The 55,494-nt window shown below is 71.5% G+C and carries 53 protein-coding genes (2 of these 53 cut by a window edge); 29 read left to right on the forward strand and 24 right to left on the reverse strand.

Annotation, left to right across the window (positions count from 1 at the left end; all coding sequences use genetic code 11):
- The 4 genes from ACBJ59_RS48610 to ACBJ59_RS48625 all read left to right on the forward strand — a co-directional run.
- Nucleotides 1-158: the end of a pectate lyase gene (locus ACBJ59_RS48610; protein WP_375116827.1), read on the forward strand. It extends 1,447 nt beyond the left edge of the window; 158 of the gene's 1,605 nt are visible here — the last part of the coding sequence; its start codon lies off the left edge, out of view; it ends in the stop codon at nt 156-158.
- 17 nt (nt 159-175) lie between these two features.
- Nucleotides 176-811 (forward strand): disulfide bond formation protein DsbA, encoded by a 636-nt coding sequence (locus ACBJ59_RS48615; RefSeq protein WP_375116828.1) that lies wholly within the window; start codon nt 176-178, stop codon nt 809-811.
- A gap of 90 nt (nt 812-901) precedes the next feature.
- Nucleotides 902-1,432 carry a hypothetical protein gene (locus ACBJ59_RS48620; RefSeq protein ID WP_375116829.1) on the forward strand — a complete coding sequence of 177 codons (531 nt, stop codon included), beginning with the start codon at nt 902-904 and terminating at the stop codon, nt 1,430-1,432.
- Nucleotides 1,433-1,554: 122 nt separating this feature from the next.
- Nucleotides 1,555-2,847, forward strand: coding sequence for an ArsB/NhaD family transporter (locus ACBJ59_RS48625; protein ID WP_375116830.1), 1,293 nt, complete (start codon nt 1,555-1,557; stop codon nt 2,845-2,847).
- On the opposite strand, the gene ACBJ59_RS48630 is transcribed toward ACBJ59_RS48625, so the two are convergent.
- A complete protein-coding gene (locus ACBJ59_RS48630; RefSeq protein WP_375116831.1) occupies nt 2,840-3,298 on the reverse strand; it encodes a DUF1348 family protein in 459 nt (152 codons plus the stop codon). The genes ACBJ59_RS48625 and ACBJ59_RS48630 overlap by 8 nt on opposite strands.
- Before the next feature lie 77 nt (nt 3,299-3,375).
- On the opposite strand from ACBJ59_RS48630, the gene ACBJ59_RS48635 reads away from it, so the two are divergent.
- Nucleotides 3,376-3,897 (forward strand): TetR/AcrR family transcriptional regulator, encoded by a 522-nt coding sequence (locus ACBJ59_RS48635; protein WP_375116832.1) that lies wholly within the window; start codon nt 3,376-3,378, stop codon nt 3,895-3,897.
- Here the strand turns inward: ACBJ59_RS48635 and ACBJ59_RS48640 are convergent.
- From ACBJ59_RS48640 to ACBJ59_RS48650, 3 genes are read right to left on the reverse strand one after another with little or no spacing between them, the layout of a single operon-like run.
- Nucleotides 3,875-6,145: a xanthine dehydrogenase family protein molybdopterin-binding subunit gene (locus ACBJ59_RS48640; protein WP_375116833.1), complete on the reverse strand. Its 2,271-nt coding sequence runs from the start codon at nt 6,143-6,145 to the stop codon at nt 3,875-3,877. The genes ACBJ59_RS48635 and ACBJ59_RS48640 overlap by 23 nt on opposite strands.
- Nucleotides 6,142-7,134 (reverse strand): FAD binding domain-containing protein, encoded by a 993-nt coding sequence (locus tag ACBJ59_RS48645; RefSeq protein WP_375116834.1) that lies wholly within the window; start codon nt 7,132-7,134, stop codon nt 6,142-6,144. Before ACBJ59_RS48645 ends, ACBJ59_RS48640 begins: the two co-directional genes overlap by 4 nt.
- Nucleotides 7,131-7,601: a (2Fe-2S)-binding protein gene (locus ACBJ59_RS48650; protein ID WP_375116900.1), complete on the reverse strand. Its 471-nt coding sequence runs from the start codon at nt 7,599-7,601 to the stop codon at nt 7,131-7,133. Before ACBJ59_RS48650 ends, ACBJ59_RS48645 begins: the two co-directional genes overlap by 4 nt.
- 119 nt (nt 7,602-7,720) lie before the next feature.
- Between ACBJ59_RS48650 and ACBJ59_RS48655 the strand changes: the two genes are divergently transcribed.
- From ACBJ59_RS48655 to ACBJ59_RS48665, 3 genes are all read left to right on the forward strand, one after another.
- Entirely contained in the window at nt 7,721-8,371 is a 651-nt protein-coding gene (locus ACBJ59_RS48655; protein WP_375116835.1) for a TetR family transcriptional regulator, read from the forward strand.
- A 122-nt stretch (nt 8,372-8,493) separates the two neighbouring features.
- Nucleotides 8,494-10,101: a cellulase family glycosylhydrolase gene (locus ACBJ59_RS48660; RefSeq protein WP_375116836.1), complete on the forward strand. Its 1,608-nt coding sequence runs from the start codon at nt 8,494-8,496 to the stop codon at nt 10,099-10,101.
- Between the two features lie 135 nt (nt 10,102-10,236).
- Nucleotides 10,237-11,058, forward strand: a complete 822-nt coding sequence (locus ACBJ59_RS48665) for an isocitrate lyase/phosphoenolpyruvate mutase family protein (RefSeq protein WP_375116837.1) — start codon at nt 10,237-10,239, stop codon at nt 11,056-11,058.
- A 10-nt stretch (nt 11,059-11,068) separates the two neighbouring features.
- Here ACBJ59_RS48665 and ACBJ59_RS48670 read toward each other — a convergent pair whose 3' ends face one another.
- The 6 genes from ACBJ59_RS48670 to ACBJ59_RS48695 are packed head-to-tail and all read right to left on the reverse strand — an operon-like array spanning nt 11,069 to nt 22,039.
- Complete coding sequence (locus ACBJ59_RS48670; protein ID WP_375116838.1) at nt 11,069-13,183, reverse strand: sensor histidine kinase; 2,115 nt, start codon at nt 13,181-13,183, stop codon at nt 11,069-11,071.
- A gap of 52 nt (nt 13,184-13,235) precedes the next feature.
- On the reverse strand, nt 13,236-17,225 hold the full coding sequence (locus ACBJ59_RS48675) for an Ig-like domain-containing protein (protein WP_375116839.1): 3,990 nt from the start codon (nt 17,223-17,225) through the stop codon (nt 13,236-13,238).
- A gap of 36 nt (nt 17,226-17,261) precedes the next feature.
- Complete coding sequence (locus ACBJ59_RS48680; RefSeq protein WP_375116840.1) at nt 17,262-19,106, reverse strand: glycoside hydrolase family 127 protein; 1,845 nt, start codon at nt 19,104-19,106, stop codon at nt 17,262-17,264.
- Nucleotides 19,099-19,863, reverse strand: a complete 765-nt coding sequence (locus ACBJ59_RS48685) for a carbohydrate ABC transporter permease (RefSeq protein ID WP_364116854.1) — start codon at nt 19,861-19,863, stop codon at nt 19,099-19,101. Before ACBJ59_RS48685 ends, ACBJ59_RS48680 begins: the two co-directional genes overlap by 8 nt.
- Nucleotides 19,860-20,771, reverse strand: coding sequence for a carbohydrate ABC transporter permease (locus ACBJ59_RS48690; protein ID WP_375116841.1), 912 nt, complete (start codon nt 20,769-20,771; stop codon nt 19,860-19,862). Before ACBJ59_RS48690 ends, ACBJ59_RS48685 begins: the two co-directional genes overlap by 4 nt.
- Nucleotides 20,768-22,039 (reverse strand): ABC transporter substrate-binding protein, encoded by a 1,272-nt coding sequence (locus ACBJ59_RS48695; protein WP_375116842.1) that lies wholly within the window; start codon nt 22,037-22,039, stop codon nt 20,768-20,770. Before ACBJ59_RS48695 ends, ACBJ59_RS48690 begins: the two co-directional genes overlap by 4 nt.
- Before the next feature lie 111 nt (nt 22,040-22,150).
- Between ACBJ59_RS48695 and ACBJ59_RS48700 the strand changes: the two genes are divergently transcribed.
- The 12 genes from ACBJ59_RS48700 (at nt 22,151) to ACBJ59_RS48755 (ending at nt 32,008) form a co-directional block, all read left to right on the forward strand.
- Entirely contained in the window at nt 22,151-23,164 is a 1,014-nt protein-coding gene (locus ACBJ59_RS48700) for a LacI family DNA-binding transcriptional regulator (protein ID WP_375116843.1), read from the forward strand.
- 157 nt (nt 23,165-23,321) lie between these two features.
- Entirely contained in the window at nt 23,322-24,338 is a 1,017-nt protein-coding gene (locus tag ACBJ59_RS48705) for a LacI family DNA-binding transcriptional regulator (protein ID WP_375116844.1), read from the forward strand.
- Between the two features lie 11 nt (nt 24,339-24,349).
- Nucleotides 24,350-25,957: an FAD-dependent oxidoreductase gene (locus ACBJ59_RS48710; protein ID WP_375116845.1), complete on the forward strand. Its 1,608-nt coding sequence runs from the start codon at nt 24,350-24,352 to the stop codon at nt 25,955-25,957.
- 20 nt (nt 25,958-25,977) lie between these two features.
- Nucleotides 25,978-27,216, forward strand: coding sequence for an ABC transporter substrate-binding protein (locus ACBJ59_RS48715; RefSeq protein WP_375116846.1), 1,239 nt, complete (start codon nt 25,978-25,980; stop codon nt 27,214-27,216).
- Nucleotides 27,217-27,271: 55 nt separating this feature from the next.
- Nucleotides 27,272-28,108: a carbohydrate ABC transporter permease gene (locus tag ACBJ59_RS48720; RefSeq protein WP_375116847.1), complete on the forward strand. Its 837-nt coding sequence runs from the start codon at nt 27,272-27,274 to the stop codon at nt 28,106-28,108.
- On the forward strand, nt 28,098-28,922 hold the full coding sequence (locus tag ACBJ59_RS48725) for a carbohydrate ABC transporter permease (RefSeq protein WP_375116848.1): 825 nt from the start codon (nt 28,098-28,100) through the stop codon (nt 28,920-28,922). The genes ACBJ59_RS48720 and ACBJ59_RS48725 overlap by 11 nt, the downstream gene beginning before the upstream one ends.
- A gap of 12 nt (nt 28,923-28,934) precedes the next feature.
- The gene (locus ACBJ59_RS48730) at nt 28,935-29,204 is read left to right on the forward strand and encodes a sulfurtransferase TusA family protein (RefSeq protein WP_375116849.1); all 270 of its coding nucleotides are present in this window, start codon (nt 28,935-28,937) and stop codon (nt 29,202-29,204) included.
- Nucleotides 29,205-29,221: 17 nt separating this feature from the next.
- A complete protein-coding gene (locus tag ACBJ59_RS48735) occupies nt 29,222-30,238 on the forward strand; it encodes a LacI family DNA-binding transcriptional regulator (RefSeq protein ID WP_375116850.1) in 1,017 nt (338 codons plus the stop codon).
- A gap of 355 nt (nt 30,239-30,593) precedes the next feature.
- A complete protein-coding gene (locus ACBJ59_RS48740; protein WP_375116851.1) occupies nt 30,594-31,040 on the forward strand; it encodes a YdeI/OmpD-associated family protein in 447 nt (148 codons plus the stop codon).
- A 45-nt stretch (nt 31,041-31,085) separates the two neighbouring features.
- Entirely contained in the window at nt 31,086-31,403 is a 318-nt protein-coding gene (locus tag ACBJ59_RS48745; protein WP_364116875.1) for a DUF3140 domain-containing protein, read from the forward strand.
- Nucleotides 31,404-31,407: 4 nt separating this feature from the next.
- Nucleotides 31,408-31,758 carry a nuclear transport factor 2 family protein gene (locus ACBJ59_RS48750; RefSeq protein ID WP_375116852.1) on the forward strand — a complete coding sequence of 117 codons (351 nt, stop codon included), beginning with the start codon at nt 31,408-31,410 and terminating at the stop codon, nt 31,756-31,758.
- A gap of 37 nt (nt 31,759-31,795) precedes the next feature.
- Nucleotides 31,796-32,008 carry a hypothetical protein gene (locus ACBJ59_RS48755; RefSeq protein ID WP_364116879.1) on the forward strand — a complete coding sequence of 71 codons (213 nt, stop codon included), beginning with the start codon at nt 31,796-31,798 and terminating at the stop codon, nt 32,006-32,008.
- Nucleotides 32,009-32,037: 29 nt separating this feature from the next.
- Here the strand turns inward: ACBJ59_RS48755 and ACBJ59_RS48760 are convergent, their stop codons facing one another.
- A complete protein-coding gene (locus tag ACBJ59_RS48760) occupies nt 32,038-32,646 on the reverse strand; it encodes a TetR/AcrR family transcriptional regulator (protein ID WP_375116853.1) in 609 nt (202 codons plus the stop codon).
- Nucleotides 32,647-32,724: 78 nt separating this feature from the next.
- On the opposite strand from ACBJ59_RS48760, the gene ACBJ59_RS48765 reads away from it, so the two are divergent.
- Nucleotides 32,725-33,663: a beta-ketoacyl-ACP synthase III gene (locus ACBJ59_RS48765; RefSeq protein WP_375116854.1), complete on the forward strand. Its 939-nt coding sequence runs from the start codon at nt 32,725-32,727 to the stop codon at nt 33,661-33,663.
- Here ACBJ59_RS48765 and ACBJ59_RS48770 read toward each other — a convergent pair.
- Together ACBJ59_RS48770 and ACBJ59_RS48775 are read right to left on the reverse strand one after the other, a co-directional pair.
- Entirely contained in the window at nt 33,633-34,313 is a 681-nt protein-coding gene (locus ACBJ59_RS48770; protein ID WP_375116855.1) for a glycosyltransferase family 2 protein, read from the reverse strand. The two genes, ACBJ59_RS48765 and ACBJ59_RS48770, sit on opposite strands and share 31 nt — an antisense overlap.
- A gap of 184 nt (nt 34,314-34,497) precedes the next feature.
- Nucleotides 34,498-35,583: an NAD-dependent epimerase/dehydratase family protein gene (locus ACBJ59_RS48775; RefSeq protein WP_375116856.1), complete on the reverse strand. Its 1,086-nt coding sequence runs from the start codon at nt 35,581-35,583 to the stop codon at nt 34,498-34,500.
- Nucleotides 35,584-35,802: 219 nt separating this feature from the next.
- Between ACBJ59_RS48775 and ACBJ59_RS48780 the strand changes: the two genes are divergently transcribed.
- Nucleotides 35,803-36,540 (forward strand): hypothetical protein, encoded by a 738-nt coding sequence (locus ACBJ59_RS48780; protein WP_375116857.1) that lies wholly within the window; start codon nt 35,803-35,805, stop codon nt 36,538-36,540.
- A 438-nt stretch (nt 36,541-36,978) separates the two neighbouring features.
- Nucleotides 36,979-37,884 (forward strand): fatty acid desaturase family protein, encoded by a 906-nt coding sequence (locus tag ACBJ59_RS48785; protein WP_375116858.1) that lies wholly within the window; start codon nt 36,979-36,981, stop codon nt 37,882-37,884.
- Between the two features lie 37 nt (nt 37,885-37,921).
- Here ACBJ59_RS48785 and ACBJ59_RS48790 read toward each other — a convergent pair whose 3' ends face one another.
- The gene (locus tag ACBJ59_RS48790) at nt 37,922-38,143 is read right to left on the reverse strand and encodes a hypothetical protein (protein ID WP_364116892.1); all 222 of its coding nucleotides are present in this window, start codon (nt 38,141-38,143) and stop codon (nt 37,922-37,924) included.
- A 69-nt stretch (nt 38,144-38,212) separates the two neighbouring features.
- On the opposite strand from ACBJ59_RS48790, the gene ACBJ59_RS48795 reads away from it, so the two are divergent.
- From ACBJ59_RS48795 to ACBJ59_RS48810, 4 genes are all read left to right on the forward strand, one after another.
- Nucleotides 38,213-39,349: a sensor histidine kinase gene (locus tag ACBJ59_RS48795; RefSeq protein ID WP_375116859.1), complete on the forward strand. Its 1,137-nt coding sequence runs from the start codon at nt 38,213-38,215 to the stop codon at nt 39,347-39,349.
- Nucleotides 39,346-40,014, forward strand: a complete 669-nt coding sequence (locus tag ACBJ59_RS48800; RefSeq protein ID WP_364116896.1) for a response regulator transcription factor — start codon at nt 39,346-39,348, stop codon at nt 40,012-40,014. The genes ACBJ59_RS48795 and ACBJ59_RS48800 overlap by 4 nt, the downstream gene beginning before the upstream one ends.
- Before the next feature lie 97 nt (nt 40,015-40,111).
- Complete coding sequence (locus ACBJ59_RS48805; RefSeq protein WP_375116860.1) at nt 40,112-41,362, forward strand: cytochrome ubiquinol oxidase subunit I; 1,251 nt, start codon at nt 40,112-40,114, stop codon at nt 41,360-41,362.
- Between the two features lie 12 nt (nt 41,363-41,374).
- Nucleotides 41,375-42,115 carry a cytochrome d ubiquinol oxidase subunit II gene (locus tag ACBJ59_RS48810; protein WP_375116861.1) on the forward strand — a complete coding sequence of 247 codons (741 nt, stop codon included), beginning with the start codon at nt 41,375-41,377 and terminating at the stop codon, nt 42,113-42,115.
- Here the strand turns inward: ACBJ59_RS48810 and ACBJ59_RS48815 are convergent, their stop codons facing one another.
- The 3 genes from ACBJ59_RS48815 to ACBJ59_RS48825 all read right to left on the reverse strand — a co-directional run bounded on the left by ACBJ59_RS48815 (nt 42,116) and on the right by ACBJ59_RS48825 (nt 46,675).
- Nucleotides 42,116-43,870, reverse strand: a complete 1,755-nt coding sequence (locus ACBJ59_RS48815; RefSeq protein WP_375116862.1) for a bifunctional metallophosphatase/5'-nucleotidase — start codon at nt 43,868-43,870, stop codon at nt 42,116-42,118.
- A gap of 182 nt (nt 43,871-44,052) precedes the next feature.
- Nucleotides 44,053-45,714, reverse strand: a complete 1,662-nt coding sequence (locus ACBJ59_RS48820) for an alpha-amylase family protein (RefSeq protein ID WP_375116863.1) — start codon at nt 45,712-45,714, stop codon at nt 44,053-44,055.
- Between the two features lie 28 nt (nt 45,715-45,742).
- Nucleotides 45,743-46,675 (reverse strand): nucleoside hydrolase, encoded by a 933-nt coding sequence (locus tag ACBJ59_RS48825; RefSeq protein WP_375116864.1) that lies wholly within the window; start codon nt 46,673-46,675, stop codon nt 45,743-45,745.
- An 89-nt stretch (nt 46,676-46,764) separates the two neighbouring features.
- On the opposite strand from ACBJ59_RS48825, the gene ACBJ59_RS48830 reads away from it, so the two are divergent.
- Nucleotides 46,765-47,178, forward strand: coding sequence for a PPOX class F420-dependent oxidoreductase (locus ACBJ59_RS48830; RefSeq protein WP_375116865.1), 414 nt, complete (start codon nt 46,765-46,767; stop codon nt 47,176-47,178).
- 1 nt (nt 47,179) lies between these two features.
- Here ACBJ59_RS48830 and ACBJ59_RS48835 read toward each other — a convergent pair whose 3' ends face one another.
- The 3 genes from ACBJ59_RS48835 to ACBJ59_RS48845 all read right to left on the reverse strand — a co-directional run bounded on the left by ACBJ59_RS48835 (nt 47,180) and on the right by ACBJ59_RS48845 (nt 49,536).
- The gene (locus ACBJ59_RS48835; protein WP_375116866.1) at nt 47,180-48,361 is read right to left on the reverse strand and encodes a helix-turn-helix domain-containing protein; all 1,182 of its coding nucleotides are present in this window, start codon (nt 48,359-48,361) and stop codon (nt 47,180-47,182) included.
- A 64-nt stretch (nt 48,362-48,425) separates the two neighbouring features.
- Nucleotides 48,426-48,626: an EF-hand domain-containing protein gene (locus ACBJ59_RS48840; protein ID WP_364116914.1), complete on the reverse strand. Its 201-nt coding sequence runs from the start codon at nt 48,624-48,626 to the stop codon at nt 48,426-48,428.
- 31 nt (nt 48,627-48,657) lie between these two features.
- Nucleotides 48,658-49,536, reverse strand: a complete 879-nt coding sequence (locus ACBJ59_RS48845; protein WP_375116867.1) for a LysR family transcriptional regulator — start codon at nt 49,534-49,536, stop codon at nt 48,658-48,660.
- Between the two features lie 62 nt (nt 49,537-49,598).
- On the opposite strand from ACBJ59_RS48845, the gene ACBJ59_RS48850 reads away from it, so the two are divergent.
- Nucleotides 49,599-50,579, forward strand: a complete 981-nt coding sequence (locus ACBJ59_RS48850; protein ID WP_375116868.1) for an aldo/keto reductase — start codon at nt 49,599-49,601, stop codon at nt 50,577-50,579.
- A gap of 62 nt (nt 50,580-50,641) precedes the next feature.
- Here the strand turns inward: ACBJ59_RS48850 and ACBJ59_RS48855 are convergent, their stop codons facing one another.
- The 4 genes from ACBJ59_RS48855 to ACBJ59_RS48870 form a co-directional block, all read right to left on the reverse strand.
- The gene (locus ACBJ59_RS48855; RefSeq protein ID WP_375116869.1) at nt 50,642-51,829 is read right to left on the reverse strand and encodes a tetratricopeptide repeat protein; all 1,188 of its coding nucleotides are present in this window, start codon (nt 51,827-51,829) and stop codon (nt 50,642-50,644) included.
- On the reverse strand, nt 51,826-53,334 hold the full coding sequence (locus tag ACBJ59_RS48860) for an AAA family ATPase (protein WP_375116870.1): 1,509 nt from the start codon (nt 53,332-53,334) through the stop codon (nt 51,826-51,828). Before ACBJ59_RS48860 ends, ACBJ59_RS48855 begins: the two co-directional genes overlap by 4 nt.
- A 117-nt stretch (nt 53,335-53,451) precedes the next feature.
- Nucleotides 53,452-54,750, reverse strand: a complete 1,299-nt coding sequence (ccrA, locus tag ACBJ59_RS48865; RefSeq protein WP_375116871.1) for a crotonyl-CoA carboxylase/reductase — start codon at nt 54,748-54,750, stop codon at nt 53,452-53,454.
- Nucleotides 54,747-55,494, reverse strand: the 3' portion of a protein-coding gene (locus ACBJ59_RS48870; RefSeq protein WP_375116872.1) for a beta-ketoacyl synthase N-terminal-like domain-containing protein. 5,135 nt of this gene lie beyond the right edge of the window; the window shows 748 of its 5,883 coding nt (coding positions 5,136-5,883); the start codon falls outside the window, past its right edge; it ends in the stop codon at nt 54,747-54,749. The genes ccrA and ACBJ59_RS48870 overlap by 4 nt, the downstream gene beginning before the upstream one ends.

The raw sequence follows: 55,494 nt of genomic DNA on the forward strand, positions 1-55,494 counted from the left end.
GGTGCGTGGCCCGGAACAACGTATTCGCCGACGAGTCGGGGGCTCCTGACTGCTCCGGGAGCGTGCAGGAGCCGAGCTCGTACTACGCCTACACCGTGGCCGACCCGAACTCGGTGAAGGCGGCCGTCATGGCGGGGTCCGGCGTCGGGAAGATCTAGCTGGCACCCTGGGAAGGGTGACTGAGACGAGCGGCCCCGTGGTGGCCGACTTCTGGTTCGACCCTTCCTGCCCCTACACGTGGCTGACCTCGCGGTGGCTGCTGGAGGTGCGGAAGGTGCGCCCGGTCGAGGTGCGCTGGCACGTGATGAGCCTGTCGGTGCTCAACGAGGGGCGCGACGACGACCCGGAAGGGGACCCGGAGGGATACCTCTGGGTCCCCGTCCGCATCTGCGCGGCCGTGCGGCGCGATCACGGCCAGGAGGCGCTGGGCCGGCTGTACACAGCGCTGTGGACGACCGGCACCGGCGACTGGCTGGGCGACCTGCGCGAGGCGCTGGCCGTGGCCGGGCTGCCGGTCGAGCTTGCCGGGGCCGGGACGTCCACGGATCACGACGACGACGTACGCGCCTCGCACGCCGAGGCCATGGCCCTGATCGGCGGCGACCACGTGGGCACCCCGATCGTGGCGGTCACGGACGGCGGCGGCGGGCGCGTCGTGTTCTTCGGGCCGGTCGTGTCCCGGGTGCCCACCGGCGAGCAGGCCGGCCGGCTCTGGGACGGGACGCTGCTGGTGGCCGGAACCCCAGGTTTTCACGAGCTGAAAGGCAGGCCCCACGAGGAGCCGGACCTGAATCGCCCTCACGCGCCGTGACGGCTTCGCCGGATCCCGTGATCGCCTCCGGGTGCGCGGGCTATCTTGGGTGCCCGGCCACCAGCGACAGACGAGAGCGCACAAGTCTCCATGGACGAGCACGTCATCCGCGTCGAATGGGTCAACGCCCCCGACGAGATCGCTTACCACGACTACGAAAAGGGCACCTACAACGCCTTCTCGTGCACCTGCGACCTGCCGCTGGCCGACCGGGAGGCGGCCACCCGGCACGCCGCCGAGCACAGCCGGTGCCTCATGTGCCTGGGCACCGGCGAGCTGTCCATCAACCCGCGGGAGAGCGGCGGCTGCGCGAGCTGTGAGGGCTCCGGCGAGTCGGAGTCCGGGCCGGTGATGATCCAGGCGCGGGTGACCGAGAGCTTCGTCAAGGAGGTGGCGGCGCTGCTGCCCGACGAGTTCGGGCTCGCCGACGTGGTGGGGGTGCTCGACGGGCGCATGCCGCAGGGGCAGGGCGGGGTCGAGACGGTGTTGTCGGTGGCGGCGGGGCTGATCCGGTATCTGGAGGTGCAGGGGCGGATCGTGCTGTGCACGGCGCCCGACTACCTGCCCGCCGACGGGCTGGAGCAGCGGTACGGCGACCCGAGGTGGATCCGGATCCCGTGACCGGTTTGTAGTGCTTGATAGGTTGTCGGGGGGTATGCCGTCCGATGCCCCGGTCGCCGAACGTGGAGAGCACCGCCGATGCCCGTACGCCGCCTTGTCGCTGATCCCCTGCCGGTCATGGCGTGACGGTCACGGCGTGGGTGGCGGTGGCCGCCTTCCTGGCGGCGTACACGCTGATCGCCACCGAGAAGGTGCACCGGGTGGCCGCGGCGCTCGGCGGGGCCGGGATCATGCTGCTGATCCACGCCACCGGCGCGCAGGCGGCGTTCTTCGACGAGCATTCCGGGATCGACTGGAATGTGATCTTCCTGCTGCTCGGCATGATGGTCATCGTCGGGGTGCTGAAACAGACCGGGGTCTTCGAGTTCCTGGCCATCTGGGCGGCCAAGCGGGCCAGGGGCCGGCCGTTCCGGCTCATGGCGCTGCTCATCCTGATCACGGCCGGCGCCTCGGCCCTGCTGGACAACGTGACGACCGTGCTGCTCATCGCGCCGGTGACGTTCCTGGTGTGCGAGCGGCTGGAGCTGCCCGTGACGCCGTTCCTCGTCGCCGAGGCCATGGCCTCCAACATCGGGGGCGCCGCCACCCTGGTCGGTGACCCGCCGAACATCATCATCGCCAGCCGGGGCGGGCTGACCTTCAACGACTTCCTCGCGCACATGGCGCCGCTGATCGTGGTGCTGGTGGCGGTGTTCGTGGCGCTGTGCCGGTGGCTGTTCAGGAAGTCCTTCAGGTACGACCCCGACCTGGCCGCCGAGATCATGACGCTCAACGAGCGCGAGGCCATCGCCGACCGGGGGCTCCTGTGGCAGTCGCTGGCCGTGCTGGCGCTGGTCATGGCGGCGTTCGTGCTGCATCCCGTGCTGCACTACGAGCCCTCGGTCGTCGCCCTGCTGGGCGCCGGGGTGCTGGTGGCGGCGACGAAGGTGACGACCGAGGACGCCCTGCGCGAGGTCGAGTGGCCCACCCTGGTGTTCTTCGCCGGCCTGTTCGTCATGGTCGGGGCGCTGGTGGAGACCGGCGTCATCAAGCAGATCTCCGAGGCCGCGGCGGCGGCCACGCACGGACAACTGGCGCTGACCACGATGTTGCTGCTGTGGGCCTCGACGGGGCTGTCGGCCGTGATCGACAACATCCCGTACGTCGCCACCATGAGCCCGATCGTCGCCGACCTCGTCCAGGCCAACGGCGGCAACGAGCACGCCCAGGTGCTCTGGTGGGCCCTGGCGATCGGGGCCGACCTGGGCGGCAACGCGACGGCGGTGGGAGCGGCGGCCAACGTCGTGATCCTCGGCATCGCCGCCCGCAACGGCACCCCGATCAGCTTCTGGCAGTTCACCAAGTACGGGCTGGTCGTCACGGTGGTGACCGTGACGCTGTCGGTGCCGTACCTGTGGCTGCGCTACCTCACCTGAGCGGCAGCACGTCCACCCCGCGCTCGTCGTCGCCGCGCGGGCCGAAGATGCGCCGCTCCGACTCCTCGATGCGCACGTCGTTGATGCTGGCCTCCCTGCGCCGCATCAGGCCCGACTCGTCGAACTCCCACTGCTCGTTGCCGTAGCTGCGCCACCAGCGGCCGTCGGCGTCGCGGGACTCGTACTGGAACCGGACCGCGATGCGGTCGCCCAGCACCGCCCACAACTCCTTGCGCAGGGCGTAGTCGAGCTCCCTGTCCCACTTGCGGCGCAGGAACGCCCTGATCGCGTCGCGGCCGGTCACGAACTCGTCGCGGTTGCGCCAGACCGAGTCCTCCGTGTACGCGAGGGCGACGCGGTCGGGGTCGCACGTGTTCCAGGCGTCCTCGGCGGCCTGGACCTTGACGCGGGCGGTCTCCTCGGTGAACGGCGGGACGGGTGGGCGTGGCATGGCGAGGCCTCCTCGTGAGAACGGTCGTTCTCCGAGCTAGCCTAGAGAACGACCGTTCTCCGTTCAAGCGAGGTGCCATGGAACACGCCGAACGACTCCTGACGGCGGCCGGCGAGCTCTTCTACCGGCGTGGCGTGCGGGCCGTGGGCATGGACGAGGTCAGGGCCGCCTCCGGCGTGTCGCTCAAGCGGCTCTACCAGTGCTTCCCGTCCAAGGAGGCGCTCGTCGTGGCCTACCTGGAGCGGCGGGACGAGCGGTGGATGGCCTCGCTCACCGCTTATGCCACCGACGTGGCAGGGGTGTTCGAGTGGCTGGAGCGGTGGTTCGGCGAGGACGACTTCCGCGGGTGCGGGTTCGTCAACGCGTACGGGGAGCTGGGCGCCACGTCGGAGGCCGTCAGGGACGTGGTGCGGCGGCACAAGCGGCGGCTGCGCGAATTCCTGGGCGGGCTGGTGGACGACGAGGTGCTGGCCGACCAGCTGCTCGTCCTGATGGACGGCGCGACCGTCACCGCCATGGTGGACCCGGAGCGCGGGGCGGCGGCGGCTCGGGCGGCCGGGCGGGCCGCCCGAGTGCTCACAGCAGCTTGTCGAGCGTGATCGGCAGGTCGAGCACGCGCTTGCCGGTGGCGTGGCGCACGGCGTTGGCCACGGCGGCCGCCGCCCCCGTGATGCCGACCTCGCCCACCCCGATCAGCCCCAGCGGCATCGTCGGGTCCGGCTCGTCCAGGTAGCGCACGTCGATGCGGGGGATGTCGGCGTGCACGGGCACGTGATATTCCGACAGGCTCGGGTTCACGATCCGGCCGTCGCGGTGGTCGATCAGGGTCTGCTCCGACAGCGCCATGCCGATGCCCATCACGATCCCGCCGCGCAGCTGGCTCGCCGCCGTCTTGGCGTTGATCACCCGGCCGACGTCGAACACGCCCAGCCAGCGCGACACGCGCACCTCCATGGTGTCGGGATCCACCCGCACCTCGCAGAACTGCGCGCCGGTCGCCGCCTTCACCCACTTCCGGCGCTCGCGCAGGGTCCGGGCGAGGAACCCCAGCGTGTTCGCCTTGACCGCCGCCTCCACGTGAGTGCGACCGGCCGCGGCCAGGATCTCCGCGTACGTCTGGCCGCGCCCCCCGAGGTACAGCCCGCCGTCGCGGGCCGCCAGCTCCTCCAGCCGCCGGCCCCGCAGCGGCGAGTCCGGGGCGCGGCGGGCCAGGCCGAGCAGCGTGCGCTTCAGCTTGGCGCAGGCGGCCAGCACGCCCGCCGCCGCGCTCGCGGTCTGCACCGAGCCGCCCGCCTGCGGGCCCGGCGGCAGGTCCGAGTCGCCGTGCTCCACGCGTACGGACTCCAGCGGCACGCCCAGCTCGTCGGCGGCGATCTGCGCCTGCACGGTCGCCGCGCCCACGCCGATCTCGTGCAGGCCGCAGCGCACCACGACCGTGCCGTCGGCGGCCATCCGCAGGGTGACGCTCGCCGTCATCCGCAACGACGGGTGGTACGCCGTGGCCACCCCCATGCCGACCAGCCACCGCCCGTCCCGCATGGCGCCGGGCCGCGGGTCGCGCTCGCGCCAGCCGAACCGCTCGGCCCCCAGCGCGTACGCCTCCCGCAACATCCGCTGCGCGAACCGCTGCCCGCCGAGCGGATCGCGCTCGGGCTCGTTGCGCATGCGCAGCTCGACCGGGTCCGCGCCGAGCTCCCAGGCCAGCTCGTCCACGGCCGACTCCAGGGCGAAGGTGCCGATGGACTCGCCCGGCGCCCGCATGAACGTGTTGGCCAGCAGGTCGAGCGGGACGGTGCTCTGCCGCAGGTGGATGTTGGGCACGGCGTAGAGGTGCCGGGAGACCGCGGTGATCTGCTCCCCCATCCCGCCGGTCCGTCCCGTCCTCGACACGCTGGTGTGGATCAGCGCGGTCAGCCGCCCGTCCGCGTCCGCGCCCAGCGCGACCCGCTGCGTGCTGGGGGTGCGCCCGCCGACCGTGTGGTAGACGCTCGCGCGGGTGAGCGCCAGGCGGACCGGCCGGCCCGTCGCCCGCGCGGCCAGCACGGCGAGCAGCGTGCCCGCCCAGACCGACCCCTTGCCGCCGAACCCGCCCCCCACGTACGGCGACAGCACCCTGATCGCCTTCTCCGGCACCCCGAACCGCTGGGCCAGGTGCTTGCGCAGCCACGGGATGTTCTGCGTGCCCTCGTGCAGGGTCAGCCGGTCGCCGTCCCAGACGGCGGTCGTGGCGTGCGGCTCGATCGCGTTGTGGCTGTGCGGCGGCGTCGTGAAGGTCAGGTCCACGGCGTACGGCGCGGCGGCCAGCGCCGCCGGCGCGTCCCCCTTGTCCGCCTTGGTCTCGGCGATCAGGCTGCCCTTCTGGGGGACCGCGTTCGGCTCCTCGGCCGCGAAGTCCACCGCGGCGGGCAATTCCTGGTACGCCGGGCGCACCAGCGAGGCCGCGTACCGGGCCGTCTCCGGCGTCTCGGCGACCACGACCGCCACCGGCTGGCCGTTCCAGTGCACCTCGTCGGTGGCCAGGTAGTTGACCGACGTGCCCGAGACGAGCGTGCTGAGGTCGAGGAAGCTCACCTTGGGGGCGGGTTTCATGGCCGGGGCGTTCTCGTGGGTGAGGACGTCGATCACGCCCGGCACGGCCCGCGCCTCGGCGGTGTCGATGCCGGTGATGCGGCCCCGGGGGATCGTGGCGTGCACGAGAGCGGCGTGCGCCAGGTCCGGATACGGGTGCTCGGCGGCGAAGCGGGCCTCGCCGGTGGTCTTGGCCCGGCCGTCGAGCCGGTCGACCGCGCGGCCGACGTATTTCGTGCCCGCCGTCGCCTGCTCGGTCTCGGCGTACTTGGTGCTCATCGAGCCGTCCCTCCCGTGCTCGTCAGCTCGCGCAGCGTGGCCGTGATCGTGGACACGGCGAGTCCGGCCTTGAACGCGTTGCCCGGCCGGACGGACGCGGCGGCCAGCTCCGTCTCGGCCGCGTGGCGGAAGGCCGCCTCGGCCGCCGGGCCGCCGAGCAGGATGCGCTCGGCCTCGCGGGCCCGCCAGGGTTTGGTGGCGACGCCGCCGAGCGCCAGGCGTACCTCCGCCACCGTCCCGTCCTGCACCCGCAGGGCGGCCGCGACCGAGACGAGGGCGAAGGCGTACGAGGCGCGGTCGCGTACCTTGCGGTAGCGGGAGGCGGCGGCGAGCGGCGGCAGCTCGACCGCGGTGACCAGGTCGCCGGGGCCCAGCTCGGTCTCGATCTCCGGGGTGTGGCCGGGCAGGCGGTGGAAGTCCGTGAGCGGGATGCGGCGCGGGCCGTTGACGCCGCGCACCTCGACGACGGCGTCCAGGGCGGCCAGGGCCACGGCCATGTCGGAGGGATGCGTGGCGATGCAGCTCTCGCTCACGCCCAGGATCGCGTGCCCCCGGTTGAACCCGTCGAGGGCGTCGCAGCCGCTGTCCGGCTCGCGCTTGTTGCAGGCCGAGGCGGCGTCGTAGAAGTACGGGCAGCGGGTGCGCTGGAGCAGGTTGCCGCCCACGGTGGCCATGTTGCGCAGCTGTGCCGAGGCCCCGGCCAGCAGCGCCTGCGACAGCACCGGGTAGCGGGCGCGCACGCGGCCGTCGGCGGCCAGGACGCTGTTGCGGACGAGCGCGCCGATCCGCAGGCCGCCGCCGGGCAGCTCCTCCACGGTGTCGAGGGGCAGGCCGGTGACGTCCACGACGGTGTCCGGGCGTTCGATGCCCTCGCGCATCAGGTCGACGAGGTTGGTGCCGCCGCCGAGGTATTTCGCGCCCGGCTCGGTGGTGGCGGCGCGCACGGCGGCTTCGACGTCGGCGGGCTTGACGTAGGCGAACGGCCTCATCGCGGGTCCTTCCCGGCCACGTCCATGATCGCGTCCACGATGCCGTTGTAGGCGCCGCAGCGGCACAGGTTGCCGCTCATCCGCTCCCTGACCTCGGCCTCGCTCAGCTCGCCGGACTCCGTCACGGCGCTGGACATGCCGGCCGCGTGCTCGGCCAGCATCCCGATGGCCGAGCAGATCTGGCCCGAGGTGCAGTAGCCGCACTGGAACCCGTCGTGGCGCACGAACGCCTCCTGCAAGGGGTGGGCCACGCCCTCGATCGTGGTGATCTCGCGGCCGTCGTACTGGACGGCCAGGGCCAGGCAGGAGTTGATCCGCATGCCGTCGGCGAGCACCGTGCAGGCGCCGCAGGCGCCCTGGTCGCAGCCCTTCTTGGGGCCGGTCAGCCCGAGCCGCTCGCGCAGCGCGTCGAGCAGGCTGACCCACGGCTCCACGTCGAGGGACTCGACGGAGCCGTTCACCTTCATCCGTATCTCGGTCACTCGCTCTTCCTCCCATACCGCTGTAGACCGGACGCTAACAGAACACCGTTCCCTTAACAAGCGAACGGTGTTCTCTTAAATCGAGAAGTATGCTTTTGAGCGCCATGACCTTCCTTCGTGCCAGGCGGCCCGAGCACAAACAGCAGCGGCGCGAGGCGATCCTCGCCGCCGCGCGCGAGCTCGCCCGCACCTCCGGCGTGCGCAACGTCAGCCTCGGAGCGGTCGCGGAAGCGGTCGGGCTGGCGAAGTCGAACATCGTGCGTTACTTCGGCACCCGCGAGGAGATCTACCTCGAGCTCTGCGTCGAGGAGTGGGAGCAGTGGGCCGAGGCCGTCGCCGCCCGGCTGCCCGGGATCACCGACCCGGCCGAGGCCATGAAGGTGCTGGCCGAGACGGTCGTGGAGCGGCCGCTGCTGTGCGACCTGATGGGCCACACCTCCACCACGCTCGAACACAACGTGTCCGTCCCCGCGGCCTACGCGTTCAAGCGCACGGTGCTGGCCGTCTCCGGCGAGATGGGCGCCCGGATCGCCAGGGATACCGGCCTGACCGAGCGCGAGGGCCTCGAGCTGGTCGCCGCTGCCAGCGGGCTGGCCGGCATGCTCTACCCGATCGCCCATCCCTCCCCCGCGCTCGCCCAGGTCTACGCCGAGCACCCCGAGCTGGCCGCCGCCTGTCCCGAGCTCCTGCCCACCCTCCTCCGCGCGCTCCAGGCACTGGCGGCGGGCCTGCCCACGCTGCGGCAGCCGGAGTGAAACTTTCACCCCGATCCAGGCATTCCTGACCGCGATCCCCCGGCGCGCTGTACATCGGAGCCGATTCCGCAGAGCATGTGCCCGTGTGAACCTAACCGGTTAACAAGAGAAGGGCACCCCCCATGACCAAACGACTCGGGCTCGCGGTCGCGGCGCTCCTGTCGCTCCTCGTCTCGATGCTGATCGCCCCGGCTCCCGCACACGCCGCGGTCGGCCTCCGGGTCAGTGGCACCCGGATCCTCGAGGCCAACGGGAACGCTTTCGTCATGCGCGGCGTCAGCCACGCGCACACCTGGTACACCAGCCAGACGGGCTCGTTCGCGAGCATCAAGGCCCTGCGCGCCAACACGGTGCGCGTGGTGCTGAGCGGCGGCCGGTGGCCCGCCAACGGGACCGCCGACGTGGCCAACGTCGTGTCCCTCTGCCGGCAGAACCGGTTAATATGCGTGCTCGAAAACCACGACACCACCGGGTACGGCGAGCAGAGCGGCGCGTACACCCTCGACCAGGCGGTCGACTACTGGAGCAGCGTCCGCGGCGCGCTCACCGGCACCGAGGACTTCATCGTCGTCAACATCGGCAACGAGCCGTACGGCAACAACAACGTCTCCGCCTGGACCGCCGCGACCACGAACGCGATCACCCGCATGCGCGGCCTCGGCTTCCAGCACCTGCTGATGGTGGACGCGCCCAACTGGGGCCAGGACTGGCAGTTCACGATGCGCGACAACGCCCAGTCCGTCTTCAACGCCGACCCGCAGCGCAACACGGTCTTCTCCATCCACATGTACGGTGTCTTCGACACGGCCGCCGAGATCACCGCGTACCTGGGCGCCTTCCAGACCGCCGGCCTGCCGCTGGTCATCGGCGAGTTCGGGCACAACCACTCCGACGGCGACCCGGACGAGGACACGATCATGTCCCAGGCCCAGTCGCGGGGCCTCGGCTACATCGGCTGGTCGTGGAGCGGCAACGGCGGCGGCGTCGAATACCTCGACATGGTCACCAACTTCAACCCCTCCGCCCTGACCTCGTGGGGCCAGCGCATCTTCAACGGCGCGAACGGCATCGGCCAGACCGCGCGCGAGGCCACGTTCTTCGGCGGGGGCGGCACCGACACCACCAACCCGACGACGCCCGGCACCCCCTCGGCCTCCGGCGTGACCTCCAGCGGCGCCACCCTGACGTGGTCGGCCTCCACGGACGCGGGCGGGTCGGGCCTGGCGGGCTACAACGTCTACCGCGAGCAGGGCAGCACCGACCCGCTCCTCGGCCAGACGGCGACCAACTCCATCGCGCTGACCGGCCTGAGCGCCTCCACCCAGTACCAGGTGTACGTACGCGCCCGCGACGGCGCCGGCAACCTGTCCGGCAACTCGCCCACCACGACGTTCACCACCACGTCGGGCGGCGGCACCGGCGGCTGCACCGTCACCGGCACCGTGCAGGGGCAGTGGAGCGGCGGGTACGTGGCGCAGCCGGTCACGGTCACCAACAGCGGCTCCTCCGCGATCACCGGCTGGACGGTCACCTTCACGCTGCCGGCCGGCCACACGATCACCGGCTCCTGGAACGCCACCCTGACGGTGAACGGGCAGACCGTCACGGCCCGCAACGCCGGCTACAACGGCAACCTCGCCGCCGGCGCCTCGGCCGGCTTCGGCTTCCAGGCCTCCCGCCCCACCGGCGACACCTCGACCCCCGGCCCCTACACCTGCACCGCCTCCTGACCCGCGCCGCCTCCTGACCGCGCCGCCTCCGCCGTCCCTCCTGGTCACGGCGGAGGCCCCACAACCGTAACGACTGAACGCTCATGTCCGAAAATGGCCAGCCCTCCCGCCGGACGGGCTGGTGGGATGGTCTTCATGACCTCTCATCTGGACAGAGCCGTCCTGTTCCGCTCGCTGCACGTGCCCGGCGAGCCCCTGCTGCTCCCCAACGCCTGGGACGTCGCCAGCGCCCGCGTCGTCGAGGCCGCCGGCGCGCCCGCGGTCGCCACCACCAGCGCCGGCGTGGCCTGGAGCCTGGGCGCGCCGGACGGCGACCGGCTCGGCCGCGATCTCGCGCTCGCGCTGGTCGCCCGGGTCGTCGCGGCCGTGGACGTCCCCGTGAGCGCCGACGTCGAGGGCGGGTACGCCGACGACCCCGAAGGGGTGGCGGAGACCGTGCGCGGCGTGCTCGGCGCCGGGGCGGTGGGCGTGAACCTGGAGGACGCCGACCGCACCGGGCCCGCTCCGCTGCGGCCGGTCGAGGACCAGGTCGCGCGGCTGGCCGCCGCCCGGGCCGCGGCGGACGAGGCCGGGATCCCGCTGTTCGTCAACGCGCGGATCGACACGTTCCTGGGCGGTGGCGGGGATCTCGGGGAGACGCTGGAGCGGGCCGCCGCCTACGTCGAGGCGGGGGCGGACGGCGTGTTCGTGCCCGGACTCACCGACCTGGCCGCTATCGCGGCGCTGACCGGGAAGGTCCGGGCGCCGCTGAACATCCTCGCCGGGCCGGGAGCGCCCGACGTCGCCGCCCTGGCCGCGGAAGGGGTGGCGCGGATCAGCCTGGGCTCGGCGATCGCCGAGGCGGCCTACACCGTGGCCCGGCGCGCGGCGGTCGAGCTGCTCGGCGCGGGCACGTACACGGCGGTGGCCGGGGCGCTGCCCTACCCCGAGCTGAACCAGCTCATGACGAGGCCCTGAGCGCACCAGCTCAGGGCGTGGCGGCCCGGAGCGCGGGCTCGCTCAGCCCCGCCGGCGAGAGCTCCGGGAGCGGGAGCATGACCTCGACGCGGGTGCCCACGCCCGGCTCGCCCTTCACCACGCAGATCCCGCCCAGCTCCGCCGCCCGCTCGCGCATCGAGCCCAGGCCCACGCCCGCGCGGTGCGACTCGGGCAATCCCTTGCCGTCGTCGATGACCAGCACGCGCAGCGCCGTCTGCTCCCGCTGGACGGAGATCGCGGTCCGTGACGCGTGGGCGTGCCGCCGGACGTTGGTGAGTGCCTCCTGGACGATCCGGTAGACCGCCACCTCCACGGCGGCGGGCAGGTCCGCCAGGTCGCCCTCGACCGTCACCTCGATCTCGGTGTCCGGCGACGACTGGCCGGCCAGCTCGCGTACCGCGCGGGCCAGGCCCAGGTCGTCGAGGGCGGGCGGGCGCAGGCCGTACACGAGCTCGCGGATGTCGCCGGTGACCGCGCTCATGCCGGCGTGCAGCTCCCGCAGCAGCTCGTCGGCCGCCTCCGGGGAGTTCCTGAGGCTGAGGCGGGCCATGTTGATGGTCATCGCCATCGCCGACAGGGTCTGGCCGAGCCCGTCGTGCAGGTCGCGGCGCAGGCGGCGGCGCTCCTCCTCCCTGGTCGTCAGGATGCGCTCCCGCGAGCGCTGCAGGTCGGCCGCCATCCGCACGGCGTGGGCCACGTCCGCCGCGTACGGCGTGAGCGTGGCCAGCACCCGCTCGTTGTGGGCGGCGGGGAAGCGGCGCGGCCCCGGCGGGCCGACGAGCAGGCGCCCGACGCGGGCCCCGTGCCAGATCAGCGGCACCTCCCGGGGCTCGGGCCCGACGCGGCCGCTCTCGACGTAGCGGGGCTCGCCGTCGGCCACCTCCACGGCCACGCCCTCGACCGCCAGCCCGTCGCGCAGCACGCTCACCACCGAGGTCAGCGCCTCGGCCGGGTCGCCGCGGCGCACGGCCTGGGTCAGCCGCTCGGCCAGCACGCCGGGGTCGCCGACCGCGCCGTACAGGAGCCGGTCCACGGCCCGCTGCAACGCGCGCCGCAGCGGCTGGAAGAACGCGCCCGCGAACAGCGCGGCGGCGATCCCGGCCACCTGGTCGTAGCCGGACACCAGCACGCTCGACAGCGTGCCGGCGCCGAAGTAGACCAGGCTGACCACGGCCACCACGCCGGCCGCCACGAAACCGCGGCTGATCACCGTGTCGATCCCGTAGAGCCGGTAGCGCATCACCGCGAACGCCACCGCGAACGGGATGATCCCCGCCCACAGGATGGCCGGCCACATCAGGCCGGGCCAGATCGCGGCCGCGACCAGGAACACGATGTAGCCGGAGAACGCGAACAGCGGCCACCCGATCTGCCGCCGCACGACCGGGTCGGCCCGCCGCATCCGCACCGCCATCGACAGCGCCGCCAGCGCCATCGCGGTGTAGATGCTCACCCAGCTGATGGTCCCCACGACGTCGAAGTACGGCCCCAGCGCGGGGATCTGCAACGGGTTGGGGATGACCCGCGGGTACGGGTACCCCTGCGAGGGCGGGGGCATCCTGAACACGGCCCGCAACATCCCGAGCGTGATGGCGGCGGCGCCCAGCCACAGGGCCGGCCGCCAGCGTTTCGAGGGCAGCCGGCCGTCGGGCGAGTACAACGGCAGCACCATCGTCAGCGCCAGCCCGCACACCGCCCACCCGACCTGGGTCGGCAGCCGCATCCATCCGGCGAAGGCGAGCTCGCCGTCGGCGGCGGCGCGGAACATCAGCGCGTTGGCGAAGTCGCTGACGCCCGCCCCCAGCCCGCCGGCGCACATGAGCCAGGCCATGTTCAGCCGGGGCCGGTGGTAGATGAGGAACGCGCCGACCGCGGGGAAGGTGAAGATGACCGCGGACTGCGGGCTCGTCGTCCTGGCGGGCGTCCACTCCGGGGGCAGCCCGCCCCAGATCAGGATCGCGGCCAGGCCCAGGACCGGCGAGGCGACCGCCATGGCGACGGCGAGGATGACCGCGCCGGTCACCCGCGGGGCGGGGCGGCCGGAGTTCTCGGCGATCTCGGCGAATCCGGCCATCGCGCTCGTCGGTCCTCCGATCTCCGGCACGCACGCCGTGTCCTGGCCCCGCGAAACGGGTGGGGCCAGGACAGAATAGGCGCTACTCGACCGTGACGGTGGCCTTGGCGGCGATCGTGGTGCCCGCCACCTGACCGGTCACGGTGAACGTGCCGGGCTGGGCGTACCGCTCGGGGGCGACGGCCTCCCAGGTGACGGCCACGGCGCTGTCCTTCGACCCGTCGTTGTACGTCGCCACGACGGCCTTCGGCAGCGAGGGCGCGACCCCGGCCCGGGTCGTGACGGCCTCCTCGGCGATCGAGGTGATCGTCACCGCCGAGGTGGTGCGGACGTACACGGTGGCCTGGGCGGTCTGGCGCACGCCCTCGGCCAGGCCGGCCACGGTGAAGCTGGTGCCGCCGGTCCTGACCTGGTCGGGCGTCACCTGCTGCCAGGTGACGGCGGCCCGGCCGCGGGTGCCGTCCGCGTACGCGGTCTCCACGGTGTCCGGCAGCTTCGGCAGCGTGCCGGCCAGGGTGGGCACGTGGACCGGCCGCACCGAGTCCGGCGGCACCTCGTACACCCTGGTCTCCAGCAGCCCGACCGACGCCCCGCCGGACTCCAGCTGGACGCGCAGCCGCGAGGTCGTGACCGTGTCGAAGGAGACGGCGTTGTAGGTGTCGATCGCCTTCGGGTAGGCGCCGGCGCCGGTGACGTCCTCGAAGGAGTCGCCGTCCCACTGCTGGATCTTCCACGAGGCGGGCAGGCGCACGCCGCCGCCGTCGTCGAAGAAGTAGACCTCGGCCTTGTTCACCCGCACCGGCTCGGGCCATTCGAGCTGCACCCACTGCGTGCCCTGCTGCGGCCAGGTGCCCCAGCGCGGGTTTGCCCCGTCGTTGGAGCGCGGCGGCTCGATGCCGTCGTTGATCGCGGCGATCCGCTCCCACGGCGAGGTGTAGGAGGCGGTGGGCGTGGCCTTGGGAGCCACGTTCACCTGCGCGGCCTGGGCCGTGGCGGTGACGTACACGGTGGTCGAGGTGCTCTTCGCACCGTCGGTGGCGTCCAGCCTCAGCCGGTACGTCCCCGGCTCGGAGAACGCGACCACCGTGGTCGTGCCGGTCGGGTCGGTGAAGAACGCCTCACCGGGCCCGTCCACCTTGGTCCACTGCGTGGTGAGCTCGCCCTTCGGCAGGGCGTCGTCCTTGACCACGGCCTCGATCCTGGCCTGACCGGGCCGGCCGAAGGTGGGGTCGACCACGGTGACCACCGACGGGGCCCGGTTCGTGACCGAGCCGGCGTCCGCGCCCGCGCGGTAGACCTGCACCTCCTTCAGGCCCGTGGCGAAGCCGAGCCGGTGGGTGACCAGCACCCGCAACCTCTGCGCGGTGACGGCCGGGAAGCGCACCTCGTTGAGGTTCGCCCGGGGGTAGAGCGGCCGCTTGTCCTGCCCCGGCACGTCCTTCCAGGTCTCGCCGTCGAGATACCGCACCAAGTAGAAGGCGGGCTCGCTGTGGCCGGCCGCCTTGCGGTCGTTGTAGAAGTACAGCTTGGCCTGGTCGACCTTCTGGGCCGACCCGAGGTCCACCTCCAGCCAGTCCCGGGCCTGGCCCGAGCCCTTGCTGCTCCAGTACGGCTCGTTGATCGTGAACCCGTCCACGGCCCCGGCCGGCTCGCCGTGCGAGGCGGTGGCGGACCTCACCAGGTTCGTACGGGTGGAGCGCAGGTTCACGCCCGCCTTCTGGAACAGGTCCTCGATCCGGTCGCCGCCCAGCTCGACCTGCCCGGGAGCCTTCATGGACGGCGCCCTCTCGGCGTGCACCACCGTGCTGATCCCATCGGAGCCACCGTCGACCTTGCCGGTCTTCGGGTCCCAGACGGCGTGTTCCAGGCCGGACAGGGTGACCTTGCGCTTGCCGTCGACGAGGATCGAGTAACCCTCGGGCACCCCGGCGTAGTGCTTCGTGCCGTCGCCGGGCTTGTCCCAGACGATGGTCAGGTCGCTGCCCCGGTAGTTGACGCCGTTGACGGTGAAGTGGTCCCAGCCGATGTCCACCGGCCACAGCTCGACCTTGCCGTCCGAGCGCGGGCGCAGGCCCATGACGTCCTCGATGACGGTCCAGTTGCTGCTGCCCAGGATCGTGTGGTGGATCCAGGAGCGGTAGTCGATGGTCTTGGTCTGCGGGTTCCAGTTGGCCCAGAACTCGTTGGCGTCGGGGTAGCGGGTGTCGCCGTCGACGTACTGCGCCCAGGCGTTCCAGTACAGGAGCTGCTTGTACTGCTCGGCCGTGATGTACGGGGTGGTGTACTGGCGCATGGCCTTGGAGAACAGCTGGAAGTTCCGGGTCGAGTTGATCTGCGAGAAGTTGTTGGAGCCCGGGTGGCCCGCGGCGGCGGCCTCCGCCTTGTCCTTCTGGTTGGCGGTGTACGCCGGAAATATCGGATATTCCGCTGGGTCAGCCCACAACCGCAGCGCCTCCCGATATTTCGGGTCGTCCGTCGGCACCAGCCCCGTCGCGTACGGGATGTAGTTGTTGGACTCCTTCCACGGGATCAGGTTGCCCGTCTGCAGGTCGCGGTGCTTGAACACCTTGTTCTGCTCGTCCCACAGCAGGGTCAGGATGCCGTTCCTGACCTTGTCGGCCACACCGCGCATCTCGGCGGCCTTGGCCTGGTCGCCGGACAACTCGTACGCCTGCGCCGCCGCCATCGCGTTGGCGTAGACGTAGGCGCCCTCCAGCCGCTCGTTGGCCCGGTCGTAGTAGTGGAACGACACCGCGTCGGCGTCGTTGCCGGTCATCGCCTCCCACGCGTACTCGATGACCCCGTTGTCGTTGGAGTCGTACGCGTCGAGCTGCCCGTAGACGTCCTTCTCCGCGTACCGGGCCAGGTTGCGCAGGATCGACGGCTGCCCGCCGTGGATCTGGTAGCTCTCCAGCGCCGAGGCCGAGATGTACTGCGTGTAGCTGTTCGACCAGTTCTCCGGGTCGCCCGGGTTGTCGGTGTACTTGGAGTTGCGCGACACCTCGCCCGCCGACACCCACGGCCCGTACGAGTAGATCGGGTCCCGCAGGTACTTCAGGTCCTGCACGAACATCGGCACGGTCAGCACGATCGCGTTGTTGTAGCCGAGCGCCCCCTCCACCGAGGTCGGGAACTGGAAGTCGTTCCCGGGGATGTCGGCGTCGAGGAAGTTGAAGCGCATCAGCCACCAGCGGTAGTAGACGAACTTCTTGATGTTCTCGTCGGGCACGTCGATGTAGGGCAGGTTCTCCGCCCACCAGGCGTTGTAGTCCTGGAGCTGGCGCCGCACCGCCTGCTCGGGCGAGCGGCCCTTGTAGCCGTCATACTCCGAACGCGACCTCGCCAGCTCCGCGGTGACGAAGCCCATCTGCACCTTGGTCCGCACGGTCCTGCCCGGCTCGACGGTCACCGAGCCCTTGAGCGCGCCCTCGGAGACCTTCAGCCCGTCGCCGCTGAGCCGGGGGAAGATCGTGGTGAGCTTGTTCCTGCTCCAGACGGTGCCGGTCAGCTCCCGGTCCCCGTCGGGGGTCTTGGTGTAGGGCGAGGTCACGGTGATGGGCACCGACCGCGCCGCGGACCCGGTGTTGGTGATCTCCAGGGTGGTCACGGCCACGTTCTCGTGGGTGATGAACTTCTTCACCCCGACCGCGAGGCCGTCCCCGGCGTACTGGCCGGTCCAGTGGCTGGGCATCTGCAGGCGCTTGGACACGTCCTCGGTGAGCGTGCCACCGAGCGAGATCTCGTAGGCGTCCCGGTTGTCGATGCTCTCCCAGTACGCGACATAGCCGCCGAACCCGAGCTTGCGCGGGTCGTGCTCCTTCATGAACAACGCCCGCCCGCGCGTCATCAACCACGGCCCCGCCGGATCGTTCCCGGGCCGGGCGAGCATGCGGTCGATCCAGTACGAGTCGCCGCCCTTCTCCTTCCGGTAGATCTCCTCCATCATCTTGCGCGGGTGGTACCCCACGGGCTCGGCGGGCACGGGATCGGCACCCGTGAACACCGGCATGCCCAGATCGTCCTGGGCGGCAAGGGACGGTGCCGCGCCCAGCGAGGCTGTGAGCGCTAACACGGCTAAGCACACCAACGGTTTACGCACGTACGTCTCCTAGATCGTCGGGAGCCAGACACGCATCGTGGCGGGGCCCCGGTTGCCCCACCGGTGGTACGGCACCAGCCGCAGCCGGACGTCCGCGCCACCCCCGTGCGCGCCCGCCGGGCCGTACGGCCAGCCGCCGTTGCCGCCGGAGCCGATCGAGGCCGCCACCTCCAGCTCCACCACGCCGTTCGCCCCGTCGCCCGCCGGGTGCTCCACCGGCGGGTCGACCCGCGCGGTCAGGTCGCCGAGCGGCGGCTCGTCGGCCACCGACTCCGCGCAGTAGACCAGCGGCCCGCGCTCGACCGCGGCGCTGCCGCGCAGCGCGTCGATGCGCCGGTCGGGGAACGTCCACCGGGGCCGCATCGGCAGCTCCAGCCGGATCTCGTCGCCGGCCCGCCAGGGGCCCTCGACGTAGGCGTAACCGGGGTTCACCGGCCGGACGACGGGTCCGTCGGGCAGCGGCGCGTCCTGGGACGAGACCGGCACGTGCGCCAGCGTCGCGTCCGTGGCCCAGGCCGGGACGCGCAGGCCGATGCGGCCCTGCCCGTCCTCCAGCACGCGTACGCTCACCGAGCCGGTCCACGGGTAGCCGGTCTCCACCCGCACCGCCAGGCCGTCGTGGCGGATCTCCGACGGGGTGAGGTGGTGGATCACGATCCCGTCCCTGGCGGCGCCGGCCACGTAGGCGGGCAGCGAGGCCAGCGTGCGGGCGATGTTGTTCGGGCAGCAGGACACGTCGAACCAGGGCGAGCGCAGCCCGCCCTCGGCGGCGTGGTTGACGCCTTCGAGCGGCACCGCGGGCACGCGTACCTGCAGCGGGTTGGCGTAGAAGAACGAGCGCCCGTCCAGCGCGACGCCCGTGGCCAGCATGTTGTACAGCGTGCGCTCGGCGAGGTCGGCGTAGCGGACGTCGCCGGTGGCCAGCAGCAGCCGGTGCGCCAGCATGATGGAGGCGATGCTCGCGCAGGTCTCGTTGTAGGCCCGGTCCGGCGGCAGCTCCCAGTCCTCGCCGTACGACTCGTCGGCATGCCTCGAGCCCATGCCGCCGGTCAGGTGGGTACGCCGCGCAACGGTCCGCTCCCACTGGGACTCGACCGCCTTCAGCAGCTCCTGGTCCCCGGTCTCGACCGCCACGTCGACCACCCCGGAGGCCAGGTAGAGCGCGCGCACCACGTGCCCGCGGAACACCTGCGCCTGCCTGACCGGCTGGTCGTCCTGGTAGTAGGCGCGGCCGAAGGGGATGTCGGCGAGCGCGGGCAGGCCGCGCCGCTCGACGAAGCGGCGGGCCATCTCCAGATAGCGCTCGGCGCCGGTGACGCGGTAGAGCTCCACGAGCGCCATCTCGGTCACCGGGTGCCCGCAGGTCTCGGTGCCCTCCATGAACCGGCGGCACACGTGGTCGGCGGCCCGGACGGCGACCCGGGTCAGCTGGTCCTCGCCGTGCATGCGCAGCCGGGCGACCCCGGCCTGGATGAGGTGGCCGTAGCAGTAGAGCTCGTGGCCCCACTCGAAGTCGGTGTAGCGGCTGCCGGACCAGCGGGTGTTGAGGTAGCCGTCGCCCTCCTGGGCCTGGGCCACGGTCTGGGCCAGCGCGGGCAGGCCCGGGTGGTCGGCCCAGGCCATGGCCTCCAGCAGCTTGTAGATCTCCGAGTCGCTGAACTCCCGCCCCCTGCGGGGCCGCTCGCCCCGGAAGTTGCCGATCCAGCCTTCGCGCTCCTCCCATTCCTGGCAGTGGGCGATCGTGACCTCACGGTTGAGCGCCGCCCGGTCTCCCCAGAAGCCGGGCAGCAGGCGTACGGAGTCGAGGCCGAGGGGGGACAGGACGCCCGATGAGGGCAGGACAGGGTTAGCCACGCAGAGCTCCTGACATGAATCCGCGCACGTAGTGGCGCTGCAACACGATGAAGAGGATGAGACAGGGGATGGCCATGACCATGACGCCGGCCTGGAGCATGCCGTAGTCGATCGCGCCGAACGTGTGCTGCGTCATGCTCACCACGGCCACCGGCAGCGTGAACGACGAGCCGTCGTTGAGCAGGATGAGCGGCGCGAAGAAGTCGTTCCACGAGGCCAGGAAGGCGAACAGGCCCACCGTGATCAGCGCCGGCCGCACGGCGTGCAGCAGGATCCTGGAGAAGGCCCGGAACGTGCCGCACCCGTCCACCAGCGCCGCCTCCTCCAGCTCGCGCGGCACCGCCTCGAACGCGTTGCGCATCATGAACAGCGCGAACGGCAGCTGGAACATCACGAACACCAGCGAGAGCCCGACCAGGGAGTTCTGCAGGCCGAGGTAGCCGAGCAGGACGTAGAGCGGGATCAGGATCGTCGCGTACGGCACCATGAGGATCGCCAGCGTGGCCAGGAACAGCAGGTTCTTGCCCGGGAAGTCGAAGCGGGCGAAGCCGTAGCCGCCGAGCGCCGAGACGACCAGCGTGCCGCCCACGGTCATGACCGACACCAGCACGCTGTTGGTCGCGTACGTCCCCACCCCCTCGCCGAACTGGGCCATCTCCAGGTAGTTGGACGGTTCCTCCAGCGAGGCGTAGCCGCTCCACACCAGCGGGAACAGGAACAGCACCGCCAGCGCGGACAGCGTGAGATACCGGCTCATCGCAGCCTCCGCATCATGAGCGTGTTGAGCCCGACGAGGGCCACGAGCAGCACGACCGAGAGCGCCGCCGCACCGCCGAGGTCGAAGCGGAAGAACGCGTCCCGGTAGACGACCATGACCATCGAGACCGTGCTGTTGTCCGGGCCGCCGTTGGTGAAGACGAAGAACTGGTCGAAGGCCAGCAGCGAGCCCGTGACGCTGAGGATCAGCATCAGCGCCAGCGTCGGGCGCAGCAGCGGCAGGGTGATCTTGGTGAAGATCTGCCAGCGGTTGGCGCCGTCGCTCCTGGCGGCCTCGTACACCTCGGTCGGGATGGCCTGCAGGCCGGTCAGCAGGATGAGCATGTTGAACCCGGCGAAGCGCCAGATGACCAGCGTGATCGTGGAGAACAGCGCCATGTTCGGCGTGCCGATCCACTTGACCGGCTCGCTGGTGACGCCCAGCGCCCGCAGCATCGGGTCGATCGGGCCGAAGTCGTTGTTCAGCATCCCGTAGAACAGCAGGCCCGCCGCCGCGAACCCGACCGCGCCGGGCAGGAAGAACGCGGTCCTGAAGAACGCCACGCCCGGCCGGCGCTCCTGCACCAGCAGCGCCAGCCCGAGCGCCACCCCCGACAGCAGGACGGTGGTGATCGCGGTGTACTTCAGCGTGAACAGCACCGCGTCGATGAAGAGCGGGTTGTCGGCGATCTTGAGGTAGTTGGCGGGGGCGTTGAACGTGGCCTGGCCGAGCAGGGGCCAGCGGTTGAGCGACATCCAGACGACCAGCACCAGGGGTGCGATGAACAGCACGCCCACGATGACCGCCGTCGGCGCCGCGTACAGCCAGCCCTGGACCTTCCTGCTCCCCCACCGGGCGGACGGCGCTGAGTGAGCCGCCCGCCTGGATCGGGTGATCGTCAAACTCATTGCTGCAGCGACTTCGTGATTTCGGCGTTGAGCTGGGTGACCTTCGCGGCGTCCCCGAAGACGGCCTCGCGCGCCAGGCGCAGCCACGGGCCCTGCGGGTCGTTGAAGGTCTGGCCGAAGCGCAGCGCGAACGGCGTCTGGCCCTTGGCGACCAGCGAGTTGATCAGCACCACGCGCGGGTCCTCGGCCGAGTACTTGTTGCTGGACAGGTCGGTACGCGCGAGCACGTCCTTGTTCTTGGCCATGACCTCGACCTGGGCCTCGTCGGAGACCGTCCAGGACAGGAACTCCCAGGCCGCGTCCGCGTTCTTGGAGGTGGACGAGATGCCGACGGAGTCGCCGCCCACGAACGTCGACTCGCCGCCGTCGGGACCGGCGATCGGGGTGACGCCGATCTTCATCTCCTTGGGCATCAGGCCGAGCGTGGTGGAGGGCATCGGCATGACGCCGATCTCGCCCTTGGGGAAGAAGCCGGTCCAGGTCGGGCCCTGCTCCTCCTTGGCCGTCGGGCCGGTGGCCTTCTTCTCGTACAGCTCGCGCCAGATCTTGAACACGTCGGTCATCGCCTGCTGGTCGTTGAGCGAGGTGGTGCCCTCGGGGTTCATGACCTGCGCGCCGGCGGCCCAGACGGACGGCCAGAAGGTGAAGACGTAGCAGCCGCCGCAGTTGCCGCCGAAGAAGGTGCCGTGCACCTTGCCGTCCTTGCCCAGCTTGTCCTGGATGGTGGTGGCGTGCTGGGCGAACTCCTTGAGGGTCTTCGGCCCCTGCTCGGGGTCCAGGCCGGCCTTCTCGTACAGGTCCTTGTTCCAGAACCAGACCGACAGGTCGAGCGTGTGCGGGAGCGTGTACTGCCGGCCGTCGAGCGTGCCGAGCTTCATGTGCGAGGGGGCGAGCTTGTCCTTGTACGGCAGGGCCGCGACCCGGTCGGTGACGTCCATGAACAGGCCCTGCGAGGTGTAGTTCGGGACGAAGATGACGTCCGCCGCGAACACGTCGGGGAGCTGCTTGGCACCGGCCGCGGCGGCGATGCGGGGCTGATAGTTGTCGGTCGGGATGACCGTGAGCTTGACCTGGTTCTTGTGCGTGCTGTTGTAGGCCTTGACCAGACGCTCGCTCTGCGTCTGGGTGGCCGCGCGGGTCCACATGGTGATCGTCACGGGACCGTCCGCCGGTTGCGTGCCGCCGCCCCCGCCGCCGCCGCTGCCGCAGGCCGCCGCTGTGAGCGTTAACACACCGAGGAGGGAGATCCCGGCCAGCCTTCGTCTCATGATGTGCTCCTGGACTTAAAGGTTTTCGGAAACGTAGAAGAAACATGAGCCCATGTCAATGGGTGCTAAGGTGCTAAGCAGTTCACAATTCACCGAAAAGGGTTTCGAAGTATGGCGGGTAAGCGGGCGACCATCAACGATGTGGCCTCGCTGGCGGGGGTATCGATCGCCACGGCCTCCAAGGCGCTCAACGGGCGCCAGGACGTGCGGGCGGCTACGCGCGAGCGCGTGCTCGCCGCCGCGGCGGAGCTCTCCTTCCAGCCGAACGCCCTGGCCAGGGGGCTGCTCTCGGGGCAGACGCGGACGGTGGGTCTGCTGACCTCCGACAGCGTCGGCCGGTTCGGCATCCCGGTGCTGCTCGGCGCGGAGGACGCGTTCGGGGCCGGGGAGATGGCGGTGCTGCTGTGCGACGCGCGGGGCGACGCGATCAGGGAGCAGCACCACCTGCGCGCGCTGCTGTCGCGCCGGGTGGACGGGCTGATCGTGGTGGGCGAGAGCACCAACCCGCGGCCCTCGGTGAGCAAGGACCTGCCGGTCCCCGTCGTGTACGCGTACGGCCCCTCCGAGGACCCCGACGACGTGTCCTTCGTCCCCGACGACGTGGGGGCGGCGGCGATGGCCGTCAACCACCTGCTGGCCCTGGGCCGGCGGCGGATCGCGCACATCACGGGCCCGGCCCACTACAAGGCGGCCCGCGACCGCGAGGAGGGCGTCCGCCGGGCCCTCAACGAGGCGGGGGTCGAGCAGGCCGGGCAGACGCTGTCCGGCGTGTGGTCGCAGCGGTGGGGCCGGCACGCGGCCGAGATGTTGCTGATGGCCGAGCCGGAGATCGACGCGGTGTTCTGCGGCAGCGACCAGATCGCGGCGGGCTTCGTGGAGGCGGCGCGGGAGCGCGGGCGGCGGGTGCCCGACGACATCGCGGTGGTGGGTTACGACAACTGGGAGGTGCTCTCGACCGAGACCCGGCCGGCGCTGACCACGGTGGACATGAACCTGGAACTGCTGGGCAGGACGGCGGCGCAGCACCTGTTCGCGGCCATCGACGGCAAGGCCACCCCCGGGGTGCACACCCTGCCGTGCCAGCTCGTGATCCGCGACTCGACCTCCCCTCCCGGCGTCTCCTGACACCCTGAGGCGGCGTCTGTGCGGGGCATGTCCGTCACGGACGTCATATCCCGGTAATCCGGATTAGCACTGCGGAAACCCTTGACACGCCAGTGGCGCGCGGCGAACAATTCCAGGCATCGCCACGCGCTAATGCGCATTAGCTGAGGACTTCCGCATGCCTCCCCCCGACCCCGCACGCCGCCTGACGCAGCGCGACATCGCCCGCCTGGCAGGCGTCAGCCAGACCACCGTCTCCCTGGTGCTCAACAACCGCGCCGACGCCGATTCCCGCATCCCGGCCGAGACCAGGGACCGCGTCATGCGGGTGATCAGGGAGACCGGCTACGTGGCCGACCCCGCCGCCCGCCGGCTGGCCGCCGGGCGCAACCGGATCCTGGGCGTCTTCACCTACGAGCCCGTCTTCCCCAGCGCGACCGGTGACTTCTTCCACCCGTTCCTCGTCGGCATCGAGGAGTGCGCCGAGCACTGCGGCTGCGACCTGCTGCTGTTCACCAGCGCTCCGACCGTGGCCGGCCGCAAGCGGGTCTACCACCAGGACCACCGGCTCAGGCTGGCCGACGGCTGCGTGCTGCTGGGGCGCGAGCTGGACCGCGAGGATCTGACCAGGCTGGTGGCCGAGCGCTACCCGTTCGTGTCGGTCGGCCGCCGCGACGACGCGGGCGGCACGGTGCCGTACGTCGGCGCCGACTACCAGTCCGCCGTCCGCGAACTGGTCGCGCGCACCCGGGCCATGGGCCACGAGCGCCTCGCGTACCTGGGCCACGGCTCGAGCCCCGAGTCGTACGCCGACCGCTTCCGCGGCTTCGCCGAGTCGGTGCCCGAGCCGCTGCGGCTGCCCCCCGGCGAGCCCGCCGACATGGTCGAGCGGGTGCTGGCCGCGGGCGTGACGGCGGTGCTGGCCGAGGAGTACGCCGACGGCGTCGCCCTGACCGACCTGCTGGGCAAGCGCGGCGTCTCCGTCCCCGGCGACCTGTCGGTCCTCACGCTGGGCGACCCGACACGGCCCGCCCCCACGGACATCGACTTCACCGGCTTCCGCATCCCCCGGCGGGAGATGGGACGCCAGGCCGTGGAGGACCTGACCGAACTGATCGAGGGCGGCGAGCCCGTACAGCGGCTGCTGCCCTGCGAGTACGCCGAGGGCGCCACGCTGGCGCCCGCACGCAAATGAAGGGATCGGACTTGCGCGAGTCGAGCACAGACGTGCTGATCGTGGGTGGTGGGCTCGGCGGGGTGGCCGCGGCGCTCGCTGCCCTGCGGGCGGGCCGGAGGGTGGTGCTGACCGAGGAGTACGACTGGCTCGGCGGCCAGCTCACCAGCCAGGCCGTCCCGCCCGACGAGCACACCTGGGTGGAGCGGTTCGGTGTGACCGCGAGCTACCGGGCGCTGCGCGACGGCATCCGGGCCTACTACCGCCGCCACTACCCGCTGACCGAGGGCGCCCGCGCCTGGCGGGAGCTGAACCCGGGGGCGGGCCACGTGAGCCCCCTGTGCCACGAGCCCCGGGTGGCGGTCGCGGTGCTCGACTCCATGCTGGCCCCCTACCGGGGCGGCGGGCTGCTGACCGTGCTGCAGCCGTACCGGCCGGTGGAGGCGGAGGTGGACGGCGACCGCGTGACGGCGGTGCGGCTGGCACACCGCGACGACCCGGGTGACACGATCTGGATCAGCGCGCCGTACGTCCTGGACGCCACCGAGACGGGCGAGCTGCTGCCGCTCACCGGCACCGAGTACGTGACCGGCTTCGAGTCCCAGTCCGACACCGGCGAGCCCAGCGCCCCGGCGACCGCGCAGCCGCTGAACATGCAGGCCGTCTCCGTGTGCTTCGCGATCGACCACGTGGACGGCGACCACACGATCGACCGGCCGGAGCGCTACGACTTCTGGCGGGCGTACCAGCCGGAGTTCTGGGGCGGGCCGATGCTGGGCTGGCGCACCCCGAACCCGCGCACGCTGGAGATCTCCGAGCGCTCCTTCACCCCCAACCCCGGCGACGACCCGCTGGCGGTCCGCGCCGACCAGCGGCGCAACCCCGGCGACGGCAACCTGTGGACCTTCCGCAGGATCGCCGCGCGGGACCTGTTCGTCCCGGGGGCCTACGCCAGCGACATCACGCTGGTGAACTGGCCGATGATCGACTACCTGGAGGGTCCGGTCATCGACGTGCCGGACGCCGCCGACCACCTGCGGGCGGCCCGCGAGCTGTCCAGGTCGGTGCTCTACTGGCTGCAGACCGAGGCGCCGCGCCCCGACGGGGGCACCGGCTGGCCGGGGCTGCGGCTGCGCGGCGACGTGACGGGATCGGCCGACGGCCTGGCCCAGGCGCCCTACATCCGGGAGTCGCGCCGCATCCTGGGCGAGTACACGATCGTCGAGCAGGACCTGTCCATGGCCGTGCGCGGCGACAAGGGCGCCGCGCGCTACACCGACTCGGTCGGCATCGGCATGTACCGGATCGACCTGCACCCTTCGACGGGCGGCGACAACTACCTCGACGTGCCGAGCAGCCCGTTCGAGATCCCGCTCGGCGCGCTGCTGCCCCGCCGCGTGGCCAACCTGCTCCCCGCGGGCAAGAACCTGGCCACCACCCACATCACCAACGGCTGTTACCGCCTGCATCCGGTCGAATGGAACATCGGGGAGGCCGCCGGCGCGCTGGCCGCGTTCTGCCTCGACCGGTCCGCCGCCCCGCACGCCGTGCGGAACGACCCCACCCTGCTCGCCGCCTTCCAGGAGCGCCTGGAGGAGCAGGGCGTCGAACTCCACTGGCCGGACGTGTCCGGTTACTGATCCCCCCTTTAGGAGCCCCGATGCGCATCACCATGGCCGCCACCGGCCTCGCGGGACTGCTCGTACTGACCGCCTGCGGCTCGGGCTCGGAGCCCGCCGCCACCGGACCCGCCTCGCTGCGGATGACGATCTGGACCGGCAACGCCGAGCACCTCAACCTGCTGAACTCGATCGCCGACGAATATCGCAAGACGCACAAGGACGTGGCGGCGATCAAGTTCGACACGTTGCCGATCGAGAACTACACCACGACGCTCACCACGCAGATCGCCGGCGGCAACGCCCCCGACCTGGCCTGGATCCTGGAGAACTCCGCGCCCGACTTCGTCGGCTCCGGCGCCCTCGCGCCGCTGGAGAGCCTGGTCAAGCCGGAGGAGCTGGCGCCCTCGACGACGAAGCTCTGGCAGCGCGACGGCAAGTTGTACGCCTACCCGTTCTCCACCTCGCCCTTCGGCGTGTTCGTGAACCGGGACCTGCTGAAGGAGGCCGGGCAGAAGGCGCCGAAGGCCGGCTGGACGTGGGAGCAGGCCGTCGAGGCGGCCGCCGCCGTGAACGCGAAGACGGGCAAGGCCGGGCTGGTGGTGCGCGACTTCGACTACAAGGGCTGGGACAACCTGGCCACCGTATGGGGCGGCTGGGGCGCGGAGGCGTGGAGCGAGGACGGCAGGACCTGCGGCTTCGCCAAGCCCGAGATGGTCGAGGCGATGACGTTCCTGCACAAGGCCATCTTCGAGGACAAGGCGCTGCCCGCCCCCGGCACCACGGCCGACTTCTTCGCCGGTGAGGCCGCGATGACGGTCACCCAGATCTCCCGGGCCTCCCTGCTCAAGGACGCGACCTTCGAGTGGGACCTGATCCCGCTGCCCGCCGGCCCGAAGGGCGCCTACAGCGTCATCGGCCAGGCCGGCATCGGCGTGATCAAGAAGAGCCCGAACGCCGCCAAGGCCGCCGACTTCCTGTCCTTCCTGTCCAACCCGGAGAACTCCGCCAAGCTCGGCCAGTACTTCCCGCCGCCCCGTACCCAGCTCCTCACCGCCGAGGGCCTGGCCAAGAGCAACCCGCTGCTGAAGCCCGAGCAGCTGCAGCAGGTCGTCATCGACGGCATCGCGAACGGCCGGGTCAAGCCCAGCCACGCCGGGCAGGCCGAGCTGGCCCAGACCGTGCGGGCCGGCCTCGACCAGCTCTGGCAGCCGGGCGCCGACGTGGCGAAGACGCTGACCGGGGTGTGCACCGCGATCCAGCCGATGCTGGCCAAGTGATGGCGCTCGAACTGCGCGGCACCGCCGCCGGGACCACCTGATCGGGTACGCGTTCGTGGCCCCGCAACTGGTCGGCAGCCTGCTGTTCGTGTTCCTGCCGCTGGGCCTGGTCGTCTACTACAGCCTGCACGAGTGGAACGTGCTCGCCGACACCTTCGAGTTCGTCGGCGGCGACAACTACCGTCAGCTCCTCGCCGACCCGAACGTCCCCAAGGTCCTGACCGCGACCGCCGTGTTCTCGGTCGGCCTCGTGGTGTTCAACCTGTCGCTGGCCATGCTGCTCGCGGTGCTGCTCAACCAGCGGCTGCGCGGCACGGTGGTGTTCCGGACGCTGTTCTTCTCCCCCGTGGTGGTCTCGCTGGTGGCGTGGACGATCGTGTGGGGCTTCCTGCTGCAGTCGAACGGCGGCGTCAACGCCCTGCTCCAGAGCGTGGGAGTCGAGGGCCCCAACTGGCTGCGTACCGGGACCGGCGCGATGGTGTCGGTGATCTGCGTCCAGGTGTTCAAGAACGTCGGGCTCAACATGGTGCTGTTCCTCGCCGCGCTGCAGGGCGTGCCCAAGGAGCTGTACGAGGCGGCCAGGATCGACGGGGCGGGGGCGTGGACCAGGTTCGCCCGGATCACGCTGCCGATGATCAGCCCGACCGTGCTGCTCACCTCGATCATCACGGTGGCCGGGTCGTTGCAGGTGTTCGCCCAGATCGCGGTGCTCACCCAGGGCGGGCCCGGCACCTCCACCACCGTGCTGGTCTACTACCTCTACCAGCAGGCCTTCCAGTTCCACCACTTCGGCTACGGCGCCACGCTGTCGGTGCTGCTCTTCGTGATCGTGCTCGCCCTCACCGTGCTGCAGTGGCGGATGCGCAGGAGGTGGGTGTTCCTTGAGACGTAAGACGCTCCTGTACGGCGTGCTCTGCGTGTTGTGCGTGCCGTTCGTCTTCCCGACCTGGTGGATGGTCACCTCCTCGCTGAAGCCGGTGAGCGAGATCTTCGCCTTCCCGCCGTCGCTGCTGCCCGGCAACCCCCGGCTGGACGCCTACCGGCAGGTGTTCGAGCTGCAGCCGTTCGCGCAGCAGTACTGGAACAGCCTCTACGTCGCCGCCGTCGTCACCCTCGGCACGCTCGCGGTGTCGGCGCTCGCGGGGTGGGCGTTCGCGCGCATCCGCTTCCGCGGCTCGAACGCGCTGTTCCTGGTGATCCTCGTCGGCCTGCTGATTCCCAGCGAGGTCACGATCGTCCCGCTCTTCCGGATCTTCCACTCCCTCGGGCTGACCGACACGCACTGGCCGCTGGTCCTCATCCCGGTGCTGGGCGCGCCGAGCGTGCTGGCCACGTTCATCATGCGGCAGTTCTTCCTCGCGCTGCCCAAGGAGCTGGACGAGGCCGCGGCGGTGGACGGGCTGGGGCGGTTCGCCACGTTCTGGCGGATCGGGCTGCCACTGGCCAGGCCCGCCGTGGGCGCGGTGGCCATCTTCACGTTCCTGCACAGCTGGAACCTCTACCTGGAGCCGATCGTGTTCCTCACCACGCCCGAGCGGTTCACGCTGCCGCAGGCGCTCACCCAGTTCGTGGACGCCTACGGCGGGCCCATGTGGAACGTGCAGCTGGCCGCCGCCTCGCTGACCGCGCTGCCGGTGCTCGTGGTGTTCGTGGTGGCGCAGAAGCAGTTCGTGGAGGGCCTGGCGCATACGGGACTCAAGGGATGATTTCCTATACGCATGCCTGATCTCGTAGTGGACGGCGGCGACAAGCTGTGCGTGCAGCTGCTCATCGAGCTGCGCGCCCACGTGCGCGCGGCCGGCCCGGGCGCCGTGATCCATCTGATCGCCTCGGATCCCGCCGCACCCGTGGACCTGCCCGCGTGGTGCCACCTGACCGGGCACACCTACCTGGGGCCGGTGGAGGGGGCCGAGCGGGCCACGTACGCGCTGCGCGTGGCCGGGGTCGCCAAGGAGACGCAGGACGCGAAGCCCTGGCACGCGGCTTAAGCGGTTAATATCTATCCGTGAGACGACCGACGATCGCCGACATCGCCACCCGTGCGGGAGTGTCCAAGGTGGCGGTCTCCTACGCGCTCAACGGGCAACCGGGAGTGTCGGAGGCGACGCGGGCCAGGATCGTCGCCATCGCCGACGAGATCGGCTGGCGGCCCAACAGCGCGGCGCGGGCCCTCAACGGCGCCCGGGCCAACTGCGTCGGCCTCGCGCTGTGCCGGCCCGCGCGCATCCTGGGCGTCGAGCCGTTCTTCATGGAGCTGATCAGCGGCATCGAGGGCGTGCTCGCCGACCGCTCCTACGCCCTGCTGCTCCAGGTCGTCGCCAGCCACGAGCAGGAGAGCCAGGTCTACCGGCACTGGTGGGGCGAGAGCCGCATCGACGGCGTGTTCCTCGTGGACCTGCACTATGCGGACTCCCGGGTGAGCGAGCTGGAGCGGCTCGGCATGCCGGTCGTCGTCATCGGGCACCCCTCCGAGTCGGGCTCGCTGTCGGCCGTCTGGTCCGACGACGGCGAGGCCGTGCGCGAGACCGTCGGCTATCTCGTGGCGCTGGGTCACCGCCGCATCGCGCGGGTGGCCGGGCTGCCCCGGCTGGTCCACACCGCCGTCCGCGACCAGGCGTTCCTCCAGGCGTGCGAGGGCGTGGCCGAGCACGTCATCGTGCACACCGACTACACCGGCGAGGAGGGCGCCCGGGCCACCAGGCGGCTGCTCAGCTCGCCCGACCGGCCCACGGCCATCATCTACGACAACGACATCATGGCGGTGGCGGGCCTGTCGGTGGCCCAGGAGATGCGGGTGGAGGTGCCGCGCGACCTGTCCGTCGTGGCGTGGGACGACTCGCCGCTGGCCCAGGTCGTACGCCCGCCGCTGACCGCGCTCACCCGCGACATCCCGGCCTACGGCGCCCACGCCGCGCAGCGCCTGCTCGCCCTGATCTCGGGCGAGAGCGTGCCTCCCTACGAGGACCAGGCGGCCGTCCTCACGCCGCGCGGCAGCACCGGGCCCGTTCGCTCCGGCACGTAGACCTTCGCCTCCCCCGGCCCCGCCTCCGGGAGCTCCCCGGCGCGTGCCGCGGGCGCGGGGCCTCCGGGTGGCTGGCAGACCACCCGTTCCCCGGCCCGCGGCACGTGCCGTCCCCTCCTCCGCGGCAGGCTCTCTGGGAGCCGTCCCGGCGTCCCCCGCGCTGAGACGGCTCCAGACTGTCCGAGTGCGGGCGACCCGGCCTGAGTACCCCCATACCTAAACGAGACCCGAAATCCGGTAAATCGTGACCTGGGCACCAGGTGCTGGATTGACCACTTTTTTTGTCGGCGGCTACCCTCGACACAGCCAGGTCGTCTCCGTCGAGCCCGGCGCCCGGACTGGAGGGGTTCTTCCGATGAGATTCCGCAGCACGATCGAGCTGGGCAGCAAGACCGCCACGGGTTTCGAGGTCCCCGCCGAGGTCGTCGAGGGGCTCGGGAGCGGGAGGCGGCCCGCCGTGACCGTCACGATCAACGCCCACACCTACCGCAGCACCGTGGCCCCGATGGGCGGCCGGTTCATGCTGCCGCTCAGCGCCGAGAACCGGCAGGGCGCCGGCGTGGCCGCGGGCGACGAGGTCGAGGTGGAGGTCGCGCTGGACACCGCGCCCCGCGAGGCGCGCGTGCCCGACGACCTGGCCGCCGCGCTCGACCAGGCGCCCGAGGCGAGGAAGTTCTTCGAGAGCCTGTCCTACTCGCGCAAGATGCGCTACGTCCTGCGGATCGAGGGCGCCAAGAAGCCGGAGACCCGGGCGCGGCGCGTCACCGACACCGTCGCCAAGCTCGCCGACGGCGTGGGATAGGTGGCACGGGTGCGTAACGCGGGGCGTGGCGGGTAGACGGGCGTCATGACTGAGGGTTTTGACACCGACGTGCTGTGGAACGAGTTCCACCGGATGGTCAACATGAACTCCGAGGAACTGCGGTCCTACCTGCTCGCCGAGGCCTCCGACGAGGAGGGCTTCCCGCCCGACCCGGACATGGGGATCGACGAGCTGGGGCGGGGCGTGCTGCACGTCCTGAGCAAGCGGAAGGGCGACCTCACCAAGGTGGACATCGAGGTGATGCGCCAGGTCGTGGACCTCGTCGAGACCATGGGCGACCGGACGGACGACGAGTCGCGGCGGGAGCTCATGACCGTGGGACATGACCCGCTGAGAGGATAGCCCGATGGTCGAGCCGCACCCGTGGATCGAGGGGTACGTGCGCGCATGGAACTCCAACGATCCCGACGACATCGCCGCCCTGTTCACCGAGAATGCGGTCTACTACACAGAGCCGTACAGCTCGCCGTGGCAGGGTCGTGACGACATCGTCTCGCAGTGGCTGGGGCGGCAGGACAAACCAGGTGAGGCCACATTCGAGTGGCATCCGGTGTCCGTGACGGAGGACGTCAGCGTCATCCAAGGAGTCACGACATATCCGGACAAAACGTACAGCAACCTCTGGGTGATCCGGTTCGAGCCCGACGGGCGCTGCCGGGAATTCACCGAATGGTGGATGCGGCACGATGCCAAGTGATGCAATGGGCCGAACCGTCTTCACCCGAGGAGATCCGTTGAGAGACAACCTCGACCTCGCCGCGAGCGCCCAGGAACTGGCCGACGCCGCCCCGACGGGATCGATCGACCGTGCCGCGGCCTCGTCCGTGGCGATCACGCTGGCCACCACCCGCGACATCACCGACGCCAGGAAGACCTTGGACGGGCTCTCACCGGAGGAGGTCAGGCAGGCGGCTCTGGCTCTGTTCGACCGCCTGTCGGCGGACTGATCCTCGGGGCCTCCGCCGGGGAACTCGGGTCAGGCGGAAGGCGGGGTGAGGCGGGCGTTCACGGCTTCGCGGGCGTACGTGGCGGCGTGCGGATCACCGTGGAGCTGGATGGTGTGGTTGAGCGCCATGGCCATTCCCATGAGCTCGAAGACCAGCCGCCCCGGATCGGTCCCCGCGGGCAGCTCGCCCGCGTCCACGGCCCGGCGGGCCTCCTTGGCCAGCCGGGCCCGCCACACACCGAACCGTGACTCCACGGCGTCCCGGACCGCACCGGGCCGGCCGTCGAACTCGTGTGCCGCCGCCACGAAGAAGCAGCCGCCCGGGAAGACCCGCCGTTCCAGGTAGGAGATCCACGCCTCGCAGAGCACCCGCAGCCGGTCCAGCCCGGGCGCGGCCGGCAGGGCGGGCTCCCAGACCTCGGCGCGGAAGATCTCCCCGGCCCGGTCCAGGACGGCGAGCTGGAGGGCCTCCTTGGTGCCGAAGTGCCCGAGGACGCCCGACTTGCTCATGCTCAGCTCGATGGCGAGCCGGCCGATGGTCAGCCCTTCGAGCCCCTCCATGGAGGCGATGGCGACCGAGCGGTCGAGGATGGACGCACGCGTGCCGAGCGCCTCGGCGACGGACCGGCGCGGGCTCATGCGGATGCCCCGGCGGGCGTGGGCGAGCTCATACCGGCCAGATTAGCGTCCGAACGTTCGCTTGCTATAGTCCGCCGCATGAATGGATCACGACTTGTCGCCACAGGCCACTATCAACCCGCCAAAGTCCTGACAAATGATGATCTGGCGGCAATCGTGGACACGAGCGACGAGTGGATCAGCAAGCGGGTCGGCATCCGTACCAGGCATGTGGCGGGCGACGGCGAGAGCGTCACGGACCTGGCCGCGCAGGCCGCCGCCAAGGCGCTGGCCGCAAGCGGCCTGGCCGCGTCCGACATCGACCTCGTCCTGGTCGCCACCTGTACGCAGACCGAGCACGCCCCCAACGTCGCCTCCCGCGTCGCGGCCCGGCTCGGCGTGCCCGACGCCGCCCTGATGGACCTCGGGGCCTCGTGCTCGGGGTTCACCCACGCCCTGGCCCAGGCCGACCACGCCATCCGCGCGGGCGCGGCCACGAACGCCCTGGTCGTGGGCGCGGACAAGATGACCGCGGTAACCGACTGGACCGACCGGACCACGTGCGTGCTGACGGGCGACGGGGCCGGGGCGGTCGTGGTGAGCGCCGCTCCCGAGGCGGAGATCGGGCCCGTCGTGTGGGGCTCGGCGCCGGAGCTGGGCACCGCCGTACGGATCGAGGGCACCCCCACCCGCTTCGCCCAGGACGGCCAGACCGTGTACCGCTGGGCCACCACCCGGCTCCCGGACATCGCCCGCCGGGCGTGCGAGCGTGGCGGCGTACGACCGGAGGACCTGGCGGCGGTGGTCCTGCACCAGGCGAACCTGCGCATCATCGAGCCCGTCGCCAGGAAGCTCGGCGCGGTCAACGCGATCGTCGCCAAGGACGTGGTCGAGTCGGGGAACACCTCGGCCGCGAGCGTGCCGCTGGCGCTGTCGAAGCTGCTGCAGCGGGACGAGGTGGCCAAGGGCGCGCCGATGCTGCTGTTCGGCTTCGGGGGCAACCTGTCCTACGCCGGGATGGTGGTCCGCTGCCCCTGACGGTGGGCGGCCATGACGGCCCGCATGTCGCCGATGGCGCGCAACGTCCCCCGTACGGTGCCGGTCACCTTGGAGCGCCCGGCCCTGGGCAGGTAGCGTACGTCGGCCTCGACCACCCGCCACCCGGCCGCGGCGGCCCGCAGCACCATCTCCAGCGGATAGCCGAACCGCCGGTCGGCCAGCTCCAGCCCCAGCAGCGGGACGCGGCGGCAGGCCCGCATCGGCCCCAGGTCCCGCACCGGCACCCCCGCCGTACGCCGCAGGCGGCGGGCCAGAACGGCGTTGCCGAGCCGCGCGTGCACCGGCCAGGCCCCCCGTCGCGCCGGCACCCGCCGCCCGAGCACCAGTTCCGAGCGGCCAGCGGCCACCGGTCCGGTGACGAGGGGCAGCTCGGCGGGGTCGAGTGAGGCGTCGGCGTCCATGAAGCAGACGATCTCGCTGGAGGCGGCCAGGAGCCCGGCATGGCAGGCGGCCCCGAACCCGCGCCGCGGCTCGTACACGACGACCGCTCCCAGCTCGGCGGCCACCAGGTCGGACCCGTCGGTGGAGCCGTTGTCGACCACGATGGGGCGGTAGCCGGGCGGCATCCGCTCCAGAACCCAGGGCAGCGCCTCGGCCTCGTCGAGGCAGGGCAACACGACATCGATCACGCTCCCGACGCTAGAACGGCCACCCCCGCCCAACCCTTACGGACCGATGACATCACGCCCGGCCCGGCCGTCCTGGGTCCACGCCGCTCCCGCCGACCGGCCTGCTCGCTCATGCCCTTCCCCCGCGTCGACGGCGGCTTCCGGCTCGGCACAGAGCCGCCTGGCCCGGCGGCCTCGCTCCACCTCACGATCCTGTCGCGCCCGCGTCCGGTGCGGCGCCGACGAACTCCTTGATGCCGTCCGCGAAGGTGATCCGTGCCGTGAAGCCCAGCTCGGCGGCCGCTCGGGCCGGGGAGGCGACGATGTGGCGGACGTCCCCGAGGCGGTACTCGCCCGTCGTCACCGGGTCCGGGCCGCCCGTCTGCGCCGCCAGGGCCGCCGCCAGCTCCCCCACCGTGTGCGGGGTACCGCTGGCGATGTTGTACGCCGCCGGCTCCCCGGCCGTCCCCACCCCGAGCGCCAGGACGTTGGCGCGGGCCACATCCCGTACGTGGACGAAGTCCCGCCGCTGCCCCCCGTCCTCGAACACCCGGGGCGCCCGGCCCGCCAGCAGGGCCGACAGGAAGATCGCGGCCACCCCGGCATAGGGCGTGTCCCGGGGCATCCGGGGGCCGTAGACGTTGTGGTAGCGCAGGGCCACGACGGTGCCGGAGGTCTCGCGGGCCCAGTTGGCGGCCAGGTGTTCCTGGGCCAGCTTCGTGGTGGCGTAGGCGTTGCGGGGGTCCGAGGCCGCCTCCTCCGGGACGACCGTCGGGGTCAGGACGTCGTCGCAGCGCGGGCAGCGGGGGTCGAAAACGCCGCGCGCCAGGTCGCCGGCCCGTCTGGGGCCGGGGCGGACGCGGCCGTGGCGGGCGCAGTCGTAGGCGCCCTCGCCGTACACGACCATGGACGAGGCGAGGACCAGCCGGCCGACGCCGTGCCGGGCCATGGCGGCGAGGAGGGTCGCGGTGCCGTACGCGTTGACGGAGGCGTAGTCGGGCAGGTCGGCCACGTTCACGCCGAGGCCGACCTTGGCGGCCTGGTGGATCACGGCGTCGACGCCGGGCAGGAGGCGGTCCAGTGCGTCGGGGTCGCGGATGTCCACGCCGTCCCGGAGGTCCGCGGTGACCACCTCGCAGCCGCCGGAGCCGGGGGCGACCACCTCGCAGCCGTCCGGGCCGGGGGCGACCACCTCGCCGTCGCGGCGGCCCGGGGTGGTCGCGCCGCCGTGGAGGGCCTCCGCGATGTGGCTGCCGATGAAACCTGCCGAGCCGGTGAGCAAGACGCGCATGCCGCCGATCCAACACCCGCCCGGCCCGCGCGGATCTTACGGAGCGGGAACGTCGCGCAGGTGGCCCACCGGCTTCTCGACCTCCCGCGCGTAGCGCGCGGCGAACTCGGGCGAGTCCGGGTCCCGGTCGGCCGGGAGCTCGCCCGCCTCCTGATGGGCGCGCAGGTGCTCCGGCTCCCGGCGCTTGCGCGCGACGACCGGGGCGAACAGGGTGGAGGCATGCCAGGCGTCGACACGCTGGACGGTCTGCTCCAGGCCGTCGCCGAGTTCCGTACGGACGACTACGAGCTGCCGGCCGAGCGGGCCGCCGTCGACCGGGCCGGGCGCTCGATCGAGGAGTCCGGGCTGCTGCTGCTCGGCGAGGTCCACGGGGTCAGGGAGAACCCGCTGGTCATCCTCGGGCTCATGAGGCTCCTCGGGCTGACCCATCTGGCCCTCGAATGGCCCGCGGCCCTGAAACCGCAGCTCGACGCCTACCTGACCGACGGGACGGGGCTCGACCATCCGCTGTGGTGGCTCGGCGACGGGCGCGTCACGGCGGGGCACTTCGCGGTGCTCAAGGCGGTGCCGGGGCTCTCGGTCACGCTGTTCGACGGAGGGGCGTTCACCGGGGACTGGTCGCAGCGGGACGCCTCGATGGCCGAGCAGGTGCTGGCCGCGCACGCCGAGCCCGCGCTCGTCGTGGCGGGCAACGCCCACACGTGCACCTCGCCGACGGAGCTGGGGCTGCCGATGGGGGCGTGCCTGGCCAGCGCGCGGCCGGCGCTGGAGAGCGTGCGGATCGACTACGGCTCGGGGGGCTACTACAACGGCGAGCCGCGGCACATGAGGGGTTACTGCGCGGTGGAGGGGTTGCGGGTCTTCGAGGGGGAGCTGGTCGTGGGGCTGCCGGAGATCAGCGAGGCCACGGTGCCCCATCTGCCCGTCGAGCTGCTGAGGGAGCGGCTCGGCCTCTGATCCCGGTTGCCGAGCCGTCCGGGCTGGTGTCCGCGATGGGGCCGACGCGGGCCTGGGTGGCGGCGGTTACCGGGCGGCGCTGGAGCGCGGCGCGACGTTGCATGACCCCGTGGGGTATACGCTGAGCACACGCCACGCTAGGGCGGAGGATTCCTGACCGCCTGTCAAGCGCATGGCCTCCCCCTGACACCCAGGTCGCGACCACGGCGTCGCGACCCCCGGGAACAAGCGTGGGCCGGTGAATTCACTCCCCCTGACTACGTGCTTCCGGTTTTGCCATGGATGCGCCAAGGTTAGGGCAACTTGCACCGCGAGGTAAGGAGACCTGTGGCCAGTCCCGGCACGATCGACACTCGAGGCAGTGACTTCGCCCGACTAGCCCATCACATCTCTGACGCCGGTCTCCTCGACCGGCGTCCCGTTTATTACGCCATCCGGATGAGCATCGCCGCCATTGTCTACCTCGGTTGCTGGGCGTTGTTCGCCTGGGTGGGCGATTCGTGGCTGCAGCTTCTCGTCGCGGCCCTGATGGCAGTGGTCTTCACCCAGCTCGGCTTCCTCGCCCACGATCTGGGGCACCGGCAGGTGTTCAGGACCCGCTCGCCGAGCGACATCGCGGGCCTGATCATCGGCAACCTCGGCGTCGGGCTCGGCTGGGGCTGGTGGACCACCAAGCACAACCGCCACCACGCCAATCCGAACCACGAGGACCACGACCCCGACGTGTCCCCCGCCGTGATCGTCTGGTCCCAGGATCAGGCCATTAAAAGCGCAGGATTGCCACGGTTTATCGCGAAATATCAGGCCTACTGGTTCTTTCCGCTGCTCACCCTCGAGGCCTGGCACCTCCACATAGCCAGCTTCAAGGCACTCCTCGCACCCACGACCAAGCGGCGCGGCGTGGAGCTGACGCTGCTCCTGGTGCACTTCGCCCTCTACTTCGGCCTGGTCTTCACCATTCTGCCGGTCGGCAAGGCGCTGCTGTTCCTGGTCATCCACCAGGGTCTGTTCGGGCTCTACCTCGGCTGCACGTTCGCGCCGAACCACAAGGGCATGCCCGTGCTGACCAAGGAGGACAAGCTGGACTTCCTCCGCAAGCAGGTGCTGACCTCGCGCAACGTGCGCGGCAACCTGTTCACCGACGTGGCGCTCGGCCAGCTCAACTACCAGATCGAGCACCACCTGTTCCCCAACATGCCGGCCCCGAACCTGCGCAAGGCGCAGCCGATCGTCGAGCGCTACTGCGCGGAGATCGGCGTCGACTACCTGCAGACGGGCCTGGTCGAGTCGTACGGGCAGGCGTTGAGCCACCTGCACGACGTCGGCGCCCCTCTGCGCCGCTGAGGCGTCCCCCTGCGCCGTCGAACCCGTAGGGCGCCCGTCACTGGGCGCCCTCCTCTTCCAGCCGCTTGATCAGCCCGTCGCGGCGGCGTTCGAGCTGGGCGATCAGCTCCACCTGCTCGTCCGCCTGGCTGATCACCGCTGAGATCTCGACCTGATCGGTCGCGCCCATGTCGCGGATCTGGTCGCGCACTTCCTGGTTCTCGGCCCGCAACCGGACCAGGTCCTCTTCGACCCGCCGGAGTTCGTCCTTAGTGCTCATCCACGGGCTCTACCCAGATGCGCCCGGCCGATCACCCCGTCACCCGGGGCGGCATGCAGAATGGGAGCCATGAGCAGGCCCTCCACCAGCACGATCGTGTCACTCGTGACGATCGTCGTCGTGCTGGCCGGCACCGCGCTCACCCATGTCCTGCGCGGCCCCGGCCGGCTGAACGCGCTGGACGTCCTGCTGCCGCTGATCGCGTGCGGCGCGCTGCTGGTGCGGCGGCGTTATCCCGTCGCGGCGCTGATCGTCGTCGCGGTGTCGGTGGCGGCCTACTACCCGTGGGCGGGGGTCGACGGGCCGATCATCGTGCTGGTCTTCCTCGCCCTCTACACCGCCGCCGACCAGGGCCACCTCGCGCCCGCCATCGCCACGGGGGCGCTGTCGCTGCTGGCCATGGGGGTGGGCGAGACCGGCGGGGTCAGGCACGTGGACGACAGCCTGTTCATCATGATCGCCGGGTGGGTGGTGGCCGCCATCGCGTTCGGCGGCGTCACCCGCAACCGCCGCGCGTACCTCATGGAGGCCCGGCAGCACGCCCTGGACGCCCTGCACAGCAAGGAGGAGGAGGCCAGGCGGCGGGCCGGCGAGGAGCGGCTGCGGATCGCCAGGGAGCTGCACGACGTGCTCGGGCACAACATCTCCATGATCAACGTACAGGCCGCCGCGGCGCTGCACGGGCTGAAGAAGCGGCCCGAGGAGGCCGAGGCGGCGCTGCGGACGATCAAGGAGACCAGCAAGGAGACGCTGCGCGAGCTGCGGACCACGCTGGGCGTGCTGCGCCAGGTGGACGAGGACGCGCCGACCGCGCCCGCCGACAGCCTGGCGCGGGTGGAGGCGCTGGTCGCGGCGTCGGGGCTGGACGTCCGCACGAAGCTGTCGGGGCCGCTCGACGCGCTGCCGACGGAGGTGGACCTGGCCGGCGCCCGCATCGTCCGGGAGGCGCTGACGAACGTCTCCCGCCATTCCGGCACCGACAGGGCCACGTTGACGATCACCAACGCGTCCGGGGACATCGTCATCCGCGTGGAGGACGACGGACCGGGCGCCGCCTTCGACGGGGGCAGCGGCTTCGGCCTGCAGGGCATGCGCGAGCGCGCCACCGCGCTCGGCGGCACCCTGGAGGCGGGCCCGCGCCCCGAGGGCGGCTTCCACGTCGCCGCCCGCCTGCCACTCACCCAGCCGACGAACGGGGCTCGATGATCCGCGTAGTGCTCGCCGACGACCAGACCCTGGTACGCGCCGGGTTCCGGTCCATACTCAGCGACGAGGACGACATCGAGGTGGTGGCCGAGGCCGCCAACGGCGCGGAGGCGATCTCCAAGGCGCGCGAGCACCGGCCCGACGTCGTCCTCATGGACATCCGCATGCCCGAGCTCGACGGCCTGGAGGCCACCCGCCGCATCGCCGGCGACCCGGCGCTCGACGGCGTCAAGGTGATCATCCTGACCACGTTCGACCTGGACGACTACGTCTACGGCGCGCTGCGGGCCGGCGCCGGCGGCTTCCTGGTCAAGGACACCGAGCCGGCCGAGCTGATCCACGCGGTCCGGGTCGTGGCCAGGGGCGACGCGCTCATCGCCCCGTCGGTCACCCGGCGGCTGATCGCCGAGTTCGCCGGCCGGGTCAAGCGCCCGGAGCCGGGCCCCGAGCTCAACGCGCTCACCGAGCGCGAGCGCGAGGTCATGACGCTGGTGGCCGCCGGGCTGTCCAACGACGAGATCGCGGCCCGGCTCGTGCTCAGCCCCGCCACGGCGAAGACGCACGTCAGCCGCATCATGACCAAGCTGTCCGTCCGCGACAGGGCGCAGCTCGTCGTCATCGCCTACGAGGCCGGGGTCATCACCCCGGGCTGGCTTACACCCTGAGTGGTACGCCGGGGCGGCCCGTGCGACCCGGGATGTACGCCAGGTGAACGCCCCGGCATGACGCGGCGGGCGGTGCCGTGCCCGGAAGCTCGGGGGCATGGAAACCGTGGACCTCGCCCGCCTGCAGTTCGCGCTCACCGCGGGCGCGCACTTCCTGTTCGTGGCGCTGACGCTCGGCCTGGCGACGCTGGTGGCCGTCATCCAGACCCGGGCCACCTTCGGCGGCGATCCCGTGCACCTGCGGATGACGCGGTTCTGGGGCCAGCTCTACATCATCAACTACGCGATGGGCATCGTCACCGGGCTCGTGATGGAGTTCCAGCTCGGGCTGTCGTGGAGCGGGCTGACGGAGTACGCGGGCGACGTGTTCGGCTCGGCGCTGGCGATCGAGACGCTGGTGGCCTTCTTCGTCGAGTCCACGTTCCTGGGCTTGTGGATCTTCGGCTGGAACAAGCTGAACCGGTGGGCGCACCTGGCGGCGATCTGGGTGGTGACGCTGACCGCGTACGCGTCGGCGTTCTGGATCATGGTTTCCAACGGCTTCCTGCAGAACCCGGTCGGTCACGTGCCCGACGGCGACCGGCTGCGGCTGGTGGACTTCGGGGCGATGGTGGCCAACCCGGCGGCACAGGTGGCGTTCTGGCACGTGCTGGGCGGCGCGCTGATCGTGGGCGGGTTCTTCCTGGCCGGGGTGAGCGCGTACCACCTGCGCAGGCGCACCGCCGAGCAGGACGTCTTCCGCAAGTCGCTGCGGATCGGGTTGGGGGTGGCGTTGCCGGCCACGTTCTTCACCGCGACGTTCGGCGGGCTCGGGTTCGAGACCATGCAGCCCACCAAGGTCGCGGCGTGGGTGAACGACGCCGGCCGGCTGGCCGCCGCGCAGGCCGAGATGGTGGCCAGGCACGGGCCCGGCGACTACCTGCCGCCCGTGGCGTGGGTGCAGACCAGCGGCATCACGATGATGACGTTGTTCGCGCTGATGATGTTCGTGGCCGGGCTGAGCTGCCTGCTCATGCTCTTCCGGCCGGTGGTGCGCGGGTTCCGGCTGTGGCACTGGTTGCTGACGCTGATGATCCCGGTGCCCTTCGTGGCCATGTTGTCCGGCTGGATCTTCCGCGAGATGGGGCGCCAGCCGTGGGCCGTGTACGGGCTGCTGCGGACGTCCGAGGCCATGTCACCGATGACCGAGGCTCAGGTGCGCTTCTCGTTGTTCGCCTTCGCCACCGTCTTCGCGGTGCTGATCGTGATCAACTACTGGCTGCTGGCCAGGGCCGCCCGGCGCGGTCCCGCCGAGGTGGCGCTGGGCGACCGCCCGATCGACGCCCCCGTCCCCGTCCCTTCCTTCTGAGTGGAGCCGACCATGGAGATCCTGATTCTGGCCTTCTTCGCGCTCGGCTACCTGGTGCTGGCCGGGGCCGACATCGGGGTGGGCATGGCACTGCCGTACCTGGGGCGGTCGGCGGGCGAGCGGCGCGAGGCGATCGCCGCGATCGCGCCGTTCTTCCTGGGCAACGAGGTGTGGCTGGTGGCCACGGCGGGCGTGCTCGCGGGGCTGTTCCCCCAGCTGGAGGGCGAGCTGCTGCACGGCAACCACGCCGTGGTCGTGACGCTGCTGCTGGCGTGGGTGATCCGCGACATGGGCCTGTGGCTGCGCGGGCGCGTGCCCGGGGCGCGCTGGCAGGCGTTCTGGGACGGCGCGATCGTGGCCGGGAGCTGGGGGCTGGCGCTGAGCTGGGGCCTGCTGCTGGCCCGCATCCTGCTCGGGATCGAGGGGCCGGTGGCGGTGCTGCCCGCGCTGGTGCTGGCCGCGCTGTTCCTCACGCACGGGCTGGCGTTCGCGGCGCTGCGGCTGCGGGGGACGCTGCGCGAGCGGGCGGCCGTGCTGTCGGGAGGGGCCGGCGAGGTCCGCACGTACGCGCTGACCTCGGCGGCGATGGTGGTCGTCGGGGTGCTGGCCGGGCTCCGGCTGCCGCTGGAGCCCGGCACGTCGGGGCCGGTGCTGGTGCCGATCGTCCTGGCCGTGACCCCGCTGCTGGTGGCGTCCCAGGCGTGGGTGTGGTGGACGTTCAGGCACCGGGTGACCGGGCCCTCCTACCTCTGACTAGAAGAGCGGGACCCCGTCGCGGGTCAGCCTCCAGTTGGACACCGCGAAGTCCGACGGGTCGATGGTGCCCTGGGCGGTGGCGTACTCGATCAGCGCCTGCCTGATCTCCACCTGCGCGTTGTAGACGACGGGAGCGCTGGTGACGTGCGGGAAGCCGCCGCCGCCCGACTGGCGGTAGTTGTTGATCGCGACCAGGAACTCCTTGCCGGCCGGGATCGGCGCGCCCTCGTAGGTCAGGTTGGCGATGCGCTGGCCGGCCGGCTTGGCCACGTCGATGTCGTACGACACCCCGGAGAGCTGGTCGTAGTTGTAGTCGGGGGTGTTGTTCGCGTTCGTCAGCTTGGTGACGTCGACGGGGGCGCCGGGGGCGAGCTGGTTGAAGTACTTGGCGGAGTACTCCAGGTAGTCCTTGATCTGCGCGCCGGTCAGCTTGACCGCCTGGAGCGTGTTGTCGTAGACGTACAGGCCGGCCACGTCCCTGACCCGGATGTCGCCGGCGGGGAAGACGGCGCTGCGGCTGAACGGCGCCGCGATCGACAGCACCGGCAGCGTGTTGTCCGGCAGCGCCTGCTTGACCGTCTCCTCCTGCACGTGCTGGATGTAGTCGAGGATCGGCGTGTCCTTGTACGGCGACTCGGCCGCCGACAGCTGCTGCGCCGACTTGGCCACGACCTTGTTGACGTAGCCGACCGTGGTGTCGTGCTGCGGCTTCATCAGCTCGACGATCTTCGGGTCCTCCTGGACCGTGTTCGTGTTGAGCGTGGTCGAGGACTTGCCGGTGACGACCCACTTGCCGCGCTGCTTGGCGAGCTGGAAGTCCAGGACCGACAGGCGCTGGCCCCACTTGCCCGGCTCGGTCAGCAGCACCTGCTGCCCGGTCGCCTTGTTCGTCACGAACTTCTGGGCGACCTCGTTGTGCGCGTGCCCGAACAGCACCGCGTCGATGCCCGGCACCTGCTCGGCCACCATCGCGGAGGCGTTCTCGACCGGCAGGTCGCCGCCGTAGGACGACATGCCGTTGTCGCCCGCGTGCGCGGTCACGACGACCACGTCCGCGCCGAGGCCGCGGATGACCGGCACCCACTTCCTCGCCGACTCGACCAGGTCGGTGAAGCGCAACTTGCCCTCGACGTTCGCCTTGTCCCAGATGGCCACGCCCGGGTTGGTCAGGCCGAGCACGCCCACCCTGATCGGCTGCTCGCCCTTGACCTTCATGGTCTTGATCACGAACGGCTTGTACGCGGGCCGCCCCGACTTCTCGTGGACCGCGTTCGCGCCGAGCACGGGAGCCTTCATCTGGTCGACCCACGTGGCCAGCAGCGGCAGACCGTAGTTGAACTCGTGGTTGCCCAGCGTCACGGCGTCGTACCCGATGGCGTTCATGGCCTTGGCCATCGGGTGGATCTGCCCGGTCTCGTTCACCGGCTCGACCTTGGCGTAGTAGTACGCCAGCGGGGTGCCCTGGATGGTGTCACCCGAGTCGAACAGCAGCGTGTGATCCGCTCCGCGCTCGGTCCTGATCCGGTTGACCAGCGAGGACACCTTCGCCAGACCGACGCTGTTGCCCTGGCTGTCGGAGTAGCCGGCGTCCTTGAAGTAGTCCCAGTTCAGGGCGTTGCTGTGGAGGTCGGACGTGCCCATCACGGTGACCGTGACCGTCTTGGCCGGCCGGTCGGCCTGCGCGGGGGGCGCCGCCAGGGCCAGCACGCACAGCGCGGCGGCCCCGGTGAGGGCGAGCTTCTTGGTCTGCATGAGGCTGGAGAGTAATCAGGACAAATTACTCGTTGGTTACGAATGCCCTAATCAGCGCCATAAGCTCGGCCGGGCGCTCGTGCACGACCACGTGGCCGCTGTCCAGCTCGGCGTACTCGCTGCAGCGGCGGATCGACGGCGACGTGGCGGCAGGACCGTCCTCGCCATGTCCGCCTGGCCGGTCACCGGGCCTTGACCGAGGCGTCCTCCGGGGCCAGCTCCGGCGGCGAGGCGCGCAGCCAGCGGCAGCCGTGCGGGTCCAGCGGCACGCGTACGACGCCCTCGCCCGACACCTCCAGCGCCCCGTCCACCAGCAGGTCGGTGAGCAGGCACCGGTCGAGCCCGGCCAGCCGCAGCTGCACGTCCTGCGCCGTGTCGCAGAGGTTGTGCACGACCACCACCGTGGCCCCGTCGGCGTCGCAGCGGTGCGCGAAGACCGCCGGATGGCCCGTGTCCAGCACCGTGTACTCGCCCCACGCCAGCTCGGGGCACTCCCGGTAACGCTCGATCAGCAGCTGGAACCAGCGCAGCAGCGAGTCCGTGTCCCGCTTCTGGTCGGCCACGTTGACCCGGTCGGGGGCGAAGGAGCCCTCCGGGATCTCGCGGACAGGGTCGGCCCGGGTGAAGCCGCCGTCGTCCGACCACTGCATCGGGATGCGGACCGCCATGCGGCCCTCCTCCTCCAGGTTCTCCCCCATCCCGATCTCCTCGCCGTAGAAGATCACGGGCGTGCCGGGCAGGGAGAACAGCAGGCTGTAGGCCATCTTGATGCGCCGCAGATCGCCGCCGAACATGGTCGGCAGGCGGCGGCGCAGCCCGCGGCCGAAGATCTGCATGTCCTTGCTCGGCCCGAACGCCTGGAAGATCTCCTCCCGCTCGCTCTCCGTCAGCTTGTCGAGGGTCAGCTCGTCGTGGTTGCGCAGGAACATGGCCCACTGGCAGTCCTTGGGCGGCTGGGGCCGCGCGCGGAGGGCCTTGGCGAGCGGGGCGGCGTCGCTGCGGGCCATCGACAACCAGGCGTTCTGCATGCCGATGAAGTCGAAGCACATGGTGATCTGGTCACCCAGGCCATCACCGAAATATCCAATTAAGTCGTCATACGGGACGTTCACCTCGCCGAGCAGGATCGACCCGCCCATGCGCCGCGTCATGAACGCCCGCAGGTCCGCCAGGAACTCGTGCGGCTCGGCCAGCTTCGGATTGACGTTCTCGATGAGGAACGGCACGGCGTCCACCCGGAACCCCGACAGCCCCAGCTCCATCCAGAACCCGAGAATGCGCGCGATCTCGTCCCTGACCTCGGGGTTGCCCACGTTCAGGTCCGGCTGGTGCCGGTAGAAGCTGTGCAGGTAGTACTGGCCGGAGACCTCGTCGTACTCCCAGATGCTGGTCTCCTTGTCGGGGAAGACGATCTGCTCGGGGTTGTCCGGTTCGGGGGTGTCGGACCAGACGTACCAGTCGCGGCGCGGCGAGTCCCGGCCCGACCGTGCCTCCGTGAACCAGGGGTGCTGGTCGGAGGTGTGGTTGACGACCAGGTCCGCGATCACCCGCAGGCCGCGGTCGTGGGCGGTGCGCATGAACTCCACGAAGTCGCCCAGCGTCCCCAGCCGCGGGTCGACGCTGTAGAAGTCGGTGATGTCGTAGCCGTCGTCCCTGTTGGGAGTCGGGAAGAACGGCATGAGCCACAGGCAGGTCACGCCGAGCCCCGCGAGATAGTCGATCTGCTGCGTCAGGCCGCGGAAGTCGCCCACGCCGTCGTCGTTGCCGTCCTTGAACGTCTCCACGTCAAGGCAGTAGACGACGGCGTTCTTCCACCAGACGTCGGAGGTGTACGTCAGTCGCATCCGCTCCCGCTACCCAGGGCGGCCCCGGTCATGACAGCGCGCGGATGGCGTCTTCCAGCAGCCGCCAGAACCCCTCGACGTCGACGCCGGTGGCCACGCTCGCGTTGGGCGGCCGCCTGAGCTTGCCGAGCAGGTCGACGCTGGTCGCCCCGGCCGTCTCGGTGCCGTGCAGCTCGATGTCGAGCCTGGTCCGGACGGTGGTCACCAGGCCGGGCCGGGCCACCAGCGCCACCGCCACGGGGTCGTGCAGCGGGCCTTCCGGCATGCCCTGGTCGGTCTCGTACGTGGAGTTGAAGTAGTTGAGCAGCTCGACGCCGAAGGCGGCCGTGCGGTTGCCGACGGCGCCGATCCGGGCGACCACCTCGGGCGTGATGAGCACCTGGTGGGTGACGTTCAGGCCGATCATGGTGAACGGCAGCCCCGACCCGAGCACGATCGCGGCGGCCTCGGGGTCGGTCCAGCAGTTGAACTCCGCGTACGGGGTGATGTTCCCCCGCCCCGTGGACCCGCCCATCCAGACCACCTCCTTGATCCGGGAGAGCCGGTCGGGATAGGTGCGGACGAACATGGCGATGTTCGTCAGCGGCCCGGTGGCCACGATCGTCACCTCCTCCCCGGCCCCGTCGAGGGTGTCCCTGATGAGCTCGACCGCCGTGCGCGGGTCGGCCGCCACGGTGGGCGCCGGCAGCTCGGGGCCGCCCAGCGCGTTGGCACCGTGGATCCCCTCGGCCGGCGACAGCAGCCGCACCATCGGGCTGTCGGCGCCGGGCGAGATCGGCACCCCCGCGATCCCGGCCAGCCCGGTCACCACCCTGGCGTTGTAGGTGGTGTGGGTCAGCGTGCCGTTGCCGCCGACGGTGGTGATGGCGCGCAGGTCGATCTCGGGATCGCCGGCCGCCAGCCAGATCGCGAAGGCGTCGTCGTATCCGGGGTCGCAGTCGAGGATCACCGGTTTCGGCATCCGACCATGCTATAGATCGGCTGTCGATCCAGGCGGAAACCGTTCGTGTAGACAGAAACGACCCTGTTCGTGGAAGGAGACACCCTCGCATGCCGTTCACCGACGAAGAGATCGCCTACCTCCGCTCGCAACCGCTCGCCCGGGTGGCGACGCTGTCCGGCGACGGCCAGCCGGACGTGGTGCCGCTGGCCTTCGAGTTCGACGGGACTCACTTCTGGATCGGCGGCGCCGGCGAGCAGGTGCTCGCCACCAGGAAGTTCCGCAACATCGGGGCGGGCAACGTCAAGGTGGCGCTGGTCGTGGACGACATGGTGTCGTTCGACCCGTTCATCGCGCGCGGGGTGCGCGTCTACGGCGTGGCCGAGAGCCCGGTGGAGCGGGTCGGCCTGGTCGGGCCGGGCGTGTACGCGCGGGTCACGCCGACCGTCTCGTGGAGCTGGAACATGGCCGGGGAGCCGGTCGGCGACGACTGGTACGAGACGAGGCGCGCCGTGCACCCGTAGCTCAGCGGCCGGACATGACCGCCTGCCTGGCCCGCAGCGCGATCTCCAGCTCGAAGCGCACGTCGGGGTCGGCGAGCTGGTCACCGTACAGCTCTTCGAGCTGCCGCAGCCGGTAACGCACGGTCTGCGGGTGGACGTGCAGCTTGGCGGCCACCTCACCGGCGCCCCTGCCGTGCCGGAGCCAGGCCAGCAGCGTCTCGGCCAGCCGGTCCTGCTGCGTGGGCCGCAGGTGGGCCAGGGGCGCCAGGCGCACCTCGGCCAGCGCGCTGACCAGCTCCTCGTCCTTGAACACCACCAGCGTGGCCATGTGGTCCTCGCACCGCAGCAGCCCTCTGGGCAGCACGCCGCGCCGCGACAGGTCGAGTGCCTCCCCGGCCCACCGCAGCGACGTCCCGGCCGAGGCCAGCGGAACGGCGGGGCCGATGGCCGCGCGGTGGCCGCGCAGGGCGTGCTCCAGCATCTGGGCCTGGCCGGGCCCGGCCGGGTCGGGCACCAGGAGGCAGGGCACGGTCCGGTCGGCGCCCGCGAGGACGTCGGGCGGCAGCGGGGGCACGCGGCAGGGGCCGTGCTGGTCGTCGAGGACCACGCAGGCGACGGTCCTGGGCAGCCGCCAGCCGGCCGCCTTGGCCAGGTCGGCGACGGCCTCCGCGCTCGCCGGCGGCCGGCTGAGGAGCAGGTCGAGCAGGCGGCCCCGGCGGCGCTCGATCTCGCCGGCGACGTGCGCCCTGGCCTCCTCGAAGCCCTCGGCGGCGGCGTCGGCGAGCTGGTCGAGGTAGACGAAGATGTCCTCGCCCAGCTCGTACAGGGATTGGGGGGACAGCCCGAGCGGTTCGGCGATCTCCGTCAGCCGCCGCCAGCCGACCCGGGCGCCGAGCCGCATCGCGGCCTGCAGCGGCTCCAGGTTGCGGCCCTCGGCCGCCTCCCCCTTGCCGATCATGCGGAACGGCTCGGGATCCCAGGGGGCGTCCGGGCGCTCGATGCGGTCGAGAAAGCCCTCGATGGCCTGCTCGACCGCCATCCGCACGACCTTGATGTAGATCTCGTCCGATGGCCGGGCGTATTCGGGGATGCGGGCCTGGATCTCCTCGATCACCTCTTCGGAGACCCGGCCGATGCCCGACCTGAGCGTTCGTACGATGTCCGCGGGTGTACGGCTTTCGCTGTTGTCACTCTTGTTGGCCATCGTCCCTCCTGCCGCCATTGTGACCCAGGCAACAGAAGAATGTGTAGCAAGTGCTTGTTTCTTATCACTTCTGGAGGAAGGCGGCGAACTCCTCGACGTCGATCAGGCCGTCGCCGTCCTTGTCGAGCTTGAGCACCCCTTCCTGCGCTGCCTCCAGCGTCACGGGCTGGCCGAGCACCTCCATCAGCCGGACGAGCTCGACGGCGGAGATGCGGCCGTCCTTGTCGGCGTCGATCAGGTTGAAGGTGGTCGCGTAATCGCTCATGGGTCGCCCTTCCGCGTGATCTGATATCGCGTCAGACCTTAGTGGTGACAAGTCGTAGCGCGTCGATGAATGCCATGACTTGTGGGCTCACATCCCCTTCGCGCCAGGCAATGGCCAGTTCCCCCGGAGGCAGCCCGGTAACCGGCCGGTACGTCATACCCGGTCTCTTGTACAGCATGGCGTTCCCCTCCGCCACCAGCACCACCCCGAGCCCGCTCGTCACGGCCTCGAACACCTCCTCGGGCGTGTTGGCGGTGACCCCGACGACCGGTGCGTCCTCCCGCGCGTCGAGCCCGAGCCAGAAGTCGCGCAGCGGCCCCGCCGCCGGGGGCAGCGCGATGAACGGCTCGTCGCGCAGCGCCGCGAACGGGATCTCCGCCAGTTCGGCCAGCGGGTGGTCGGCGGGCAGCGCGACCCCGCGCCGCTCGGTCGCCAGCACGTACGTCCGCAGCCCCGGCGGCACCGGCAGCCAGATGAACGCCACGTCGGAGGACCCGTCGGCCAGCCCGCCACTGGGGTCGTCCCAGCCGACCAGCCGCAGCGACACCTCCCACCCCGGCATCGCCGCCCGGAACCGCCGCAGCGCCTCCTGCTGCAACCCCCGGCCCACGGCCGTCTGCATCCCGATCACCAGCGTGCCGGTGGGCGCCGCCGCCCGCGCGCCCTCGACCCCGGCGTTCCACCGTTCGAGCAGGTCACGGGCGACCGGCAGCAGCACCGCGCCCTGCCTGGTGAGCACCACCCCGCTGGGCACCCGCTCGAAGAGCGGGAACCCGAGCTGCCGCTCCAGCACCCTGAGCTGCTTCGACAGCGCGGGCTGGGAGACGAACAACCGCTCGGCGGCCCGCGTCACGTTCAGCTCCTCGGCCACCGCCACGAAATACCGCAACTCACGCAGATGCACGTCCATAGCCACTGGTTATAGCAAAGGGTCTTGGACCCGGCGCCGGCCCGCGCGGCAGGATCGCACGCATGAAGACACGCACACTCGGCAGCTTGCAGGTTCCCGCCATCGGTTTCGGCGCCATGGTGTTGTCGCCCGGCGTGTACGGCGAGGTGGACGACGCCCGGGCCGAGGCGGCGCTGAAGTCGGCGCTCGACGCGGGCGGCACCCATGTGGACACCAGCGACGCGTACGGCCCGAACGGGCACAACGAGCGCCTGGTGGGCCGCGCGATCAAGGGCCGCAGGGACGAGGTCGTGGTGGCCACCAAGTTCGGCCTGGCGGTCCCGGAGGGCGAGCCGAGCCGCTCGCACCCGGTCGGGTACGCCTTCGGCGAGCTCCGGGTGAACGCGGAGCCCCGCCTGGTGCGCCGCTACGCCGAGAGCAGCCTGCGCAACCTGGACACCGACGTGATCGACCTCTACTACGCCCACTATCCCGACCCGGGCGTCCCCATCGAGGAGACCGCCGGCGCGATGGCCGAGCTGGTGCGCGACGGGCTGGTCAGGCACATCGGGTTGTCCAACGTGACGGCCGCCCAGCTGAGGGCGGCGCACGCGGTCCACCCGGTGGCGGCCGTGCAGAACGAGTGGTCGATGTGGCGCCCGGTGGACGCCGGCCTGCTGGCCACCGCGCGGGAGCTCGGCGTCGGGATCGTGGCCTGGAGCCCGCTGGGCAACGGCTTCCTGACCGGCACGGTGCAGGCGCTCGGGGAGGGCGACTTCCGGCACAACGCGCCCCGCTTCTCGGCCGAGAACCTGGCGGGCAACAACGACCGCTACGCCCCGATCAGGGCGCTGGCCGCGCAGCTCGGCATCTCCCCGGCCCAGCTCGCCCTCGCCTGGCTCCTGCACCAGGACGAGCACGTGGTGACGATCCCCGGCAGCCGCACCCCGGCCCACATCGAGGAGAACCTGGCCGCCGCCGACCTCACTCTCCACCCGGACACCCTGGCCCGGATCGACGAGGCCCTGGCCAGATTCGAGGTGAGCGGCGGGACCCTGCTCTAGGTCGGCTCTAGGTCGGCTCTAGGTCGGCTCTAGGTCGGCTCTAGGTCGGCTCTGGATCGGCTCTAGATCCCGGTGGGGAGCCGGCCCCGGACGGCGGTCGCCAGCCAGACCGTGGCCAGCGCGGCGTACATGCCGAGCAGCGCCACGGCCGGAGCGGAGGCGGCCACCGAGACGGCGACGGCCACCGCGAGCAGGCCCGCCCACCCGTACAGGACCGCCCGGCGGCGCGCCGAGCCGGTGTGCGCGGCCTCCTGGGCCGGGGTGACCAGGGCCATGACCGCCGCGCCGGCGGTGGCGACCGCGTCCTGGCCGACCGCGAGACCCAGACCGAGCAGGGCCGCGCCCGCCACCACCAGGCCGCAGCACAGCACGGCCACCCGCGCCTCGACCCCCTCGAACAGCAGCCGGGTGGTCCTGGCCCGGGCCAGCCGCAACGTGGTCCACGACTCGGCCACCCACGCCACCCAGTGCAGCACCGCGAGGATGACGAAGACCGCGATGACGGGCGGGACGGCGGGCAACAGGAAGATCAGCCGCCAGCCGCCGGGGAACCTGCCCCGCAGCCGCGAGAGCCGCCGGTAGAGCGGGTTGCGCTGCTTGAGCGCCGCCACGAGCAGGTCCCTGGCCTGCCCGAAGCCCGGGTCCAGGCGGAGCACCTCGCGGAACGCCTCCGCCGCCCGCCGGGGATCGCCGAACCTCAGCGCCACGCGGCCGTGGACGAAGTGCGCGGTGGGGCTCTCCGGATCGAGCTGTACGGCGTGCGCGGCGGCGGCCTGGGCCTGCCCGGCGTCGCCGAGGTTCGTGCAGGCCAGCGCCAGCAGGCTCACCAGGTCGGAGTCCTGCGGATCGATCCGCAGGCCGCGCCGGGCGGCGTCGGCCATCCCGGTCCACTCGCCCTTGATCATGTGCGTGCGGGCCAGCAGCTCCCAGGTCGGGGCGTACTCGGGCTGGAGGTCCAGGGCCGTGTGGATGGCGGCCATGGCCTCCTCGGGCCGGCGGGCGCGGTAGTGCACCTGGGCGGCGGCGTAGTGGGGGAACCACTGGTCGGGCGCGAGGCGTACCGCCTCGTGGGCCTCCTCGACGGCCTCGGCCACCTGGCGCTGCTGGATCAGGGCGAGCGCCAGGAGGGCGTGGCCGGTGACGCTCTGCGGCTCCTGGGCGAGCAGGCCGCGCAGCTCCCGCTCGGCGTCGGCCGGGCGGCGCAGCTGCAGGAGCGTGCGCGCCCGTTGGATCGGGTCGGCGACCTTCACCACTTGCCCTTGACCCAGGGCATCAGCTCGTCCCAGGCGCCGGAGTCGTTGGCGTGCATCACGTAGTTGCGCGCGGTGGCCATCCACTCCCTGACCGCCGTGGGCCGTACGGTGCGGGCGGCCGCCAGCAGGTCGGGCGTGGCCAGCGGGATGGGGCGGCCCGCGCTGATCGACTGCTGGAGCTTGGCCTCCACCGCCCGGTCCACGACGCCCTTGAGGTCGGCGCCGACGAAGTGCTCGGTCACCCGCGCCACCGCGTCGAAGTCCATCTCCGCCAGGGGCTTGTCGCGGCACAGGATGCGCAGGATGGCCGCGCGCGCCGCCTGGTCCGGCGGCGGCACGAACACCGGCTGGTCGAGACGGCCGGGGCGGCGGAAGGCGCCGTCCACGTACCAGGGGGCGTTCGTGGCGGCCAGCACCAGCACGCCCTCGTTGGCGCTCTGGTCGACGCCGTCGAGCTCGGCCAGGAACTGGTTGACGAGCTGCCGGGTGTGCGCCTGGCGCATGTCCGAGCGGCGCCCGGCCAGCGCGTCGACCTCGTCGAAGAACAGCACGCAGGGGCGGTTGCGGCGGGCCAGGTCGAAGGTGGCGTGCAGGTTGCGCTCGCTGGAGCCGACGTACATGTCCAGGATGTCGGCCAGGCCCACGTTGACGAACGCCGCGCCGAGCTCGCCGGCGGCGGCCCTGGCCAGGTGGGTCTTGCCCGCTCCCGGCGGGCCGTAGAGGAGCACGCCGCCGCCGGCCCGCTTGCCGTACGCGGCGAACAGGTCCGGCTGCTGGATGGGCAGCAGCAGCTTCATCCGCAGCGCCTCCTTGACCGCCTCCATGCCCGCCACGTCGGCGAACGTCAGCCCGGCGCGCTCCACCTCGCTGGTGCTCTCACGCGTGGCGGGCCCGCCCGCGACGGGCTGCTGCCCGGCCATCGCGGGCGCCGCGTACAGCGGAGGTGCCGCAGGTGGTGGCGCAGAAGATGCCGCAGGGGGCGGCGCGGAAGGGGGTGGCGGGGAGGCCGGGGGCGGGGAGGCCGCAGGAGGTGCCGCAGGGGTCGGCCACGGGGAGGCGGCAGGAGGTGCCGCAGGGGTCGGCCACGGGGAGGCGGGGCCGCCCGGGGTCAGCCGGGTGGCCAGCTCGGCGTCGACCAGGGAGGCGTCCCGGTTGATCGCCTCGAAGTACCGGTAGGCCGCCCGGCCCATGTCGCCCTCGCCGATCAGCGCCCTGGCCGCCAGGATGCCGAGCCGGGGCGGGTAGCCGGGCTCGGCCAGCAGCGGTTCGAGCGCCGCCAGCGCCGGTCCGTAGGCGCTCTGCCGGACGAACGCCTCCGCCAGCCCGGCCGTGAGGTCCGGGTTCTTGGGCGCGAGCACGAGCGCGGCGCGGAACTCGGCCTCGGCGTCGGCCAGATAGCCCTTGGCCAGGAGCAGGCCGGCGAGGTGCTGGCGCAGGGGGAGGTTGTCCGGAGATAGACGCGCCGCCTCGCGGAGCGCCTGAAGGCCGGCATCGTCTGACACGTGCCGTTCCCTTCTGTCGCAGTTTCGGTCATCTCGAACTACGCAAGATACCGAAATTGACGACGCCCGTGTCCGGCGTAATGGAGCACTCCGCTCCGACACAAGTCCGGCGGGTTTTCAGCCGGTCCGGAACAGCCGCAGGCGGTCCTCGCCGATCCGCGCGCGCAGCTCGTGGTCCTCGATGCCGAGGCCCTCCTCCGGGGCCAGGGCCAGCACGCCGACCTTGCCCACGTGCCGGTTGAGCTGCACGGCGCGGGTCGCGTCCGCCGCCTCGGTCAGCGGGTAGACGGTGGAGAGCGTGGGGTGGACCAGGCCGAGCGAGATGAGCCGGTTGACCTCGTGGCACTCCTGGTAGTTCGCTCCGTGGGAGCCGATGATCCGCTTGAGCTTCATCCACAGGTGGCGGTTGTCGTACTCGTGGGCGTACCCGGTGGACGACCCGCACGTCACCACCGCGCCGCCCCTCCTGGCGACATAGACGGAGGCGCCGAACGTCTCCCGGCCCGTGTGCTCGAACACGATGGCCGGGTCCTCCCCCACCAGCCGCCTGACCTCGGCTCCCAGCCGCCGCCACGCCTTCTCGTCGCCCAGGTCCTCGAACTGCGAGCGGTCCACGACGTGCGGGCAGCCCATCCGGCGCAGCAGCTCGGCCTTCTCCGGCGAGCTCACGACGCCGACGGGGATGCCGCCGCCGTTGCGTACGAGCTGCACGCCGTACCCGCCGAGGCCGCCCGTCGCGCCCCACAGCAGCACCACGTCGCCCTGCTTCATCCGCGCGCCGCGCTCGCCGACCAGCATCCGGTACGCCGTCGAGGCGCACAACATGTTGCAGGCCGCCTCCTCCCAGCTCAGGTGCCGGGGCTTGGCGAGCAGCTGGGTGGCCTTGACCACGGCGAAGTCGGCCAGGCCGCCGAAGTTCGTCTCGAAGCCCCAGGCCCGCAGGTCGGCCGCCAGCATGCCGTCGTGCTGGACGACCGGATCCTCGGGGTCCACGTAGGCGGGGCTGGTGACCACCCGGTCGCCGGGGCGCCACCTGCGTACCGCCGCGCCGGTCCGGACGATCACGCCCGCCGCGTCAGAGCCGAGCACGTGCGTCGGCAGGTCGTGCCTCGGGTCCGTGCGCCCCAGCCGCTCCAGGAACGCGAACGTCGGGATCGGCTCGAACATCGCCGACCACACGGTGTTGAAGTTGATCGCGCCGGCCATCACCGCCACCAGGACCTCGTCCGCTGCCAGGTCCGGCATGGGCACCTCGCCGACGTGCAACGTCCTGCGCACGTCCTTGTCGGCGGCGCCCTGCTCGAACATGCCCACCTCGTCCTTGCGCAGGTGCGCCGCCCGGTAGGTCGTGGGCACGTCCAGGCGCTCCAGCTCGGCGGGCGCCGCGCCCGCGACCACTGCCTCTGCCAGCGTCATAGCAGTCCTCTCAGGTGCTCGGCGATGACCTCGATGTGCGGGGGATCGAGCAGGTCGAGGTGGTGCGACCCGGGGACCTCGACGATCTCCAGGTTCGCGCTGTACGGGGCGAAGCCCCTGGCCGGGTCGCCGTCGTGGGCGTAGCGGGGGTCCCGTACGGCCCAGGGGGTGGGCTCCGTGGAGCGGTAGAGGACGACCCGGCCGTCGTACGGGGCCGGGCGGTGGCGTTCGAGGGCCCTGGTGTCCTCGTGGGAGGTGAGCTGGTGGCGGAGGATGGGCGCGGGCAGCACGTCGAGGGCCGCCGACAGCCTGGCGCGGACGAGGTCCGTCCGGGCCGGCTCGTCCAGGTCCGCGAGCTCGGCCGGGTCGAGGTGCACGGCCACGCCGTACGTCTTGCGGAGGTAGGCCGCGAAGTCCGCGTAACGCCGGGCCTCGATCCCGCGCCTGGCCGCCTCCGGCACCGGCTCCGGCAGCCCCGCGTCGATCATGGCCACCAGCTCGACCTCGTCACCCAGCCGGCCGGCGATCTCGAACGCCAGGACGCCGCCGAACGACCACCCGCCGACCCGGTACGGTCCCGGCCCCGTGCCCCTGATCGCCGCCACGTAGCGGTCCGCGCGCTCGTGGATGTCACCGGCGCCGTCCAGGCGTTCGAGGCCGAGGACGGGGACGGGGAGCCGGTCGGCGAGCAGCGCGTACACGCCGGTGGTGCCGCCGGCGGGGTGGGCGAGGAAGAGCGGCCGT

It is taken from the genome of Nonomuraea sp. MTCD27, from assembly GCF_041950495.1.
GTDB lineage: Bacteria > Actinomycetota > Actinomycetes > Streptosporangiales > Streptosporangiaceae > Nonomuraea.

What these genes read in the sequence shown, in the direction of transcription:
- ACBJ59_RS48620 (WP_375116829.1), top strand. Translation starts at nt 902, where the DNA reads ATGGACGAGCACGTCATCCGCGTCGAATGGGTCAACGCCCCCGACGAG.
- ACBJ59_RS48630 (WP_375116831.1), bottom strand. Translation starts at nt 3,298, where the DNA reads ATGCCACGCCCACCCGTCCCGCCGTTCACCGAGGAGACCGCCCGCGTC.
- ACBJ59_RS48635 (WP_375116832.1), top strand. Translation starts at nt 3,376, where the DNA reads ATGGAACACGCCGAACGACTCCTGACGGCGGCCGGCGAGCTCTTCTAC.
- ACBJ59_RS48640 (WP_375116833.1), bottom strand. Translation starts at nt 6,145, where the DNA reads ATGAGCACCAAGTACGCCGAGACCGAGCAGGCGACGGCGGGCACGAAA.
- ACBJ59_RS48645 (WP_375116834.1), bottom strand. Translation starts at nt 7,134, where the DNA reads ATGAGGCCGTTCGCCTACGTCAAGCCCGCCGACGTCGAAGCCGCCGTG.
- ACBJ59_RS48650 (WP_375116900.1), bottom strand. Translation starts at nt 7,601, where the DNA reads ATGAAGGTGAACGGCTCCGTCGAGTCCCTCGACGTGGAGCCGTGGGTC.
- ACBJ59_RS48655 (WP_375116835.1), top strand. Translation starts at nt 7,721, where the DNA reads ATGACCTTCCTTCGTGCCAGGCGGCCCGAGCACAAACAGCAGCGGCGC.
- ACBJ59_RS48660 (WP_375116836.1), top strand. Translation starts at nt 8,494, where the DNA reads ATGACCAAACGACTCGGGCTCGCGGTCGCGGCGCTCCTGTCGCTCCTC.
- ACBJ59_RS48665 (WP_375116837.1), top strand. Translation starts at nt 10,237, where the DNA reads ATGACCTCTCATCTGGACAGAGCCGTCCTGTTCCGCTCGCTGCACGTG.
- ACBJ59_RS48685 (WP_364116854.1), bottom strand. Translation starts at nt 19,863, where the DNA reads ATGAGCCGGTATCTCACGCTGTCCGCGCTGGCGGTGCTGTTCCTGTTC.
- ACBJ59_RS48690 (WP_375116841.1), bottom strand. Translation starts at nt 20,771, where the DNA reads ATGAGTTTGACGATCACCCGATCCAGGCGGGCGGCTCACTCAGCGCCG.
- ACBJ59_RS48695 (WP_375116842.1), bottom strand. Translation starts at nt 22,039, where the DNA reads ATGAGACGAAGGCTGGCCGGGATCTCCCTCCTCGGTGTGTTAACGCTC.
- ACBJ59_RS48700 (WP_375116843.1), top strand. Translation starts at nt 22,151, where the DNA reads ATGGCGGGTAAGCGGGCGACCATCAACGATGTGGCCTCGCTGGCGGGG.
- ACBJ59_RS48705 (WP_375116844.1), top strand. Translation starts at nt 23,322, where the DNA reads ATGCCTCCCCCCGACCCCGCACGCCGCCTGACGCAGCGCGACATCGCC.
- ACBJ59_RS48715 (WP_375116846.1), top strand. Translation starts at nt 25,978, where the DNA reads ATGCGCATCACCATGGCCGCCACCGGCCTCGCGGGACTGCTCGTACTG.
- ACBJ59_RS48730 (WP_375116849.1), top strand. Translation starts at nt 28,935, where the DNA reads ATGCCTGATCTCGTAGTGGACGGCGGCGACAAGCTGTGCGTGCAGCTG.
- ACBJ59_RS48740 (WP_375116851.1), top strand. Translation starts at nt 30,594, where the DNA reads ATGAGATTCCGCAGCACGATCGAGCTGGGCAGCAAGACCGCCACGGGT.
- ACBJ59_RS48745 (WP_364116875.1), top strand. Translation starts at nt 31,086, where the DNA reads ATGACTGAGGGTTTTGACACCGACGTGCTGTGGAACGAGTTCCACCGG.
- ACBJ59_RS48750 (WP_375116852.1), top strand. Translation starts at nt 31,408, where the DNA reads ATGGTCGAGCCGCACCCGTGGATCGAGGGGTACGTGCGCGCATGGAAC.
- ACBJ59_RS48760 (WP_375116853.1), bottom strand. Translation starts at nt 32,646, where the DNA reads ATGAGCCCGCGCCGGTCCGTCGCCGAGGCGCTCGGCACGCGTGCGTCC.
- ACBJ59_RS48765 (WP_375116854.1), top strand. Translation starts at nt 32,725, where the DNA reads ATGAATGGATCACGACTTGTCGCCACAGGCCACTATCAACCCGCCAAA.
- ACBJ59_RS48775 (WP_375116856.1), bottom strand. Translation starts at nt 35,583, where the DNA reads ATGCGCGTCTTGCTCACCGGCTCGGCAGGTTTCATCGGCAGCCACATC.
- ACBJ59_RS48780 (WP_375116857.1), top strand. Translation starts at nt 35,803, where the DNA reads ATGCCAGGCGTCGACACGCTGGACGGTCTGCTCCAGGCCGTCGCCGAG.
- ACBJ59_RS48785 (WP_375116858.1), top strand. Translation starts at nt 36,979, where the DNA reads ATGAGCATCGCCGCCATTGTCTACCTCGGTTGCTGGGCGTTGTTCGCC.
- ACBJ59_RS48790 (WP_364116892.1), bottom strand. Translation starts at nt 38,143, where the DNA reads ATGAGCACTAAGGACGAACTCCGGCGGGTCGAAGAGGACCTGGTCCGG.
- ACBJ59_RS48795 (WP_375116859.1), top strand. Translation starts at nt 38,213, where the DNA reads ATGAGCAGGCCCTCCACCAGCACGATCGTGTCACTCGTGACGATCGTC.
- ACBJ59_RS48800 (WP_364116896.1), top strand. Translation starts at nt 39,346, where the DNA reads ATGATCCGCGTAGTGCTCGCCGACGACCAGACCCTGGTACGCGCCGGG.
- ACBJ59_RS48805 (WP_375116860.1), top strand. Translation starts at nt 40,112, where the DNA reads ATGGAAACCGTGGACCTCGCCCGCCTGCAGTTCGCGCTCACCGCGGGC.
- ACBJ59_RS48810 (WP_375116861.1), top strand. Translation starts at nt 41,375, where the DNA reads ATGGAGATCCTGATTCTGGCCTTCTTCGCGCTCGGCTACCTGGTGCTG.
- ACBJ59_RS48815 (WP_375116862.1), bottom strand. Translation starts at nt 43,870, where the DNA reads ATGCAGACCAAGAAGCTCGCCCTCACCGGGGCCGCCGCGCTGTGCGTG.
- ACBJ59_RS48820 (WP_375116863.1), bottom strand. Translation starts at nt 45,714, where the DNA reads ATGCGACTGACGTACACCTCCGACGTCTGGTGGAAGAACGCCGTCGTC.
- ACBJ59_RS48825 (WP_375116864.1), bottom strand. Translation starts at nt 46,675, where the DNA reads ATGCCGAAACCGGTGATCCTCGACTGCGACCCCGGATACGACGACGCC.
- ACBJ59_RS48830 (WP_375116865.1), top strand. Translation starts at nt 46,765, where the DNA reads ATGCCGTTCACCGACGAAGAGATCGCCTACCTCCGCTCGCAACCGCTC.
- ACBJ59_RS48835 (WP_375116866.1), bottom strand. Translation starts at nt 48,361, where the DNA reads ATGGCCAACAAGAGTGACAACAGCGAAAGCCGTACACCCGCGGACATC.
- ACBJ59_RS48840 (WP_364116914.1), bottom strand. Translation starts at nt 48,626, where the DNA reads ATGAGCGATTACGCGACCACCTTCAACCTGATCGACGCCGACAAGGAC.
- ACBJ59_RS48845 (WP_375116867.1), bottom strand. Translation starts at nt 49,536, where the DNA reads ATGGACGTGCATCTGCGTGAGTTGCGGTATTTCGTGGCGGTGGCCGAG.
- ACBJ59_RS48850 (WP_375116868.1), top strand. Translation starts at nt 49,599, where the DNA reads ATGAAGACACGCACACTCGGCAGCTTGCAGGTTCCCGCCATCGGTTTC.
- ccrA (WP_375116871.1), bottom strand. Translation starts at nt 54,750, where the DNA reads ATGACGCTGGCAGAGGCAGTGGTCGCGGGCGCGGCGCCCGCCGAGCTG.